Source organism: Rhizobium sp. Root482, assembly GCF_001426565.1.
In the GTDB taxonomy this organism is placed as follows: Bacteria; Pseudomonadota; Alphaproteobacteria; order Rhizobiales; family Rhizobiaceae; genus Pararhizobium.
Genome location: NZ_LMFA01000022.1, coordinates 171882 through 229552 on the forward strand (window position 1 = coordinate 171882; position 57671 = coordinate 229552).

Annotated in this window: 46 protein-coding genes (2 of these 46 cut by a window edge); 32 read left to right on the forward strand and 14 right to left on the reverse strand. The window is 63.1% G+C overall.

Features of this window, described 5'->3' with window-relative positions:
* Positions 1 to 37 carry the start of a phosphonate metabolism transcriptional regulator PhnF gene (gene phnF, locus ASD31_RS16900; protein ID WP_056336275.1) on the reverse strand. It extends 701 nt beyond the left edge of the window, so the window shows 37 of its 738 coding nt (coding positions 1-37); the start codon lies at positions 35 to 37; the stop codon falls past the left edge of the window.
* 85 nt (positions 38 to 122) lie between these two features.
* On the opposite strand from phnF, the gene phnG reads away from it, so the two are divergent.
* From phnG to phnN, 14 genes are all read left to right on the forward strand, one after another.
* Complete coding sequence (gene phnG, locus ASD31_RS16905; protein ID WP_056336278.1) at positions 123 to 590, forward strand: phosphonate C-P lyase system protein PhnG; 468 nt, start codon at positions 123 to 125, stop codon at positions 588 to 590.
* Positions 590 to 1210 (forward strand): phosphonate C-P lyase system protein PhnH, encoded by a 621-nt coding sequence (phnH, locus tag ASD31_RS16910; RefSeq protein ID WP_056336280.1) that lies wholly within the window; start codon positions 590 to 592, stop codon positions 1208 to 1210. The genes phnG and phnH overlap by 1 nt, the downstream gene beginning before the upstream one ends.
* 2 nt (positions 1211 to 1212) lie before the next feature.
* Positions 1213 to 2325 carry a carbon-phosphorus lyase complex subunit PhnI gene (locus tag ASD31_RS16915; protein WP_056336283.1) on the forward strand — a complete coding sequence of 371 codons (1113 nt, stop codon included), beginning with the start codon at positions 1213 to 1215 and terminating at the stop codon, positions 2323 to 2325.
* Positions 2322 to 3200 carry an alpha-D-ribose 1-methylphosphonate 5-phosphate C-P-lyase PhnJ gene (locus tag ASD31_RS16920; protein ID WP_056336288.1) on the forward strand — a complete coding sequence of 293 codons (879 nt, stop codon included), beginning with the start codon at positions 2322 to 2324 and terminating at the stop codon, positions 3198 to 3200. The genes ASD31_RS16915 and ASD31_RS16920 overlap by 4 nt, the downstream gene beginning before the upstream one ends.
* Before the next feature lie 259 nt (positions 3201 to 3459).
* Complete coding sequence (gene phnK, locus ASD31_RS16925; protein WP_056336293.1) at positions 3460 to 4236, forward strand: phosphonate C-P lyase system protein PhnK; 777 nt, start codon at positions 3460 to 3462, stop codon at positions 4234 to 4236.
* Positions 4237 to 4300: 64 nt separating this feature from the next.
* Positions 4301 to 5008: a phosphonate C-P lyase system protein PhnL gene (gene phnL, locus ASD31_RS16930; RefSeq protein ID WP_056336296.1), complete on the forward strand. Its 708-nt coding sequence runs from the start codon at positions 4301 to 4303 to the stop codon at positions 5006 to 5008.
* Complete coding sequence (locus ASD31_RS16935) at positions 5005 to 5622, forward strand: DapH/DapD/GlmU-related protein (protein ID WP_056336299.1); 618 nt, start codon at positions 5005 to 5007, stop codon at positions 5620 to 5622. The genes phnL and ASD31_RS16935 overlap by 4 nt, the downstream gene beginning before the upstream one ends.
* Positions 5623 to 5780: 158 nt before the next feature.
* Positions 5781 to 6620, forward strand: a complete 840-nt coding sequence (gene phnC / locus ASD31_RS16940) for a phosphonate ABC transporter ATP-binding protein (RefSeq protein ID WP_056337201.1) — start codon at positions 5781 to 5783, stop codon at positions 6618 to 6620.
* An 86-nt stretch (positions 6621 to 6706) separates the two neighbouring features.
* On the forward strand, positions 6707 to 7612 hold the full coding sequence (phnD, locus tag ASD31_RS16945; RefSeq protein ID WP_056336303.1) for a phosphonate ABC transporter substrate-binding protein: 906 nt from the start codon (positions 6707 to 6709) through the stop codon (positions 7610 to 7612).
* A gap of 156 nt (positions 7613 to 7768) precedes the next feature.
* Positions 7769 to 8731 (forward strand): phosphonate ABC transporter, permease protein PhnE, encoded by a 963-nt coding sequence (gene phnE / locus ASD31_RS16950; RefSeq protein ID WP_056337204.1) that lies wholly within the window; start codon positions 7769 to 7771, stop codon positions 8729 to 8731.
* 9 nt (positions 8732 to 8740) lie between these two features.
* Complete coding sequence (phnE, locus tag ASD31_RS16955) at positions 8741 to 10249, forward strand: phosphonate ABC transporter, permease protein PhnE (protein WP_056336306.1); 1509 nt, start codon at positions 8741 to 8743, stop codon at positions 10247 to 10249.
* 114 nt (positions 10250 to 10363) lie between these two features.
* The gene (locus tag ASD31_RS16960; RefSeq protein WP_056336309.1) at positions 10364 to 11071 is read left to right on the forward strand and encodes a DUF1045 domain-containing protein; all 708 of its coding nucleotides are present in this window, start codon (positions 10364 to 10366) and stop codon (positions 11069 to 11071) included.
* 1 nt (position 11072) lies between these two features.
* The gene (locus tag ASD31_RS16965) at positions 11073 to 12212 is read left to right on the forward strand and encodes an alpha-D-ribose 1-methylphosphonate 5-triphosphate diphosphatase (RefSeq protein WP_056336312.1); all 1140 of its coding nucleotides are present in this window, start codon (positions 11073 to 11075) and stop codon (positions 12210 to 12212) included.
* A complete protein-coding gene (phnN, locus tag ASD31_RS16970; protein ID WP_056336314.1) occupies positions 12212 to 12790 on the forward strand; it encodes a phosphonate metabolism protein/1,5-bisphosphokinase (PRPP-forming) PhnN in 579 nt (192 codons plus the stop codon). The genes ASD31_RS16965 and phnN overlap by 1 nt, the downstream gene beginning before the upstream one ends.
* A 10-nt stretch (positions 12791 to 12800) precedes the next feature.
* On the opposite strand, the gene ASD31_RS16975 is transcribed toward phnN, so the two are convergent.
* The 6 genes from ASD31_RS16975 to ASD31_RS17000 form a co-directional block, all read right to left on the reverse strand.
* Positions 12801 to 13793, reverse strand: coding sequence for a lysophospholipid acyltransferase family protein (locus ASD31_RS16975; protein ID WP_056336320.1), 993 nt, complete (start codon positions 13791 to 13793; stop codon positions 12801 to 12803).
* Positions 13794 to 13796: 3 nt separating this feature from the next.
* Positions 13797 to 15215, reverse strand: a complete 1419-nt coding sequence (locus ASD31_RS16980) for a cytochrome P450 (protein ID WP_056336321.1) — start codon at positions 15213 to 15215, stop codon at positions 13797 to 13799.
* A gap of 144 nt (positions 15216 to 15359) precedes the next feature.
* Complete coding sequence (locus ASD31_RS16985; RefSeq protein WP_056336322.1) at positions 15360 to 16592, reverse strand: pyridoxal phosphate-dependent aminotransferase; 1233 nt, start codon at positions 16590 to 16592, stop codon at positions 15360 to 15362.
* A gap of 46 nt (positions 16593 to 16638) precedes the next feature.
* Positions 16639 to 18171 (reverse strand): aldehyde dehydrogenase family protein, encoded by a 1533-nt coding sequence (locus ASD31_RS16990; RefSeq protein ID WP_056336325.1) that lies wholly within the window; start codon positions 18169 to 18171, stop codon positions 16639 to 16641.
* A gap of 33 nt (positions 18172 to 18204) precedes the next feature.
* Positions 18205 to 19626 (reverse strand): FAD-binding oxidoreductase, encoded by a 1422-nt coding sequence (locus ASD31_RS16995; RefSeq protein ID WP_056336328.1) that lies wholly within the window; start codon positions 19624 to 19626, stop codon positions 18205 to 18207.
* A 10-nt stretch (positions 19627 to 19636) separates the two neighbouring features.
* A complete protein-coding gene (locus tag ASD31_RS17000) occupies positions 19637 to 21037 on the reverse strand; it encodes a VOC family protein (protein ID WP_156392716.1) in 1401 nt (466 codons plus the stop codon).
* 113 nt (positions 21038 to 21150) lie between these two features.
* Between ASD31_RS17000 and ASD31_RS17005 the strand changes: the two genes are divergently transcribed.
* The 3 genes from ASD31_RS17005 to ASD31_RS17015 all read left to right on the forward strand — a co-directional run bounded on the left by ASD31_RS17005 (position 21151) and on the right by ASD31_RS17015 (position 32295).
* Positions 21151 to 22044, forward strand: coding sequence for a LysR family transcriptional regulator (locus ASD31_RS17005; protein WP_056336333.1), 894 nt, complete (start codon positions 21151 to 21153; stop codon positions 22042 to 22044).
* 460 nt (positions 22045 to 22504) lie between these two features.
* Positions 22505 to 31006: a GH36-type glycosyl hydrolase domain-containing protein gene (locus ASD31_RS17010; RefSeq protein WP_244483877.1), complete on the forward strand. Its 8502-nt coding sequence runs from the start codon at positions 22505 to 22507 to the stop codon at positions 31004 to 31006.
* A 128-nt stretch (positions 31007 to 31134) separates the two neighbouring features.
* Positions 31135 to 32295 carry an OpgC family protein gene (locus tag ASD31_RS17015; protein ID WP_056336339.1) on the forward strand — a complete coding sequence of 387 codons (1161 nt, stop codon included), beginning with the start codon at positions 31135 to 31137 and terminating at the stop codon, positions 32293 to 32295.
* A 55-nt stretch (positions 32296 to 32350) separates the two neighbouring features.
* Here the strand turns inward: ASD31_RS17015 and ASD31_RS17020 are convergent, their stop codons facing one another.
* Positions 32351 to 34108 carry a glucan ABC transporter ATP-binding protein/ permease gene (locus ASD31_RS17020; protein WP_056336342.1) on the reverse strand — a complete coding sequence of 586 codons (1758 nt, stop codon included), beginning with the start codon at positions 34106 to 34108 and terminating at the stop codon, positions 32351 to 32353.
* A 582-nt stretch (positions 34109 to 34690) separates the two neighbouring features.
* On the opposite strand from ASD31_RS17020, the gene pyc reads away from it, so the two are divergent.
* A complete protein-coding gene (gene pyc / locus ASD31_RS17025) occupies positions 34691 to 38149 on the forward strand; it encodes a pyruvate carboxylase (RefSeq protein WP_056336346.1) in 3459 nt (1152 codons plus the stop codon).
* Positions 38150 to 38298: 149 nt separating this feature from the next.
* Here the strand turns inward: pyc and ASD31_RS17030 are convergent, their stop codons facing one another.
* From ASD31_RS17030 to ASD31_RS17040, 3 genes are all read right to left on the reverse strand, one after another.
* Positions 38299 to 39060: an amino acid ABC transporter ATP-binding protein gene (locus tag ASD31_RS17030; protein WP_056336349.1), complete on the reverse strand. Its 762-nt coding sequence runs from the start codon at positions 39058 to 39060 to the stop codon at positions 38299 to 38301.
* Entirely contained in the window at positions 39057 to 39737 is a 681-nt protein-coding gene (locus tag ASD31_RS17035) for an amino acid ABC transporter permease (protein ID WP_056337206.1), read from the reverse strand. Before ASD31_RS17035 ends, ASD31_RS17030 begins: the two co-directional genes overlap by 4 nt.
* A gap of 300 nt (positions 39738 to 40037) precedes the next feature.
* A complete protein-coding gene (locus ASD31_RS17040; protein ID WP_056336351.1) occupies positions 40038 to 40814 on the reverse strand; it encodes an amino acid ABC transporter substrate-binding protein in 777 nt (258 codons plus the stop codon).
* A gap of 297 nt (positions 40815 to 41111) precedes the next feature.
* Here ASD31_RS17040 and ASD31_RS17045 point away from each other — a divergent pair, with 297 nt between their 5' ends.
* The 4 genes from ASD31_RS17045 to ispG all read left to right on the forward strand — a co-directional run bounded on the left by ASD31_RS17045 (position 41112) and on the right by ispG (position 44868).
* Positions 41112 to 41891 carry a DeoR/GlpR family DNA-binding transcription regulator gene (locus ASD31_RS17045; RefSeq protein WP_056336354.1) on the forward strand — a complete coding sequence of 260 codons (780 nt, stop codon included), beginning with the start codon at positions 41112 to 41114 and terminating at the stop codon, positions 41889 to 41891.
* Entirely contained in the window at positions 41888 to 42274 is a 387-nt protein-coding gene (locus ASD31_RS17050) for a VOC family protein (RefSeq protein ID WP_056336356.1), read from the forward strand. The genes ASD31_RS17045 and ASD31_RS17050 overlap by 4 nt, the downstream gene beginning before the upstream one ends.
* Positions 42275 to 42306: 32 nt before the next feature.
* Positions 42307 to 43497: an MFS transporter gene (locus ASD31_RS17055; protein ID WP_056336359.1), complete on the forward strand. Its 1191-nt coding sequence runs from the start codon at positions 42307 to 42309 to the stop codon at positions 43495 to 43497.
* Between the two features lie 117 nt (positions 43498 to 43614).
* Complete coding sequence (ispG, locus tag ASD31_RS17060; RefSeq protein ID WP_056336362.1) at positions 43615 to 44868, forward strand: flavodoxin-dependent (E)-4-hydroxy-3-methylbut-2-enyl-diphosphate synthase; 1254 nt, start codon at positions 43615 to 43617, stop codon at positions 44866 to 44868.
* 1 nt (position 44869) lies between these two features.
* On the opposite strand, the gene ASD31_RS17065 is transcribed toward ispG, so the two are convergent.
* Both ASD31_RS17065 and ASD31_RS17070 read right to left on the reverse strand, forming a co-directional pair.
* A complete protein-coding gene (locus ASD31_RS17065; protein WP_056336366.1) occupies positions 44870 to 45511 on the reverse strand; it encodes a LysE family translocator in 642 nt (213 codons plus the stop codon).
* A gap of 251 nt (positions 45512 to 45762) precedes the next feature.
* Positions 45763 to 46677, reverse strand: coding sequence for a polyprenyl synthetase family protein (locus ASD31_RS17070; RefSeq protein ID WP_056336370.1), 915 nt, complete (start codon positions 46675 to 46677; stop codon positions 45763 to 45765).
* 150 nt (positions 46678 to 46827) lie between these two features.
* Here ASD31_RS17070 and mtgA point away from each other — a divergent pair, with 150 nt between their 5' ends.
* The 4 genes from mtgA (at position 46828) to ASD31_RS17090 (ending at position 49405) form a co-directional block, all read left to right on the forward strand.
* Positions 46828 to 47589 (forward strand): monofunctional biosynthetic peptidoglycan transglycosylase, encoded by a 762-nt coding sequence (gene mtgA, locus ASD31_RS17075; RefSeq protein WP_244483878.1) that lies wholly within the window; start codon positions 46828 to 46830, stop codon positions 47587 to 47589.
* A gap of 78 nt (positions 47590 to 47667) precedes the next feature.
* The gene (locus tag ASD31_RS17080) at positions 47668 to 48315 is read left to right on the forward strand and encodes a glutathione S-transferase family protein (RefSeq protein ID WP_056336377.1); all 648 of its coding nucleotides are present in this window, start codon (positions 47668 to 47670) and stop codon (positions 48313 to 48315) included.
* A gap of 156 nt (positions 48316 to 48471) precedes the next feature.
* Positions 48472 to 48657, forward strand: coding sequence for a 50S ribosomal protein L32 (gene rpmF, locus ASD31_RS17085; RefSeq protein ID WP_037097119.1), 186 nt, complete (start codon positions 48472 to 48474; stop codon positions 48655 to 48657).
* A gap of 340 nt (positions 48658 to 48997) precedes the next feature.
* Positions 48998 to 49405, forward strand: coding sequence for a hypothetical protein (locus tag ASD31_RS17090; RefSeq protein ID WP_056336380.1), 408 nt, complete (start codon positions 48998 to 49000; stop codon positions 49403 to 49405).
* Between the two features lie 324 nt (positions 49406 to 49729).
* Here the strand turns inward: ASD31_RS17090 and phaR are convergent, their stop codons facing one another.
* Positions 49730 to 50311: a polyhydroxyalkanoate synthesis repressor PhaR gene (phaR, locus tag ASD31_RS17095; RefSeq protein ID WP_056336382.1), complete on the reverse strand. Its 582-nt coding sequence runs from the start codon at positions 50309 to 50311 to the stop codon at positions 49730 to 49732.
* Between the two features lie 210 nt (positions 50312 to 50521).
* On the opposite strand from phaR, the gene ASD31_RS17100 reads away from it, so the two are divergent.
* The 6 genes from ASD31_RS17100 to ASD31_RS17125 form a co-directional block, all read left to right on the forward strand.
* Entirely contained in the window at positions 50522 to 51703 is a 1182-nt protein-coding gene (locus ASD31_RS17100; RefSeq protein ID WP_056336385.1) for an acetyl-CoA C-acetyltransferase, read from the forward strand.
* Positions 51704 to 51829: 126 nt separating this feature from the next.
* On the forward strand, positions 51830 to 52555 hold the full coding sequence (locus tag ASD31_RS17105; RefSeq protein WP_056336388.1) for a beta-ketoacyl-ACP reductase: 726 nt from the start codon (positions 51830 to 51832) through the stop codon (positions 52553 to 52555).
* 313 nt (positions 52556 to 52868) lie between these two features.
* On the forward strand, positions 52869 to 56081 hold the full coding sequence (locus ASD31_RS17110) for a helicase-related protein (RefSeq protein ID WP_056336389.1): 3213 nt from the start codon (positions 52869 to 52871) through the stop codon (positions 56079 to 56081).
* Positions 56082 to 56084: 3 nt separating this feature from the next.
* Positions 56085 to 56504: an RNA-binding S4 domain-containing protein gene (locus ASD31_RS17115; protein WP_056336392.1), complete on the forward strand. Its 420-nt coding sequence runs from the start codon at positions 56085 to 56087 to the stop codon at positions 56502 to 56504.
* A gap of 286 nt (positions 56505 to 56790) precedes the next feature.
* Positions 56791 to 57129 carry a ferredoxin FdxA gene (gene fdxA / locus ASD31_RS17120; protein WP_056336395.1) on the forward strand — a complete coding sequence of 113 codons (339 nt, stop codon included), beginning with the start codon at positions 56791 to 56793 and terminating at the stop codon, positions 57127 to 57129.
* A gap of 400 nt (positions 57130 to 57529) precedes the next feature.
* Positions 57530 to 57671, forward strand: partial view of a CarD family transcriptional regulator gene (locus ASD31_RS17125; RefSeq protein WP_056336397.1) — the beginning only. The gene runs 428 nt beyond the window's last position; 142 of the gene's 570 nt are visible here — the first part of the coding sequence; it begins with the start codon at positions 57530 to 57532; the stop codon falls past the right edge of the window.

A 57671-nucleotide genomic window follows, 5' to 3' on the forward strand; every position in this document is an offset into this window, starting at 1 on the left:
CGCCGGTTTGCCGTTCGACAGTTTTTTTCGCGTTCATGTCACAAGCCCGTCACCTTGGCGTTCTAAATCTGAAGTCAGTTGTATAGTTGTCTACATAAATAGACATTTGAAACGGAAAAGCAATGGACGCGACCAAACGAAACGACACGGCAGCGGGGCTGGAGCGCAAGCAGATCATGGGCCTCCTGGCGCGCGCCACCTGTGCGGAGCTGCAGGCGGGATGGGACGGGCTCGACGCCAAGCCGGAGGTCCATCCGGTGCGCGGTCCGGAAACCGGGCTGGTCATGGTGCGCGGCCGCATCGGCGGCGGCGGCGATGCCTTCAATCTCGGCGAGGCGACCGTCAGCCGCGCGACGATACGGCTTGCCTCGGGCGAAATCGGCCACGGCCAGATGCTCGGCAACGACCGGGAAAAGGCGCGGCTCGCCGCCCTGTTCGATGCGCTCCAGCAGCGTCCCGAACATCGTCCCGCCGTCGAGGCACTTCTCGATGAAATTGCCGCGCGCATCGACGCCGAGGACAGCCGCCGAGCGGAGGAAACCGCCGCGACACGGGTCGATTTCTTTACCATGGTCCGAGGGGACGATTGATGGCCATTCCAGCAGAAAATCACGCCAGCGCCTATGCCGGGGGTTTCGCCGATCCGGTTTTCCAGTCTCAATCGGTGTTCAAGGCGCTGATGGACGGCATGGCGCGGCCGGGTTCGATCCTGCCACTCGGCGCCCCGGCAGTGCCGCCCGCGCCGCTTGGCGCCGGCGCCGGCGCCATTGCGCTGACTTTGTGCGACGATGGAACACCGGTCTGGCTTACCGCTGCCCTCGCCCGGTCTGCCGTTCCCGCCTGGCTGGCCTTCCACACCGGCGCGCCGGTGACCGAAGTGAAACCAGAAGCCCGTTTCGCGTTCGTTGAGGAGGGAAGCCTCGTGCCCGGCTTCGACCAGTTCGCGCTCGGCAGCCAGGACTATCCGGACCGGTCGGCGACGCTGGTGCTTGAGATCGCGTCGCTCGACGGCGGCACCGAACTGATCGCCACCGGCCCCGGCATCCGGGAGCAAACCGTCATCGCGCCATCGGGCCTGCCGGATATCTTCCTGGCGCTCTGGGCGGAAAACCGCGCCGTATTTCCGCGCGGCGTTGATCTGATTCTCGTGTCCGGCATGGATATCCTGTGTCTGCCGCGCACGACCACGCTTCGTCGCAGGGAGGCCTAGCCATGTATGTCGCAGTCAAGGGCGGCGAGGCCGCCATCGCCAATGCACACCGGCTGCTCGCCGACCGCCGCCGAGGCGAGCGATCGCTGCCGGCCATTTCCATCGACCAGATCGTCGCCCAGCTCGGCCTTGCGGTCGACCGCGTCATGGCGGAGGCCTCGCTCTACGACCGGGAGCTTGCCGCCCTTGCCGTGCGCCAGGCGCGTGGCGACATGATCGAGGCGATCTTCATCCTGCGTGCCTATCGCACCACCCTGCCACGCTTCGGCATGTCGGTGCCCGTCGATACCGCGAACATGAAGATCGAGCGGCGCGTCTCGGCCACCTACAAGGACTTGCCCGGCGGCCAGTTGCTTGGGCCGACCTTCGACTATACCCACCGCCTGCTCGATCCGTCACTGCTCGAGGACGAGCCTGTCGCCGATCCCCTCCGCCGGGAGGCAGACGAAACCTCGATGATGCGCGTCTCCGACATCCTGGCCGGCGAAGGGCTGATCGAGGGTGACGGCCAGATGCCGGCGGATCATCAACCCGGCGATCTCACCCGCGAACCGCTGGAGTTTCCGCTCGACCGCGACCTGCGCCTGCAGGCGCTGGCGCGCGGCGACGAGGGTTTCCTGCTGGCTCTCGCCTATTCCACCCAGCGCGGCTATGCCCGCACCCATCCCTTCGTCGGCGAGGTGCGCATCGGCGAGGTCGAGGTGGAGCTCGACATTCCCGAACTCGGTTTCGCCGTCTCGCTCGGCCGCATCCAGGTGACCGAATGCCAGATGGTCAACCAGTTCCAGGGCTCGGCGAAAACCCCACCGCAATTCACCCGCGGCTACGGTCTCGTCTTCGGCCAGAGCGAGCGCAAGGCCATGGCCATGTCGCTGGTCGACCGGGCCTTGAGGGCGGAAGAATTCGGCGAGGATATCGTCGCGCCGGCGCAGGACGAGGAATTCGTCATCTCGCATTCCGACAATGTCCAGGCGACCGGCTTCGTAGAGCACCTGAAGCTGCCGCACTATGTCGATTTCCAGGCTGAACTCGATCTCGTCCGCCGCATGCGCGCCGAATACGAGGCAAGGCAGGCCGGCGACACATCCACCGATCTGCTGGAGGCCGCACAATGAGCGCCAAGCTTGCCGCCTATAATTTCGCCTATCTCGACGAGCAGACCAAGCGGATGATCCGCCGGGCGATCCTGAAGGCGATCGCCATCCCCGGCTACCAGGTTCCCTTCGCCTCGCGCGAAATGCCCATGCCCTACGGCTGGGGCACCGGCGGCGTACAGGTGACGGCGGCGATCCTCGGGCCGGACGACGTGCTGAAGGTCATCGATCAGGGCGCCGACGACACCACGAATGCGGTGTCGATCCGCGCCTTCTTCCAGAAGGTCGCCAATGTCGCGGTCACCACGAAGACGCGCGAGGCGACGATCATCCAGACGCGCCATCGCATCCCGGAGGAGACGCTTTCCGCCGGCCAGACGCTGGTCTACCAGGTGCCGATCCCCGAACCCCTGCGCTTTCTCGAGCCGCGCGAGACCGAGACCCGCAAGATGCATGCGCTGGAGGAATACGGCCTCATGCATGTAAAACTCTACGAGGACATCGCCCGCAACGGCCATATCGCCACCACCTATGCCTATCCGGTCAAGGTCGAGGGGCGCTATGTCATGGACCCCTCGCCGACGCCGAAATTCGACAATCCGAAAATGCATATGTCGGAGGCGCTGCAGCTGTTCGGCGCCGGTCGCGAAAAGCGCATCTATGCCGTACCGCCCCATACCGATGTCGTCAGCCTCGACTTCGAGGACCATCCCTTCGAGATCCAGCATTTCGACAGGCCCTGCGCGCTCTGCGGCGCCGAAAATGTCTATCTCGACGAGGTGGTGCTCGACGACAAGGGCGGGCGCATGTTCGTCTGCTCGGACACCGACCATTGCGAGGACCGCCGGGAGCATGGCCATGAGGGCGAGATGCTGGGACGGGAGGCGGCGGAATGAGTGCGATGGCTGAATATTTGCTTCGGAGCGTGCCGCACGCTTCCTCTTCTCCCCAGCGGGGAGAAGTGCCGAGCGGATGCCAGGCGATGAGGGGGGCTTCGGCGAAGCCGGAGCCACATCGACGTTATATTGAAATTGGCTGCCTTCGGCCCCCCTCATCCGGCGCTGCGCGCCACCTTCGCCCCGCTGGGGAGAAGAGGGAGCCAGCGGTGTTCTTCCGCCCGGAACAGCAATTCTCGCTCAGCATGGAAATTGCCCCATGACCCAGACTCCCCTTCTCAAAGTCAACGATGTCTCGAAATTCTACGGCACGCGTGTCGGCTGCCGGAATGTCTCGTTCGAACTCTGGCCGGGCGAAGTTCTCGCCATCGTCGGCGAATCCGGGTCCGGAAAGACGACGCTGCTGTCCTGCCTCTCCACCCGGCTGATGCCCAGTTCCGGCGCCGTCGAATATCACATGCGCGATGGCCAGTACCGTGATCTGGCCCGCATGGGGGAGGCGGAGCGTCGCTTCCTGATGCGCACCGACTGGGGCTTCGTGCACCAGAACCCGGCCGATGGCCTGCGCATGACGGTGTCTGCCGGCGCCAATGTCGGCGAGCGGCTGATGGCGGTCGGCGACCGGCATTACGGCAATATCCGCGCGACCGCGGCCGACTGGCTGCGGCGCGTCGAAATCGAGGAGGACCGCATCGACGACCAGCCGCGCGCCTTCTCCGGCGGCATGCGCCAGCGCCTGCAGATCGCTCGCAACCTCGTCACCTCGCCGCGCCTCGTCTTTATGGACGAGCCGACGGGCGGGCTCGATGTCTCGGTGCAGGCAAGGCTGCTCGACCTTGTGCGCGGCCTCGTCCACGATCTCGGCCTCTCCGCCATCATCGTCACCCATGATCTTGCCGTGGCGCGCCTCCTGTCGCACCGGATGATGGTCATGAAGGACGGGCTGGTGATCGAGCAGGGCCTGACCGACCGGGTGCTCGACGATCCCCGCGAACCCTATACCCAGCTTCTCGTTTCCTCGATCCTGCAGGTCTGAACATGGTTCCGAAAAGTGGGAACCGGTTTTCGGACCAAACCATGCTCCAAAAGGAGAAATAGTCATGGCCACGCCGCTTGTTGTTTCCGAAGTCGCCAAGAGCTTCACCATGCATCTGCGCGACGGTATCCGCCTGCCGGTCGTCTCCGGTGTCTCCTTTTCCGTCAGGAAAGGTGAATGCGTCGTGCTGGGCGGCCCGTCGGGCGTCGGCAAGAGCTCGATCCTCAAGATGCTCTATGGCAATTATGCCGTCGATGCCGGCCAGATCCTGATCGAGCACCAGGGACGGCTGGTCGATCTCGCCGATGCCGCGCCCCGTGCGGTTCTGGAAGTCCGGCGCGATACGCTCGGCTATGTCAGCCAGTTCCTGCGCGTCGTTCCCCGCGTTCCGGCGCTTGACGTCGTCGCCGAGCCGCTGCTGGCGCGCGGCATCGACCAGGTGGAGGCGCGGGAAAAGGCTTCCGACCTCCTGGCAAGGCTCAACCTGCCGCGCGAACTCTGGCAATTGCCGCCGGCCACCTTTTCCGGCGGCGAACAGCAGCGCGTCAACATCGCCCGCGGCTTCATTACCGACCATGCGATCCTTCTGCTCGACGAGCCGACAGCCTCGCTCGATGCGAAGAACCGCCGCGTCGTCATCGATCTGATCGCCGCCAAGAAGGCCGAGGGTGTCGCGCTGCTCGGCATCTTCCACGACGAGGAAGTGCGTGACGCCGTCGCCGACCGCATTCTCGATGTCTCCGCCTTTTCGCCGCGAAAGGCCGCCGCATGAGCAAGAGGCTGAGCGAAGAGCCGGCCGTGGACCCGACCGCCATCGTGACCGGATCCACGCTTGGCCGCTATACCGAAGTGGGCGAACGCTGCCGCATCGACGAAGCCGAACTCGGCGATTATTCCTATATCGAGCGCGACGGTTCCATCTGGTGCGCGACGATCGGCAAATTCGCCAATCTGGCATCATCCGTGCGCATCAACGCCACCAATCACCCGATGGGCCGGGCGACGCTGCATCATTTCACCTACCGGTCTTCCTATTATTGGCCGGATGCCGGGCTGGACCAGGATTTCTTCGCCTGGCGCCGCGAAAACCGTGTCACCATCGGACATGATGTCTGGATTGGCCATGGGTCCACCGTGTTGCCGGGCGTGACCGTGGGCAATGGCGCGGTGATCGGCGCCGGTGCTGTCGTCTCCAGGGATGTCGCGCCCTATGCCATCGTCGGCGGCGTGCCGGCAAGGCTGATCCGCGAGCGCTTCGGGAGCGAGATCGCCGCGCGGTTCGAAAAACTTACCTGGTGGGATTGGGAGCATGCGAAGCTCCGCGATGCGCTCGACGACTTCCGGATGCTCGACGCGGATGCATTCCTCACCCGTCACAATGCCTGAATTTCGCCGCTGCAGTCCATGCCCGCCCGGGCATCGTCGACTGTAACGAAACCGACATAGAACTGACATCCCCCCTTCATCAAGCGCCGTTAAGGCAAGGGCATGCCGATGACCGGTATCGCCAAAGAGGACGAGCGCCCATGTTTCAGATGAAGCCCATGTTTCAGATGAAGAACGTGACCCGACGATTCGACAAGAAGACTGCCGTCGATGCGGTGACCTTCGATATCCCGCAGGGTCAGATGGTCGGCATCATCGGCCGGTCGGGCGCCGGCAAGTCGACGCTTCTGAGGATGATCAACCGCCTCAACGACGTCTCCTCCGGCTCCATCCATTTCGGCGATCTCGAAGTCTCGGCGCTGCGAGGTGCGGCCCTACGAAACTGGCAGCGCGATTGCGCCATGATCTTCCAGCAGTTCAACCTCGTGCCGCGCCTCGATGTACTGACCAACGTGCTGCTCGGCCGTCTCAATCACCGCTCCACCGTGCTCAGCATCCTCAACATGTTCACCCGCGAGGAGCGCATCATGGCCATCGGCGCGCTGGAACGGCTCGGCATCGAGCAGACGGCGCTGCAGGCGGCGGGCACGCTTTCCGGCGGCCAGCAGCAGCGCGTCGCCATCGCCCGCGCCCTCATGCAGCAACCGAAGATGCTGCTTGCCGACGAGCCGATCGCCTCGCTCGATCCGCTGAACGCCAAGATCGTCATGGATGCGCTGCGCGATATCAACGAGCGCGACGGCATCACCGTCGTCACCAATCTGCACACGCTGGATACGGCGCGCAATTACTGCGAGCGCATTATCGGCATGGCGCATGGCCGTGTCGTGTTCGACGGCCCGCCGCGGGACCTGACGGCCGCCGCCGTCAGCGAAATCTATGGCGGCGTCGAGATCGAGGAGGCGATGACCTCGACAAGCATCGTCAGTCCCGCTGCCCCGGTGCAGGACAACAGGAAATCCGCCGGCGTGAAGCCGCTGGCACTGGCCGGCCTCTGAGGCTCGCCAAGATCGAAAGCCCGCGTCAAGGGCGATCGCTTTGCAACGACGACAAGCCGGCGCCGCCGGACAACAGGAGAAGACCCATGTTGAAGAATGCCCTCTTGAGCGCCGTGGCGCTCATCGCCTTCGCCGGCCACGTCCAGGCCGAAGACCTCAAGGAATTCCGCGTCGGCATCATCGGCGGCGAGAACGAGGCCGACCGCCTGCGCAATTTCCAATGCCTGTCGGACACGCTTCCGCAGGCGATCGGCGTCGAGAAGGTTTCCTTCTTCCCGGCCGCCGATTATGACGGCGTCATTCAGGGCCTGCTTGGCGGCACGCTCGACTATGCTGAACTCGGCGCCTCCGGTTATGCCAAGATCTATCTTGCCAAGGCAGATGCGGTCGAGCCGATCCTGACGACCGAGCAGACCGACGGCTCGACCGGCTATTATTCGATCATGGTTGCCCGCAAGGATGCCGGCTTCACCAAGGTCGAGGACCTGAAGGGCAAGAAGCTCGGCTTTGCCGACCCGGATTCGACCTCCGGCTACCTGATCCCGAACGTCACCCTGCCGGAAACGCTCGGCATGCCGGTCAAGGAATTCTTCGCGGAAACCGGCTTCGGCGGCGGTCATGAAAATCTGGTCCTCGAAGTCGTCAAGGGCACTTTCGATGCCGGCACGACCTTCGGTTCGGGCATCGGCGAATTCAAGGAGGGCTATACTTCCGGCAATCTGCGCAAGATGGTCGACAAGGGCATCGTCGACATGAACGACCTGGTCGAGCTGTGGCGCTCGCCGCTGATCCCGAACGGCCCGATCGTCGTGCGCTCGTCGCTCAACGACGACATGAAGGCCAAGTTCAAGCAATTCATGATGGACCTGCCGAAGACCGATGCGGCCTGCTTCGCAGCCATCCAGGGCGGCGATTTCAAGGGCTTCGTCGAGGTCAATGCCGATTTCTACAAGCCGATCATCGACGCCCGCAAGTCGACCATCGGCGGCTGATCCACCAACCCAGGATCGGCGCCGGTTGCGATCCGGCCGGCGCCTTTCTCATCGACGTTGCCCACGCGCGACGTCATGGTCGAGCCCGACCATGACGGAGGAGAGGTTGTGGCCGTGTCGGTGTTGCGTTACCCAATCCTCCTGCAGGCGATAACCATGAACATGAATAGGCTTGGTGACGGTTTCAGCGAGAAGGGCGCGCTGATCGAGCGGCATTTTCAAGAGCTTGCCGGCCGCCGCCGCCTCTATACATGGCTCGGCCTTGCCGTGCTTTTTCTTGCGCTCACGGGCTCGCTCTGGTTCGCCAACGAGACGAATGCCGGCAAGTTCTTCGACCGGCTCCCCCATTTCTTCGATTTTGTCGGCGATCTCGTGCCACGCGACGGGGCGGAGATTGGCCGCGCCTTGTTCGATCTGCCCTCGCCCTATGACGATGGCAGCCTGAAATATGATTATCCGGAAGGCCGCCTCTACCTGACGGACACGATCTACGTGCCCGAATATGTCTACAAGATGCTGGAAACGCTGAATATCGCGATCTTTTCCACCATCTTCGGCCTCGCCTTCGGCTTTCTCCTCTCTTTCCTTGCGGCCCGAAACCTGATGCCCAATCCGTGGGTGCGCGGTCCTGTCCGCCGGCTTATGGAATTGCTGCGGGCCTTTCCCGAGGTGGTGATTGCCGGCTTCTTTCTTGCCATCCTGTCGCTCGGCCCGATCCCGGCGATCATTGCCGTGTCGGTGCACACGGTCGGCGCGCTTGGCAAGCTTTTCTTCGAGGTCGTCGAAAATGCCGACATGCGGCCGGACGAGGGCCTGAAGGCCGCTGGCGGCAATTGGTTCGAGCGGGTCTGGTTCGGCATCGTGCCGCAGGTCATGCCGAATTTCATGAGCTATTTCCTGCTTCGCCTGGAAATCAACGTGCGCGCCTCCACCATCATCGGCGCGGTCGGCGGCGGTGGCATCGGCGAGCCGCTGCGCCTGTCGATCAGCCAGGGTCACGAGGCAAAGACGCTCGCCATCGTCCTCCTGCTGTTGTCGACGATCATCGCCGTCGATCAGTTTTCCGCATGGCTGCGGCGCCGCCTCGTCGGTGACCAGGCCTTCCAGCTTGCGCAATAGGAGCCGGTCATGACCGCCAGCACCATGATGAATACCGCCCAGATGGAGGCGGTCGCCGCCCGCCATCCGCATCTGGTCGAGGGATCGTCGCGCAAGCGGATCAGGTCGGCCCTGTTTTTCGCCGGCCTGGCGCTCTACATGGTCTATAGCTGGTGGTTCTTCTCGATCGGCCAGGTTCTTGCCAATGCCAATTGGGGCATTGCCGGCACCTATCTCGCCGACTGGGTCTCCTACGAGGTCCGTCCTGACATCCGGATAGCCGACGATGGGACAATGCAGGTCGTCTATCCCCGTTATTCGCCGCTCGGCCCCGATGCCGAGCCCGAATGGGTGCGGATCGAGACGAGAATGATGGAGCGGACCGTTGAGGCCCCGGTCGCAACGCAACAGCAGGCACCGAAGGAAAGTTCGAGTTTCAGTTTCATGGCGCCCAATGCTGCCGTTGGCGGTGCTGCGCCGGCCGAGGTGAAGCCCGAGACCCGCACCGAGGAGGTCGTCAGCCGCGCGACCATTGCCTTCAACCCCACCACAAGTATCGACGTTGCCGAAGGCCAGGTGACTGCGGAGCACAGGGGTGAAACGCTCCGGATCGATCTCGACCGTGCCAATGGCGTCCAGCCTGTCGGCGATCTGCCGGCATGGGCAAGCCAGAAGCGGCCGGGCGAGAAGATCACGCTCTCCTTCGGCATGACCGGCTGGGCCGATGTGGACGTGGAAAAGATCAGCATTCACAATCGCTTTCCCGGATGGGCGAATTTCATCTTCGATACGCAATCGCCGTTCTTCGGCAAGTCATTCGGCGAGGTGGCAGGCCTGGTCCTTGGCGGTGAGCGTCTCGATCCGGATCGCTCCAACCTGTCGCTCGCCTGGAACAACATCCTCTACAATTCCGAATGGCAGCATCTCGATGTCTGGACCAAGCTGTTGCAGACCATTGTCATGGCCTTTGTCGGCACGCTGTTTGCCTCGGTCGTTGCCTTTCCGCTCTCGTTCCTCGCGGCCCGCAACATCACCCGTAATGGCTTGCTCAACCAGGCGACCAAGCGCTTCTTCGATTTCCTGCGCTCCGTCGACATGCTGATCTGGGCACTGTTCTTCACGCGCGCCTTCGGGCCGGGGCCGCTTGCCGGCATGTCGGCGATCTTCTTCACCGATACGGGCACGCTCGGAAAGCTCTATTCGGAAGCGCTGGAAAATATCGACGACAAGCAGCGCGAGGGCGTCAAATCGGTGGGGGCGGCACCCCTTGCCGTGCAGCGCTTCGGCGTCATGCCGCAGGTCCTGCCGGTCTTTGCCAGTCAGGCGCTCTATTTCTGGGAATCCAATACGCGCTCGGCGACGATCATCGGCGCCGTCGGTGCCGGCGGCATCGGCCTGAAACTCTGGGAAGCGATGCGGACGAATTCCGATTGGGAAAACGTCTGCTATATGGTTATTCTCATCCTCATCGTCGTCTTCCTGTTCGACGGCATCTCCAATCTGCTGCGCTCCCGTCTGATGGGCCAGAAAACACATTGAAAATGGGGCCGGACCCGTGCCGGCCATCACGATAATGTCATGAAAGACGCGTAGCGACGGCATCGGATCGGTATCGTCCGCCGCCACTCCCGTGACGCCTGCAGGGAATGAACATTGCGCTACGCTTTCTATATCACGCCCGATGAAGATGATCCGCTGACGGATGCTGCGGCCCGCTGGCTTGGGGCGAACCCGTTCACCGGTCGCGCCACGTCCCTCGATCCGGCCGGCGATTTCGGCGCCGAAGAACTGGCCACCCTGACGGCCGATCCGCGCCGCTATGGTTTTCATGGAACGGTGAAGGCGCCGTTCGCGCTTGCCGCCGGGACAGGCGAAGCGCAACTGCTCGATGCTTTCGAACGTTTTGCCGAAGAGCGCGCCGACTTCGAAATACCGGCGCTGGCGCTCGGCCAGCTCGGGCCTTTCTTCGCGCTGGTGCCGGCGCTAGAATGTCCGGCGCTGCAGGCCATTGCCGATGACACCGTGCGCCGGTTCGAGCCCTTCCGCGCGCCGCTCTCCGATGCGGATCTGGCGCGCCGCAAGCCCCATCTTTTGAGCGAGGCGCAGCGCCGCAACCTCATGGAATGGGGATATCCCTATGTCTTCGAAAGCTTCCGCTTCCACATGACGCTCACGGGCCCGGTGCCGGCCGAACGGCAGGCCGCGATGAAAGCGGTTCTGGAAGAGCGCTTCGCGCCCTTTATCGGAAAACCGCTGTCGGTGACCTCGCTAGCGCTCTTCGTCGAGCCGGAGCGTGGCGCCGCCTTCAAGGTTCACTCGCTTTTGCCGCTTGGCGGCATGACCAAACGAAAGATGGCATGACATGACCGCTGAAACCGTTCTTTCCAATGCTCGCATCGTGCTCGAGGACCGCATCCTCGCCGGCTCGGTGCTGATCCGCGACGGGCTGATCGCCGATATTTCGGAAGGCACAAGCCGGGTCGGCGAGGATTTCGAGGGCGATTACCTCATCCCCGGCCTCGTTGAGCTACACACCGATCATCTGGAAGCGCATTATTCGCCGCGTCCCGGCGTGCGCTGGCTGAAAATGGCGGCGATCCAGGCGCATGACGCGCAGATCGTCACCTCCGGCATCACCACGGTCTTCGACTGCCTGCGCATGGGCTCCGACGAGGATGGCGGCTTCGAGCAGGGCGAGATGCGCGACATGGCCGATGCGCTGGCGCAGGCGGCCCGGGAAAACCGGCTGCGTGCCGATCATCGCATTCATCTGCGCTGCGAAGTCTCCACCGACAATGTGCTTGCTCATTTCATCGAGTTCGAGAACGATCCGCAGGTCGGCCTCGTCTCCCTGATGGACCATGCGCCTGGCCAGCGGCAGTTCCAGACGATGGATCAGTATACGCTCTACCACAAGACCAAGCGCGGGCTCTCTGACGCCGCATTCGAGGCCTTCTGCGAGCGCCAGCAGAGGCTGTCGGCGAAATATGCCGGTCCGCATCGCACCGAGATCGCCAGGGCCTGCGCCGAGCGCGGCATCACCATTGCCAGCCATGACGATGCGACCCTTGCCCATGTCGAGGAATCGGTCGGCTTCGGCATCCGCCTGGCGGAATTCCCGACCAGTTTCGAGGCGGCGGAGGCTTCGCATGCGGCCGGTCTCAGCGTCCTCATGGGCGCGCCCAATATCGTTCGCGGCAAGTCGCATTCCGGCAATATCGCCGCGCGCGACCTTGCCGAGCGCGGCGTGCTCGACGTCCTTTCCTCCGACTATGTGCCGTTCAGCCTGATCCAGGCGCCTTTCGTCCTGTCCGACGAGATCGAAACCGTCAGCCTGCCGCAGGCGCTCGCCATGGTGACGGCAACGCCGGCAAGGACCGTCGGCTTGACGGATCGTGGCCGGATCGCCACCGGCCTTCGTGCCGATATCGCCCGCGTCCAGCGCAATGAGGGCATTCCGGTGGTTCGCTCCGTCTGGCGTGAAGGCCGGCGGGTCGCCTGATGGAAGGGCGCGACGAACCCGGGGCGATCATCGTCGTGGTCGGACCGAGCGGCGCCGGCAAAGACAGCGTCATCGGCTTTGCCGCGCGGCAGTTTGCCGGCAGCAAGGATATCGGCTTCGTGCGGCGCGTCATCACCCGGCCGACGGATGCGGGCGGCGAGGTTCATGAGAGCGTGTCGCCGGCCGGTTTCGACACGCGCCTGGCTGCCGGCGAATTCGCCGTCGCCTGGCAGGCACATGGATTGAAATACGGGATTCCAAGAGAGGCGGTCCGGCGGACACGGGATGGCGAGACACTGATCGCCAATGGCAGTCGCGGCGCGCTCGGTCAGTTCCGCAAGGCATTTCCGAGGGTTTGCGTCGTCAATATCACCGCCTCGCCGCAGGTGCTTGCAAGCCGGCTGGTGGCGCGCGGTCGCGAGAGCGAGGCGGATATTTTTAACCGGCTGCGGCGGCAGGTACCGGACCTGCTCGACGAGGCGGACGTAATGACGATCGACAATAGCGGCCCGCTCGACATTGCCGGCCAGCGTTTCGCGGCCTTTGTCGCAAGCCTGAAAAGCCGGCGGCCGGCCTGAGGCGTTTACCTCAGAGCGAATTGTCGAGGAAATACCACTGGTCGAGATGGTCTCGGATGACCGGTTCGATCGCGGAATTCAGAAGAAGGACATCGTCGATCAGCCGCTCGCCGGGCACGGTCTCCGGCGGCAGGACGATCGGCGGCAGGGCGAAGGCCTCGAAATTGGCACCTTCCTTCCGCAAAATATAGCCGGGGCAGATCGTCGCCTGCGTCATCCGCGCCAGCCGGACCGCGATGGCCAGATTGCCTTCCAGATGCGGTGGCTTGCCAAGGAAAGGCCCGCGGATCTTGCCGGCAAAGCCCTCGTCGCAGAAGAGCGAGATGACGCCACCCTGCCTCAGGATCTTGACCGCGGGCCTGATCCCGTCCTTGCCGGGCGGCATCAGCCGGTATCCGAGCTTGATGCGAACGCGGTCGGCGATCCAGGCCCGCGCCCTTCCTGATGGAGGGGTGTAATTGGCCGACGGCTTGAAGCCCAGCTCCACCAGCTTCGGCCCCAATATCTCCCAGTTTCCCAGGTGCAGGCCGACCATGATCACCGGCCCCTTGCGCTGCGCTTCGACGATCAGCTCGACATTGTGCCAGATGACGCGTTTGGAGGGTTTCGCCAATCGGCCGATGATCGAAAATTCGGTCATCAGGCGCCCCTGGTTTTCCCAGTTGCGCTTCAGGATGGCGTCGCGCTCCTCCTCCGAGGCATGCGGCAGCAGCCGTTTCAGGTTCTTCCTCGCCTTCTTGACCGCGCCCTTGTGCCAGCGCGGAATGACGAAGCTGCCGAGTGCGGCGCCGATGGAAGAGCAGAGATCGGTCGGTAGCGCCTTTAGCCCGAAATGCAGGGCAAGGTCGGCGAGGTTCTGGAGATTGCCGGTGACGTGATAGCGGAAGGCTTTCCGTCGGCGTTCGGCGGTCGAGAACAGGTCGCCAAGCGGCGGTTGTTCCGGCGGCCGGTAGACCCAGGCCTGTCGCTTTTTCGCCTCCAGTTTTTTCTGCTGTTCCGCCATGGCCTAGCTCCCCTTTCGCCGGTGCAGCGTGACCGGCAGGCCGCCGCGCGGGCGAAGCGTCAGGCGGCATTGCGGCTCGACCTTTGCGTCCTCGGCCACGCGCAGCTTGAACCGCTGGGCAAGGATGGCAAGGCAGAGGATCGCCTCGGTAAGGCCGAACTGCAACCCCGGGCAGACCCGAGGCCCGCTGGCAAAGGGAATATAGCTATAGGGAATGGGTCTTTCGCCGTTCAGGAAACGCTCCGGCCGGAACAGATGCGCGTCCTTGAAAAAGGCTTCGGTCCGGTGCAGCAGCCAGGGCACGATCAGGATCAGCGACGCCGGTTTGACGTCGATATCGCCGATCCGGTCCGCTTCCCCGGTCTGGCGGGCAAGGATCGGCACGGGCGGATAGAGCCGAAGCGTCTCCTCGATCACGGCGCGGCAGAGTTCCAGTTGCGGCAGGTCGTCGAGCGTCGGCACCCGATCGCCGCAGACGCGGTCGATCTCCTCGTGGAGCGATTTCTCCACCCATTGCGCCCGCGACAGGAGATACCAGGCCCAGGTGAGGGTCGCCGCCGTCGTCTCATGGCCGGCCATGAAGATGGTGGCGGCCTCGTTGCGCAGCGCCACCACGTCGAGCTTCAGCTCCGGATTGCGCTTCTGCCGGCGCACCAGAAGGTCCACCATGGAATTGTCGTCGCCGCGCCCGGCGAGATGATCCTCCACCACCTTGTCGATGATCCCGTGGATGCGCGAGACGGACCGGCGCAGCTTTGGCGTCCGCAGCACCGGCAGGCCTTCGTCGAAGCCGAGGAAATAGCCGATATTGATGGAATCGATCAGCGACTGGTAGCTTTCGAAGCCTTGCGTGACCGCATTGGCGGCCTCTTCGCCGAGATCATTGCCGAAAACGCTGCGCGAGATGATCTCGGCGGTCAGCCCCGCCATTTCATAGAGCGCGTTCACCGGCGCGCCGTCCGGCAGCGAGGACCAGCGTTCGGCAAGCTCGCTCGCCGTTCGCTCCATGATCCCGCCGAAGGTCGGCAGGCGGTTCTTGTGGACGATATCGTTGACCAGCGGGCGCCGCTGCTTCCAGGTCTCTCCGTCCGAGATGAACAGGCCGTCGCCGAGAAGAAATTCCAGCGCCCGGCGCATCTGCGGCGACTTGCGCTCGAAATTCTCGTGGCGCTTGGCCACCACATAGCGGATCGCCTCGGGCGAATTGACGATCACCAGCTGCCTGCCGAGCAGCGTCATCGACGAGACCTTGTCGGTATAGTCGTTCTTGCGCCAGATAGACAGGAAGTCGTGGCGGGCCTTCAGGATGAGAGACAGGGATTGCCCGGGCTTTCCCCGGTAATAGGCCGAATGCGCCGGCTCGAAGGCGTTCTTCCTCAGTTTCTCAACAATGTCGGTCGATTGCCGTAAACTGGAGAACATGCTCCGGTTGCCCCTGTCGATTCCGATTGCGCCGCGGAGCGCGACTTTTCGAGCTATCGGATAGCAGCAATTTCGAACGGCGCAAACTTCTTTCGGCGCCCGGCCGACAGCGTGGGTGACGCTATCGGCCTGGCGCCGAATGCTTCAGCGCAAGGCGGCGCAGGCGGCGGCAATGCGCTCCAGCGCCTCGCGTAGTTCCATTTCCGAGGTGGCATAGGAAATACGGAAGAATGGCGACAGGCCGAAGGCGGAGCCCGGCACGACGGCCACATGGGCGTCATCCAGCAGATAGGCGCAGAAATCCGTATCGGTTTCGATCCGCTTACCGCTTGGCGTCGTCTTGCCAAGCATGCCGGCGCAGCCGGAGAAGGTGTAGAAGGCGCCTTCCGGCACGCGGCAATCGAGCCCCTCTATGGCGTTGAGGGCTGCAACGACAAGGTCGCGGCGGTGCTGGAAGCTGGCAGTGCGTTCTTTCAAGAAGTCTTGAGGTCCGGTGAGTGCCGCAACTGATGCGGCCTGGCTGATCGAGGAAGGGCAGGAGGTCGCCTGGCTCTGCACCACCGCCATGGCCTTGATCAGGTCGCGCGGGCCGCCGGCATAACCGATGCGCCAGCCGGTCATGGCATAGGCCTTGGAAACGCCGTTGACGGTAAGCGTCCGGTTCTTCAGTGCCGGCTCGAGCGCGGCCGGGGTCATGAATTTGAAATCGTCATAGACGATGTGCTCGTACATGTCGTCGACCAGCAGCCAGACATGCGGATGCCGCAGCAGCACGTCGAGCAGGGGCCGGTAGTCCTCCGCGCTGTAGGCGGCGCCGGACGGATTGGAGGGCGAGTTGAGCATGACCCAGCGCGTTTTCGGCGTGATCGCCGCTTCCAGTTGCTCGGCCTTCAGGCGGAAGCCGGCCTCTGCATCGCAGGCGATCAGGACCGGCTTGCCCTCGGCGATCTCGACAATGTCCGAATAGGAGGTCCAGTAGGGCGTCGGGATGATCACCTCGTCGCCGCGATTGAGCGTCGCCATCATCGCATTGAAGAGGATCTGCTTGGCGCCGGTGGCCACAGTGATCTCGTCCAGCGCATAGGAAACGCCGTTTTCGCGGGAAAATTTATCCCGAATGGCCGCCTTCAGCTCCGGGGTGCCGTCGAGGGCGGTATATTTCGTCTGGCCGCGCCCGATGGCATCGGAGGCGGCCTGCTTGATGTGATCCGGCGTATCGAAATCCGGTTCGCCGGCACCCAGGATGATCACCGGCTTGCCGTCGCGCTTCATGGCTTGCGCCCGGGCGCCGATCTTCAGGATTTCGGAAACGCCGATCGCGGATATCCGCGAGGCGGGCGAAAAGCCCGCCTCCTCGATCTTCGTGTTGATGGTCATGTCAGATCCTCGATACGCCGGTTGTTCGATTATTCGATGTCGCCAATTACTCGATGTCGAAAGAGACGCCCTGTGCCAGCGGCAGGGCCTTCGAATAATTGATGGTGTTGGTGGCGCGGCGCATATAGGCCTTCCAGGCGTCGGAGCCGGATTCGCGGCCGCCACCGGTTTCCTTTTCGCCACCGAAGGCGCCGCCGATTTCAGCACCGGAGGTACCGATATTGACATTGGCGATGCCGCAGTCCGAGCCATCCGGCGACAGGAAGCGCTCGGCTTCCTGCAGGTCGAGCGTGAAGATCGACGAGGAAAGGCCGGCGCCAACCGCATTGTGATCGGCAACGGCGGCGTCGAAATCGCTGTACTTCATCACATAGAGGATCGGCGCGAAGGTTTCCTCGGTGACCGGGCCTGCCTGCTTGGGCATTTCGACCAGGGCCGGCTTCACATAATAGCTGTTGGCATGGCCGAGATCGACGCGTTCGCCACCGGTGATCGTGCCGCCATGGGCCTTGGCTTCAGAGAGTGCCTTCTGCATGCCGTCGAAGGCCGGCTTGTCGACGAGCGGGCCGACCAGCGCGGTCGATTCCAGCGGATTACCGACCGAAACGCTCTGGTAGGCCTTCTTCAGGCGCGGCACCAGCGCGTCGTAGACGCTTTCATGGACGAAGAGACGGCGCAGCGTCGTGCAGCGCTGGCCGGCCGTGCCCATCGCACCGAAAGCGATGGCGCGAAGGGCCATGTCGAGATCGGCGGACGGGCAGACGATGCCGCCGTTGTTGCCGCCGAGTTCGAGGATGGCGCGGGCAAAGCGCTTGGCAAGACGCGGGCCGACGTCGCGGCCCATGCGGGTGGAACCGGTTGCCGAAACGAGCGCGACCTTCGGATGATCGACCAGGACTTCGCCGATGGCGCGGTCACCGATCAGGACCTGGGACAGGCCTTCCGGTGCATCGCCGAAGCGAGCAAGTGCCTTCTCAAGGATAGCCTGCGATGCAAGTGCGGTGAGGGGTGTCTTTTCGGACGGCTTCCAGACGACGGCATTGCCGCAGACGAGCGCCAGTGCCGTATTCCATGACCAGACAGCGACCGGGAAGTTGAAGGCGGAAATGACGCCGATGACGCCGAGCGGATGCCAGGTTTCCATCATCCGGTGACCGGGGCGCTCGGTGGCGATGGTCAGGCCGTAGAGCTGGCGCGACAGGCCGACGGCGAAATCGCAGATGTCGATCATTTCCTGCACTTCGCCGAGACCTTCGGAGGTGATCTTGCCGGCCTCGATCGAGACGAGGCGGCCGAGATCGGCCTTGTGGGCGCGCAGTTCCTCGCCGAGCAGGCGAACCAGTTCGCCACGCTTGGGCGCCGGTACCAGACGCCAGGCGCGGAACGCCGCTTCGGCCTTTTCGATCTTGGCGGCGGCGTCAGCGGCCGAATCGGTCTTCAGACTGGCAACCTGCTCACCAGTGACCGGTGAATAGGAGGCCATGTCGCCGCCCGTATAGAGGCTCTTGGCGACGCCCAGCTTCTCCAGGATGGAGGCGGTTTCCTGAACGACGTTGACCGTCTTCGTTGCAATGTTCATGTGAGCAAACTCCCGTTTCTCTGTGTGGAAGGACTATCCGAAGACGACCGTGCCGAGTTGTGCCGGCGAGGTGATCGACTTCAGGCCTCTGGCCATGTCCTTGATCTTCTGTTGCGTATAAAGGTCGTAATAGGCTTGGTTCTTGCGGCCGATGGCATGTTCGGCACTGAAGCTTCCGTTGAAATCCGAAACGGCGACGGCAAAGACCCAGTCGCGCAGCCGCCGCTCGAAATCCGCGTCCCGCGCCGCCTCGCTGTCCTTCGGCACGACGAGATTGAAATGCACGCCGCCATCGCCGATATGGCCGAAATCGCAGATCGTCACATCCGGGAACGTCGTCGGCATGTCCGTCTTCATGCGGTCGCAGAAGGCCATGATATCGCCCCTGCGGAAGGAAAGATCAAATGCGATCAGCTTTCCCGCATGCTTGACGCCCTCCGAAAGCGCATGACGCAGCGCCCACATCTCCTCGGCCGGGCCGACAAAGGCATCGGCAAGCGGCGCATCGTCGGTTTCCCAGATTTCTGCGAGAACCTCTTCCAGCACGGCATTCAACGGCTGTTCGCCCTCGCGCGGCTGCCAGCTGCGGGAAATCTCGGCGAGGATGACATAGTCGGGTATGTTGCCGCCCTGGAAGGAATTTTTCAGCGAAGGAACATGCGCAAAAGTCGCCCTCATGGCATTGCCCGACATGCCCTCGAAGGCCGAGAGATAGGATCCGAGCCGCTCCTCCATGGCGCGCAAGAGCGGCATCACATGGGCGCCGCTCGCAGGCACCAGATAGGCAGTTGCCAGCTGCTTTGGAAGGGGTTCCAGATTGAGCACGCATTCGGTGATGATGCCGAAGGCGCCGCTGGTGCCGATGAAAACCTGCTTCCAGTCGACGCCGGTATTGTTCTTGCGCAGGGTCGACATCAGGTCGAGAACCGTGCCGTCCTCGTCGGCCAGCACCACCTTGATGCCCAGCGTGTTGCGGCGCACATCGCCATATTTGAGGAAGCGCGATCCGCCGGTATTGGTCGCCAGCATGCCGCCCAGCCGCGGATCGGCCCCAAGGTCGATGGGGAAGAACAGCCCGTGCTCTTCCAGCCGCCGGTTGACGTCGGACAGACGGAAGCCGGCATCGACCGTAAGCGAGCGGTTGTCGAGATCGAGAGCAAAGCCTGACGTCATGCGGTCGAGGCTGAGCACGGCCTGTGCACCGCTCATGTCCGGCGTCGAGCCGGAGACGAGGCCGGTATTGCCCGATTGTGCGATGAGCGCGATGCCGTGGCGCACGCAATAGGCGACAGCAGCCGAAACCTCCTCGGTCGTCCGTGGCCTCAACACCAGCGCCGCCTTGCCCTCGTCATAGCGCGCACCGGTCTGGTAGGCGGCCATATCGCCCGCATCGGTGACAATGGCCTTGTCGCCGAGACGTGCACCGAGCGCCGCGATATGTCCCTGGTCGATCATCGCTCCAGCCTTACTCCGCTGCTTCGGCGATGGAAAGAAGCTGGCGGCATTCGTCGATGGATGCCTGTTCGATACCGGCATAGTGGTCGAATTCGTTCAGCACTGGGGCACCGAGATCCTGCTCGAAGCGCTTCTGGTTCGGACTTGCCACGAATTCCTGGGCGGCATCGTCGCCGAGATTGGACTGGAAAATGCCAGCGGCGCTGACCGGCAGGAAATCCTCGTAAACGATCGGATCGAACCGGACGAGACCGGCGGCGATCAGCTCGTCGATGGAGCCCGGATCGGAGACCCGGCTACGGCGGCCCTTTTCGGTCAGCGAAAAGGCGAAATAGCCGAGGCCGGCGGCGCGGATATCGGACCATTCGTCCGGGAAATCCTCGAACGCGCCGGCAAGCGCTTTTTCGTATTCCGCGGCGTTCGAGCCGTCGGCGGCGGGCCGGATGACCTTGCGCGAGGCGGCCAGCAGTTCATCGTAAAGCGCGCGGCCCTTCGGGGTCAGCGCCACGCCGCGCTGCTCGATCTCGCCGAAGCGGGCGGTGTGCGAGCCTTGCTGCCAGCTGCCGTCTTCAGTCTGGAAAGAGACCGGCTCATCGAGCGCCTTGAACGAGGTCTGGCGCAGGAGGATGGCGCATTTGCGGGTCGGCGGGCCTTCGACCACGGCCTTGGGCGCGATGTCGTAATCCGGCATGCGGGCCTGCACGGCGTCGATATCGAGCGTGCGCGGCGTCAGATGGTTGATATGCGGCCCCTTGAACGACACGACGTCGGCGATCAGGCGATGCGCGTCATGCAGGCGGTGGTACATGTCGGAGCTGACATTGGCCTTGTCGTGCCAGCGGAAGGCTTCCAGTGCCTCGGCTACGAAACGCGCGGCATCAGCCTTGTCGAGGCCGCCCTGCTGTTCGGCCTTTTCCGTCAGCGTCACCGCGCCGGGCGTAAAGATCCGGCGGGCATCGAGGATGGCCTGTGCCTCCTTGCGCAGAACCTCGTCGGCGATCAGGTCGAGCCGCAGAAGCGAGGTGAAGACCCGGAAGGGGTTTTTCTTGAGATTGGCATCGCCGACCGGGCGAAAGGCGGTGGAATGAACCGGCACGCCGGCGGTGCTGAGATCGTAATAGCCGACCGGATACATGCCCATGACGGCAAAGACGCGGCGCATCATCGAAAGCTCGGCGGGCGTGCCGAGCCGGATCGCGCCATGGCGCTCCTGCGAAATCCGCTCCAGCGAATCGGTGTCTTCCAGGCGTGCCCGCAGCGCCGGGTCGGCGGCCAGCGTCTCGGCGTTCACCTTTTCCACCAATTGCATCAACGTGCCATAGGCCGGAACCTCGTCGCGATACATGGCCGACATCGCGGCGGAAAAGGCCGAGCGGATATAGTCGGTGGAAACGAAACTATTCTCTTTCACGAAAGCGCGCCTCGCAGTATGGATCAGGTAGGTGATCATTCTCATTTCGTATCATATAGAGATCGAGCGGGCATGGATTGCGACAGTTGTGACTATGATCATGCGAGGCTGGAATGAAGTTGAGCAGAAGGCTGGTCCCGGACGTCACCACGCTGCAGGCGTTCGAATGTGCTGCGCGCCATGGCAGCTTCACGCAGGCCGCGGCGGAGCTCAACCTGACCCAGAGCGCCGTCAGCAGGCAGATCAAGGATCTCGAAAGCCAGATCGGCGTGCTCCTGTTTGAGCGCGTGCGCCAGAGGGTCATCCTGTCGGATGCGGGCCAGAAATTCCTGCCCGAGGTGCGCCGGCTGCTCACCCAGTCGGAAGAGCTGATGGTGCGCGCCATGGCCTCGGCGCGCTCGGAATCGACACTCTCCGTCGCCTCGCTGCCGACCTTCGGCAGCCGCTGGCTGATGCCGCGCCTGCCGGAATTCCTCAAGGAGCATCCCGGCACAGTGGTCAATATCGCCTCGCGCTCGCAACCCTTCGATTTCGAGGAGCAGAATTTCGACCTTGCCATCCATTATGGCCAGCCGGTCTGGGCGCATGCGACCTGCAGCTATCTCTGCAGCGAAATCATCGTGCCCGTCGCCAGCCCGCAATTGCTGGCGCTCAATCCGATGGAAGAGCCGGGGGAACTGGAGGACCAGCCGCTGCTGCATCTCGCCACCCGGCCGAAAATGTGGGCACAATGGTTCGAAAACAACGGTGGCGAGATGAAGTCCGCCTATCGCGGCAATCGCTTCGACCAGTTTTCCATGGTCATCGAGGCGGCGATCGCCGGCCTCGGCTTTGCGCTGGTGCCGCGCTATCTGATCGAGCAGGAACTGGCCACCGACCGCCTGCGCGTCGTCTTCGACCGGCCGATGCAGACGGAAAACAATTATTATCTGGTCGTGCCTGAAGGGAAGCTTGAAAACCCGGTAAGCCAGGCTTTTCGCGTCTGGATCACCGCCCGCGTCGGCTGATGTTCGATCCGACGCGGCCTGCGATGGGAACCTTTCCCACGCTAGCGCGTTCCGGGCTGGATGAACAAAACTCATGAACCAGTTTTGGGCGGCGCGGTGATATTTGTCGTAAACGGGACCCGCCCTGCAGGTACCTGCGCTCAAGCCGTGCCAATTGCGCCCCAGGGCAGGCGCCGCATCTTGCAACATATTGGCTCTGTGGCTAAAAAATGCCAATTTCCTGTATCACTTAGCCCTTACAACGAAACGACCGCCACCCTCCTATCGCCTGCTTCATTTTCCGTCGCCTTCAAAGATGATGGTTTCCCGCTTGCGAGAGACCTGACGGCTGGCGACAGACCGCAGGCGAGAGTTTAGGATCGTGGTCGCGCCGAGCCAATCATCAGGGCAGCAGCCCATCCGGTATGACGACGACACCGACCGGACCCCTCAACATCGCCTGGACCCAGAACCCATAAACATGCCCCCTCACAAGCCGCAGACCACGCCTTCGCGCGAAGCCGAAATCAAGCCGATCGATTACAATGATTCGATCCGCTCGACCTATTTCACCATCGACGAGCTTCACGCCTGCGGCGCCGCGCTTGCCCGGGAGGGGGCCAAGAGCCTGCCGGGGTTCTTCCCCTTCGATTTCCGCGCCCGGCACCGTGAAAATGAAAACGAGATTTTCCGGGTCTACAGGGTCACGGCGGGGGATGTCGAAGCCGGCGCGACGATAACGCCCGCCGCGGAATGGCTGCTCGACAATCATTATCTTGTCGAGGAAGCCATTCAGGAGGTCCGGCGCGATTTCCCGCGCAAGTTTTATCGCCAGTTGCCGACCATCGATGTCGGCGGCGTCACGATCCCGCGCACTCTGGCGCTCGCCTGGCTCTATGTCTCCCATACCCACAGCACGGTCTCGCGCGAAAGCCTGACCGCCATGGTCGAGGGCTTCCAGGAAAACGAGACGCTGAAGATCGGCGAACTCTGGGCGCTGCCTTCCATCGTCCGTTTCGTGCTGATCGAGAATCTGCGCCGCATTGCCATCCGGGTCGATCGTTCCCGCAATATGCGCAGGAAGGCCAATGATGTCGCCGACCAGATCGTCCGGCTGGGCGAGCCCGAGAAATTCCAGTCGATCCTGTCAGAGGCCGAGCCGCTCAGCGCCGACAATACCTTCGTCGCACAGCTTCTCTATCGCCTGAGAGACGGTTCCCAGACATCGGGTCACGTCATCAACTGGATCGAGGAGCGGCTCGAGCGGCGCGGCAGCAATGTCGAGGAGGCTCTGGTCGCCGAGCAGAACCGGCTGTCGTCCGGCAATGTGACGATGAGCAACATCGTTCGCGGCCTGCGCGAAATCGACGACAATGACTGGGCCGTCTGGTTCGAAAGTGTCAGCAAGGTCGATAGCGAGCTTCGCGACGGATCGGACTACGAGGCTCTCGATTTCGGTTCGCGCAACAAGTACCGCAGCGCCATCGAGCGCCTTGCCCGGCGCTCCGGCAGCGAGGAAGTCGAGGTCACGCGGATCGCGCTCGATCTCGTCAGGGAGCAGATCGGTGCCGAGGCGGATGACGGCAAGGCCTATCACGAGCCCAATGTCGGCGCGTTTCTCGTCGGCAAGCGACGCCGGGTGCTGGAAGCGAAGATCGGCTACCGGCCCTCGGTGGTGCAGGCCATCATCCGCGCCGGGCGCAAGCTGGACTGGCTGGCGATCGCCGGCCCGAATATCGTGCTGACCGCGCTCGCCATGATCGCTGTCTATTTCTTCGTCAGTCCGATGGATATTCCGACGGGCGCCCTTTTGATCATGCTGGTGCTGTTTGCGCTGCCGGCCTCGGAGGGGGCCGCCGGCCTGTTCAATACGCTGGTCACCCTGTTCGTCCCGCCGTCCCGGCTGGTCGGATATGAATTCCTCAATGGTATCCCGCAGGATGCCCGCACGCTGGTCGTCGTGCCCTGTCTGATCTCCAAGCGCGATCATGTCGATGAGCTGGTCCGCAATCTCGAGGTCCATTATCTCGCCAATCCGAAGGGCGAAATCTATTTCGCGCTTGTAAGCGACTGGGCGGACAACCAGGAAGAGGAAACCGCCACCGATCTCGACGTGCTCGATTATGCCAAGGGCGAGATCGCCACCCTGAGCGCGCGCTACGCCCATGACGGGCGCACCCGCTTCTATCTGCTGCATCGGCGCCGGCTGTTCAACGAGGCGGAAGGCGCCTGGATGGGATGGGAACGCAAGCGCGGCAAGCTGCATGAACTGAACCTGCTTTTGCGCGGCGACAGCGACACGACCTTCCTGCCCGGCGCCAACACGGTGCCGCAGGATGTGCAATATGTCATGACGCTCGATTCCGACACGCGCCTGATGCGCGATGCGGTGACGAAGCTGGTCGGCAAGCTCTACCATCCGATCAACCGCCCGGTCGTTGATCCCGTTACCCAGAAGGTGGTCGCCGGCTACGGCATCCTGCAGCCGCGCGTTACCTCCTCGCTCACCACGGGCAGCGAGGCCTCGGCCTTCCAGCGCATATTTTCGGTCAATCGTGGTATCGACCCCTATGTCTTCACCGTTTCCGACGTTTACCAAGACATTGCCGGCGAGGGCACCTTCACCGGCAAGGGGCTCTATCATGTCGATGCCTTCGAGGCGGCGCTGAAGGGCAAGATCGAGGAAAATTCTATCCTCAGCCATGACCTGTTGGAAGGTTCGCTCGCCCGTTGCGCGCTCGTCAGCGATGTCGAACTGGTCGAGGATTTCCCGATCCGCTACGAGGTCGAGACGTCGCGCCAGCATCGCTGGGCGCGGGGCGACTGGCAATTGCTGCCCTATATGTTCAATCCAGCAAACGGGCTTGGCATGCTCGGCCGCTGGAAGATGTACGACAATCTGCGGCGCTCGCTGATCCCCTGCGCCTGGCTCGTCGCCTCCGTCATGGGCTGGTACTACATGCAGCCGACGCAGGCGCTGATCTGGCAGTTCGTATTGATCTTCAGCCTTTTCGTCGCCCCCACTTTGTCGCTCATTTCCGGCCTGATGCCGCGCCGCAACGACATTGTCGCGCGTGCTCATGTCCATGCCGTGCTTTCCGAAATCCAGGCTGCCAATGCCCAGGTCGCGCTGCGCATCGTCTTCATCGCCCATTCGGCGGCGATGATGGCCGATGCGATCGTGCGCTCGCTCTACCGCACCTTCGTCAGCGGCAAGCTGATGCTGGAATGGCGCACGGCGGCGCAGGTCCAGAATGCGGCGGGCGGAACCGTGCTCGACTATTACCGCTCGATGTGGACCGCGCCGGCGCTGGCGATCGTCTCACTGGCGCTGGCCGCCGTGTCGGATACCGGCCTTCCCTTCATCGGCATTCCCTTTGCCCTCCTCTGGATCTTGTCGCCGGCGATCGCCTGGTTCGTCAGCCAGTCGGCTGAAACGGAGGACCAGCTGGTCGTTCCGCAGGAGGTGGTTGACGAGTTGCGCAAGATCGCCCGGCGGACCTGGCTCTATTTCGAACAGTTCGTCACCGCCGAGCAGAATTTCCTGCCGCCCGACAATTTCCAGGAAATCCCGCATCCGGTGCTGGCCGAACGCACCTCGCCAACCAATATCGGCGTCTATCTCCTGTCGGTCATGTCGGCGCGCGATTTCGGCTGGATTGGTTTCGAGGAGGCGATCAGGCGGCTGGAGGAGACCGTCGCGACGATCGACCGGATGCCGAAATATCGCGGCCATCTCTACAACTGGTACAAGACCGATACGCTGGAAACGATGGAGCCGAAATATATCTCGGCCGTCGACAGCGGCAATCTCGCCGGCCACCTCATCGCGGTCTCGTCCATGTGCCGGGAATGGGCCGAGGCGCCCTCGGCGCAATTGCAGGGCAATCTCGACGGCATCGGCGATGTCGCCTCCATCCTTTCCGAAGTGCTGGCGCAACTGCCGGACGACCGCAAGACCGTGCGGCCGCTGCGCCGCTTGATGGAAGAGCGTATCGCCGGCTTCCACAGCGGTCTGCAGACCGTCAAGCGCGAGCAGGAATTCGCCTCCATCCGGGTGATCAACCTGGCGGTGCTCGCCCGCGACATCCACAAGCTCACGCTTAATCTCGACCATGAGGTGAAAAGCGCCGAGAGCGGCGAAGTGACGAAATGGGCGACGCTTCTGGTCAACACCTGCGAGGCCCATATTTCGGACGGCGTTTTCGACCTGCGCGCCATCGAGACGCTTCGCCAGCGCCTCATCGTCCTTCGCGACAGGACGCGCGACATCGCCTTCACGATGGATTTCAGCTTCCTCTTCCGGCCCGAGCGGCGGCTCCTGTCGATCGGCTTCCGCGTCAATGCCAATGAGCTGGACGAAGCCTGCTACGATCTCCTGGCCTCCGAAGCGCGTCTCACCAGCCTGTTTGCCATCGCCAAGGGCGACCTGCCGACGGAGCATTGGTACAAGCTCGGCCGACCGATCGTTCCGATCGGTTCGCGGGGGGCGCTCGTCTCCTGGTCGGGGTCGATGTTCGAATATCTCATGCCGCCGCTGGTCATGCAGGAGCGTCAGGGCGGCATCCTCAACCAGACGAACAATCTGATCGTCAGGGAGCAGATGAACCACGGCCGCCGTCTTGGCACGCCCTGGGGTATTTCCGAGGCAGCCTTCAACGCCCGGGATCACGAACTGACCTATCAGTACACCAATTTCGGTGTGCCGACGCTCGGGCTGAAGCGTGGCCTTGGCCAGAATGCCGTCATCGCGCCCTATGCCTCGATCCTTGCCAGCATGTACGATCCGAAGGCCGCCCTTGCCAATCTGGAGCGGCTGCGCGGCCTCGGCGCGCTCGGCGCCTACGGCTTCCACGACGCCGTCGATTTCACGCCGACCCGCGTGCCGGAGGGCAAGACCTGCGCGGTGGTGCGCAACTATTATGCCCACCATCACGGCATGTCGATCGCCGCTGTTGCCAATGTCGTCTTCAACGGGCGCCTGCGCGAGTGGTTCCATGCCGATCCGGTCATCGAGGCGGCCGAACTGCTGCTGCAGGAAAAGGCGCCGCGCGACATTCCGATCATCAATGCCAAGCGCGAGCCGGAAACGCTCAATCGCGGCCAGGAAGACCTGCTGCGCCCGGAAATCCGCACCTTCACCAATCCGCTCGCCAAGCCACGCGAAACCGTCTTCCTGTCCAACGGTCATTACTCGGTGATGCTGACGGCGACCGGCGCCGGATATTCACGCTGGAACGGCCAAACCGTGGCGCGGTGGAAGGCCGATCCGAGCGAGGACCGCACCGGTACCTTCATCTTCCTGCGCGATACCGCGAGTGGCGAATGGTGGTCGGCGACCGCCGAGCCGCGCCGGGCCAGGGGCGAGAAGACCATGACCCGCTTCGGCGACGACAAGGCGGAGTTCATCAAAACGGTCGGTGACCTGATGAGTGAGGTCGAGTGCATCGTCGCCACCGAGCACGACGCCGAAGGCCGGCGGGTGATCCTCCTCAATACCGGCACGGAGGACCGTTTCATCGAGGTCACCTCCTATGCCGAGCCGGTGCTGACCACCGACGATACCGACAGCGCCCATCCGCTGTTTGCCAAGATGTTCCTGCGCACCGAGATCGACCCGAGAGGCGACGTCATCCGGGTGACGCGCAACAAGCGCAGCCCCGGCGAACCGGACATGCAGGTGGCGCATCTGGTTGCTGACAATGCCGGCAGCACCCGCCACACCGAGGCCGAAACCGACAGGCGCCGCTTCATCGGCGTCGGCCGCACGCTGGCCGAGGCGCAGGCCTTCGACCCGGAAGCCAGTCTTTCCGGCACGGATGGCTATACGCTCGATCCGATCGTTTCGCTGCGCCGCGTCGTGCGGGTGCCGGCCGGCAAGAAGGTCAGCGTGATCTTCTGGACCATCGCCGCCCCGGATCGCGAGGCGATCGACCGGGCGATCGATCGTTACCGCCATCCCGACAGTTTCAACCATGAATTGATCCATGCCTGGACCCGCTCCCAGGTGCAGATGCGTCATGTCGGCGTCACCTCGCAGGAGGCGGCAAGCTTCCAGATGCTGGGCCGCTACCTGACCTATCCGGACATGCAGTTGCGCGCCGATGCGGCCACCGTCCAGGCCGGACTCGCACCCCAGTCTTCCCTCTGGCCGCTGGCGATTTCCGGCGATTTCCCGATCTTCGCCGTCCGCATCAACGACGATGTCGATCTCGGCATTGCCCGCGAGGCGCTGAAGGCGCAGGAATATCTGCGCGCGCGCGGTGTCACCGCCGATCTCGTCATCGTCAATGAGCGTGCCTCCTCCTATGCGCAGGACATGCAGCACACGCTCGATGCGATGTGCGAGAATCTGCGCCTGCGCGGCCTGGCGGATGGTCCGCGCCAGCACATCTTTTCCGTCCGTCGCGATATCATCGAACCGGAGACCTGGTCGGCGCTGCTTGCCGCGTCGCGGGCCGTTTTCCACGCTCGCAACGGCAAGATCTCCGACCAGATTTCGCGCGCCGAAGCCCTGTCTTCGAAACCCGTGGCGAAAGGCGAGAAGAAGGATGTGCCGCTGCTTGCGGTTGCGGCCGTCGATTCCGACCTGCCGGCCGCCGAGATCAATGGAGACGATCTCGACCACTTCAACGGCTATGGCGGATTTTCCGCGGATGGCCGCGAATATGTCGTACGCCTGCGCGGCGGCGAAGCGACGCCGCAGCCCTGGATCAACGTCATTGCCAACGAGGCGTTCGGCTTCCACGTGGCGGCCGAAGGCGCCGCTTTCACCTGGGCGCGTAATTCGCGCGATTACCAGCTGACGCCCTGGACCAATGATCCGGTCATCAACCGGCCGGGCGAGGCGATCTTCCTCCGCGACATGGACAGCGGCGCGGTGCTCTCGCCCTATGCAGCCCTGTCGCGCAGCCGGTCGGTCCAGTTCGAAACCCGCCACGGGCTTGGCTATTCCATCTTCAGGAGCACGCAGGATGGGATGGAGATCGAGGTCGCCCAGGCCGTGCACCGCGAGGCGCCGGTCAAATATCTGCGGCTCCGGCTGAAAAATCTCAGTGGCGAGACGCGACGCCTGAAGGCCTATGCCTATGCCGAATGGGTGCTGGGCAACAATCGCGCCAAGACCGCTCCCTTCGTTCTTTCGCATCGCGACGAGGCGAGCGGCGCCCTTCTCGCCACCAATCCCTACAGCACCGATTATTCCGGCCGCACGGCCTTCCTGGCGGCAAGCGAAATGCCCTCGGGCTTCACGACCAGCCGGCGGGAGTTCCTCGGCCGCGGCGGCAGCCTCTATGCGCCGCAGGCGGTCATCGATGGCACGGCGCTCTCCGGCGCGATCGAAGCCGACGGCGATCCCTGCGCCGCGCTGGCGCTCGATATCGAGCTGAAACCCGGCGAAAGCCGCGAACTGACCTTCTATATGGGCGATGCCGACACCGGCGAACAGGCGCTCGTGCACCTGGAAACCGCCGGCAAGAGCAGTTTTGACGCGGTGCTCGACGCGTCCAGGAGCTTCTGGCAGGATTTCACCGGCATTCTCCAGGTCGAAACGCCCGACAAGGCCTTCGATCACATGGTCAATGCCTGGCTGCCCTATCAGAGCCTTGGCTGCCGGATCATGGCGCGGTCGGCCTTCTACCAGGCCAGCGGCGCCTTCGGTTTCCGCGACCAGTTGCAGGATACGCTCGCCTTCATCCTGCACCGTCCCGAACTTGCCCGGGCGCAGATCCTCAACGCGGCCGCCCGCCAGTTTGTCGAAGGCGATGTCCTTCACTGGTGGTTGCCGGGCAATGGCTCGGGCGTGCGCACGCTGATTTCGGACGATGTCGTCTGGCTCGGCCATGCGGCACAGCATTATTGCGCGGTCACCGGCACGAGCGATATTCTCGATGAGCAGATCGCCTTCATCGAAGGACCGGCCCTTGAGCCGGAGCAGCACGACAATTTCTTCCAGCCGACGGTGTCCGAGCGAAAGGCAAGCCTTTACGAACATTGCGCGCTGGCGCTCGATCTTGCCGTCGCCCGCAAGGGCGAGAACGGCCTGCCGCTGATCCTCGGCGGCGACTGGAACGACGGCATGAACCGTGTCGGCATCGAAGGTCGCGGCACGAGCGTCTGGCTCGGCTGGTTCCTGGCGACAACACTGAAATCCTTCATCGAGATCGCTGCAAAGCGTGGCGACGAGGCGCGGGTTTCCGCCTGGCAGGCACATCTGGCCATTCTTGAAAAAGCATTGGAGACGGCCGGTTGGGATGGCGGCCATTATCGCCGCGGCTATTACGACGATGGAACGCCGCTCGGATCGGCCGACAGCAACGAATGCCGGATCGATTCCATTGCCCAGTCCTGGAGCGTGCTCTCCGGAGAGGGCGACGCGGATCGGTCGAAGCAGGCGATGGACGCGGTCATGTCGCAACTGGCCGACGACGATCACCACATCATCCGGCTGTTCACGCCGCCGCTGTCGGGAACCGATCAGGATCCGGGTTACATCAAGGCCTATCCGCCGGGGGTTCGCGAAAACGGCGGGCAATATACCCATGCGGCCACCTGGGTCGTCCTGGCATTGGCAGCCCAGAACCGCACGGAAGATGCCTGGCGGGCCTTCGAGATGCTCAACCCGGTCAATCATGCGAGAGACCGTGAAAGCGCCGATCATTACCGGGTCGAGCCCTATGTGGTCGCCGCCGATATCTATGGCGACGGTGCACTGGCCGGTCGCGGCGGCTGGACATGGTATACGGGCTCGGCCGCCTGGCTCTATCGCGCTGCGGTCGAAGGCATTCTCGGCCTTCGCAAGCAGGGTGACAGGCTGGTCATCCAGCCGGTCATCCCGAAGAGCTGGAACGGTTTTTCCGCGACAGTGACCCTGGACGGCAAGGCGCACCGGATTTCCGTGACGAAAAATGCGCAAAGCGGAGAATTGATCGTCAGCGTCAATGATACTGTCACAGAAAACGCGCATGAAGGCGTTTTGTTGTAGCCGCCGGCGCGTCGCGAAGGGATGAAAACCGGCTTTGCTCCACAAGGGGCAAGGCCGGTTTCCTTTTGGCGACGGGGCGGAGACATCGCGTCGATGGGGCAGGGGCCTGAACCCGACGAGACTTCCGAATGCTGCAAAAACCGAACGATCTTCCACCCGCCGATAGATACGCACCTGCTATCGTGCCTCCACCAACCACCCGCGACACGCGTCTCGACGTCTATCGCGCGCTTTGCCTGCTGATGATTTTCATCAACCATGTGCCGGGGCAATATCTCGAGGCTCTGACCACGAAGAACTACGGGTTTTCGGATTCCGCCGAGGCCTTCGTGCTGATCTCCGGCCTGTCGGCCGGTCTTGCCTATGGGCGCAGGTTCCAGCCCGGCAATCGCCTCGCCGTCGCCATGAAGGTCTGGCGCCGGGCCTTCACCCTCTATGTCGCGCATATCATGACCAGCATGGTGACGCTCGCCATCTTCGCCGGCGGTGCGCTCTATTTCGCGAGACCGGATCTCATCAGCGAGATCAATATCCGGCCGCTGGTCGATCATACCGAGCAGGGTTTCGTCGCCATGGTGCTGCTCGGGCACCAGCTCGGCTACAACAATATCCTTTCCATGTATGCCGTGGTCTTCCTGTTCCTGCCGGCCATGCTGTGGCTGCAGGCGCGCAGCCCTTCCTTGCTTCTGTTTTTCTCCGTCCTTGTCTGGCTGGCGGCCGGCGTCTTCACGATCGTGCCGTTCAATTTCCTCGATGAGGGCTACTGGTTCCTCAATCCCTGGTCATGGCAGTTCCTGTTCGTGATCGGCCTCGTCTGCATGATGCGCTCGCGGTCAGGCAAGCCTCTGCCCCGGCATCCGGTATTGATCGCGATCTCTGCCGGCTATCTCGTTCTGTCTTTCCTCTGGGTGGTCCTGTCCTGGTGGAGCATCGATATTTCCTTCGGGCTGCCGGCCGTTCTCACCGGGTTCGACAAGACCTTTCTGTCGCTGTCCCGGCTGCTGCACGTGCTTTCGCTCGGCTATCTGCTGGCGGTCGTTCCGGTGTTCAGCCGGCTGGCGCGGCTGCGCCTCGATCATCCCCTCGTGCTGATCGGGCGTCACTCCCTTCCGGTCTTCATCTTCGGGACGATCCTGGCCATGGCCGGTCAGGTGCTGCTGTTCGTCACCGGTCGCGATCCGCTCTGGGGGGCGCTCTTCGTCGCCGGCGGCATAGGCCTGCATTTCGTCTATGCCTTCTACCTGAACTGGCTCGGCGAGCTTTACGGAGCCGCTCACGCGCGGGCGTAAACGAAAAAAGGCCTCGCGCACGGCGAGGCCTTCTGAACGTTCGGTCCTGGCTCGGTCAGGCGGCGGCGCGGCTCTTGCGGACATCCTCGTCCGTCAGGATGCCGCTTGCCCGCAGCAGGGAGGCGAAGCGTCCATTGCTCTGGCTGAGCTCCTGGAAGCCGCCCATTTCGACGACCTGGCCCTGATCCATGAAGATCACCAGATCGGCCTCGCGCACCGTCGAAAGCCGGTGGGCGATGATGAAGGTCGTGCGGTCGCGGCGCAGATTGTCGATCGCCGCCTTGACGCGGTTCTCGGTCTCCACGTCGAGCGCGCTGGTCGCCTCGTCGAGCACCAGGATCGGCGCATTCTTCAGGATCGCCCTCGCAATGGCGATACGCTGGCGCTCGCCGCCGGACAGCCGGTTGCCGCGCTCACCGACGCGCGTGTCGTAGCCGCCCTGGCGGCTCTCGATGAAATCGGCGGCGGCGGCGGCCTCTGCCGCTTCCATAACCTCGACGAGGGAGGCATCGTCGCGACCAAGGCGGATATTCTCGCTGATCGACCGGTTGAGCAGGCCCGCGTCCTGGAACACGGTGGCGATCGACCGGCGCAGCGACTTGCGGGTGACGGTGGAAATATCGACGCCGTCGATCAGGATCTTGCCGGCCGCCGGCTCGTGGACGCGCTGCAGCAGATTGACCAGCGTCGTCTTGCCGGCGCCTGTGGGGCCGACGATGGCGATCGTCTGTCCGGCCTTGGCGGTGAACGACACGTCGCTCAGGCCCTGGTTCGAATTGGCGAAGTTGAACGAAACATCGCGGAATTCGACCTCGCCCCGCACATGGGAAAGCTCGCCGGCATCGGCCGGTTCCTCACGCTCGCAGACCGAATCCTCGAGCGCAAAGAAGTCTTCCAGCTTGGCGCGGGCTTCGAAAATCTGCGTCACGAAGGCCTTCATCTGGTCGAGGCGGCCGATCAGCAGGCCGGCAAAGCCGATAAAGGCAATGACGTCGCCGATGCCCAGCTCGCCCTTCTGGACGAGAAAGGTACCGATCACCAGGATGGCCATCATCGAGATGGTCGAGGCCATGCGGTTGAGCGCGCTGGCCAGCGCCCACCAGTCGAGAACCGGCAGCTGGGCGGAGATCAGCTTCTGGGTAAAATTCTTCAGCTCGCGGGTTTCAGCCTCGATGCGGTTGTAGCTGTGCACCACCGAAACATTGCTGATCGAATCCGAAACATGGGAAAACACCGTGTGGTAATGATCCTCGACCGAGGCCTGGCCGGCCTTGGTGCGGGCCATCACCAGCTTGCCGATGACGACATAGAGCACACCGAGGACCACGAGGACCAGCGACAGGCGCACATCCATGGCAAAGGCGGTGGGAACGAGAAGGGTCAGCGCCACGGCGGTGGCCAGATGCTGGCGCATGAATTCGAGCCAGAGACCGAACAGCGTCTCGCAGGCGCGCAGAAGCGTATGCAGCGCATTGGAGGTGCCGCGCTGGCTATGCCAGGAAAGCGGCATCGAAATGATGCGACCGAAGGCTTCTGTGATCAGCGTGGAGCGGCGCGTATGGGCAAGCCGGTCAGCCTCGCGGGCCACCAGGACGAAGGCGATCGTGTTGAAGACGCCGAGGCCGGCCCACATCAGGAGCATCGGCGTGACCGACTGCTTGTCCGAGATCGCACCGATGATACGGCCAAAGAGAATAGGCTCGGCAATCGTTATGGCCGCCAGGACAATGTTGGCGAGCACAATGGCCGAGACGCGGAACTTATGAACGGCAAGATACTGGAGTGCTCTTGCATAAACCTGGAACAATGACACTGTCTTATCCCTCATGGGCAGATGTTTGCGGTGCAACGAAAAGCAAAACTGTCATTGGCATCGCGTTATAAGTGGCTTGGAAGGAAAAAGTTTCGTACCGGGCAGTCATTTCCATTTGCTTCTACAATCATGAGGAAATACCGCAGGTTCGTTTCATCTGTCCTTCTTCTGGTTTCAGCATCCGGCACCACATTTATCGGGCGAACGTCAGTGCGAAACAGCATTTGTGGCGGGCGCCAAAGTCGAAGGGGGAGGTAGAAGAAAGGCCTTGGCGGGATTATCCATAGTCTGCTGTTGCATCTGGCGGAGCGTCCGGGGATGCGGTGATAGGTGATACCGTTATTGACGTTTCGGATTATCGCGTCGGCAACATGAATGGCTGCTGAACGGGACATTCATGTCGTTTCGCGGCAGGTCGGGATTCCGGAAAAGATCCTTTCACGCGGTCTCCGCCTCGGCCGGTCCGACGCGCCTTCCTGATCCATTTCGCGCCGCTTCTGAAATTGAACTTCCTTTCGTGAAACGCTAATAGTCGTTTTCGCGGTGCAGCATTGCCGCGTTCCAAGTCATGAGGAGTCCGACTTGCCCATATCCAAGATCCTTGTCGCCAACCGTTCTGAAATTGCCATTCGCGTGTTTCGCGCGGCCAACGAACTGGGTTTGAAAACGGTTGCGATCTGGGCGGAGGAGGACAAGCTGGCGCTTCACCGCTTCAAGGCGGACGAAAGCTACCAGGTCGGGCGCGGACCGCATCTCGCCCGTGACCTCGGTCCGATCGAGAGCTACCTGTCGATCGAGGAGGTAATCCGCGTCGCCAAGCTTTCGGGCGCCGACGCCATTCATCCCGGTTATGGGCTCCTGTCGGAAAGCCCGGAATTCGTCGATGCCTGCAAGGCCGCCGGCATCCTCTTCATCGGCCCGACCGGAGATACGATGCGCAGGCTCGGCAACAAGGTCGCGGCGCGCAATCTCGCCATCGAGATCGGCGTGCCGGTCGTTCCGGCCACCGAGCCGCTCCCCGACGACATGGACGAAGTGGCAAGGATGGCCGAGGAGATCGGCTATCCGGTCATGCTGAAAGCCTCCTGGGGCGGCGGCGGGCGCGGCATGCGCGCCATCCGCGATCCGAAGGATCTTGCCCGCGAGGTGACGGAGGCCAAGCGCGAGGCGATGGCCGCCTTCGGCAAGGACGAGGTCTATCTGGAAAAGCTGGTGGAGCGCGCGCGGCACGTCGAAAGCCAGGTGCTCGGCGATACCCATGGCAATGTCGTGCATCTGTTCGAGCGCGATTGTTCGGTCCAGCGCCGCAACCAGAAGGTCGTCGAGCGCGCGCCGGCGCCTTACCTGACAGAGGGACAGCGCCAGGAACTGGCCGGCTATTCCACCCGCATCGCCAAGGCGACGAATTATATCGGTGCGGGCACGGTCGAATATCTGATGGATATGGATACCGGCAAGTTCTACTTCATCGAGGTCAATCCGCGTATCCAGGTCGAGCACACGGTCACCGAGGTCGTCACCGGCATCGATATCGTCAAGGCGCAGATCCACATCCTCGACGGCTTCGCCATCGGCACGCCGGAATCGGGCGTCCCGAAACAGGAGGATATCCGGCTCAACGGCCACGCGCTGCAGTGCCGCATCACTACGGAAGACCCGGAGCAGAATTTCATTCCCGATTACGGCCGCATCACCGCCTATCGCGGCGCCACCGGTTTCGGTATTCGGCTCGATGGCGGCACCGCCTATTCCGGCGCGGTGATCACCCGCTTCTACGATCCGCTCCTGGAGAAGGTCACGGCCTGGGCACCGAGCCCGGGGGAGGCGATCCAGCGCATGCATCGGGCGTTGCGCGAATTCCGTATCCGCGGCGTCGCCACCAATCTCACCTTCCTCGAAGCGATCATCACGCACGAGAAATTCCGCGACAACAGCTATACGACCCGTTTCATCGATACGACGCCGGACCTGTTCCAGCAGGTCAAGCGCCAGGACCGCGCCACCAAGCTCCTGACCTATCTCGCCGACGTCACCGTCAATGGCCATCCCGAGGCCAAGGGCCGCCCGATGCCGTCGGACGATATCGCCGCACCGGTCGTGCCCTTCACGTCAGGTGAGATCAAGCCGGGCACGAGGCAATTGCTCGACGAACTCGGTCCGAAGAAATTCGGCGAATGGATGCGGGCGCAAAAGCGCGTCCTGATCACCGACACGACGATGCGCGACGGCCACCAGTCGCTGCTCGCCACCCGCATGCGCACCTATGATATCGCGCGCATCGCCGGCACCTATGCGCGCGCGCTGCCCAACCTGTTTTCACTGGAATGCTGGGGCGGCGCCACCTTCGACGTCTCCATGCGCTTCCTCACCGAAGATCCGTGGGAGCGGTTGGCCAAGGTGCGCGAGGATGCGCCCAACCTTTTGCTGCAGATGCTTTTGCGCGGCGCCAACGGCGTCGGCTACAAGAACTATCCCGACAATGTGGTGAAATATTTCGTCCGCCAGGCGGCCAAAGGCGGCATCGACCTGTTCCGCGTGTTCGACTGCCTGAACTGGGTGGAAAACATGCGCGTGTCGATGGATGCGGTGGCCGAGGAGAACAAGCTCTGCGAGGCGGCGATCTGCTATACCGGCGATATTCTCAATTCGGCAAGGCCGAAATACGACCTGAAATATTACACGGCCCTTGCCGTCGAACTCGACAGGGCCGGCGCCCATATTATCGCTGTCAAGGACATGGCCGGCCTGCTGAAGCCGGCGGCGGCCCGCGTGCTCTTCAAGGCGCTGCGCGAGGCGACCGACCTGCCGATCCATTTCCACACGCATGATACGTCCGGCATCGCCGCCGCCACCGTGCTTGCGGCTGTCGAGGCGGGCGTCGATGTCGTCGATGCGGCGATGGACGCCCTGTCGGGCAACACGTCGCAGCCCTGCCTCGGATCGATCGTCGAAGCTCTGCGCGGCACCGAGCACGATCCCGATCTCGATCCGGAATGGATCCGCCGCATCTCCTTCTACTGGGAGGCCGTGCGCCACCAATATGCCGCCTTCGAAAGCGACCTGAAGGGGCCTGCCTCGGAAGTCTACCTGCATGAAATGCCGGGTGGCCAGTTCACCAATCTCAAGGAACAGGCGCGTTCGCTCGGTCTCGAAACCCGCTGGCACCAGGTCGCCCAGACCTATGCCGATGCCAACCGCATGTTCGGTGATATCGTCAAGGTGACGCCATCCTCGAAGGTGGTCGGCGACATGGCGCTGATGATGGTGAGCCAGGACCTGACCGTCGCCGATGTCGAGAACCCGGCAAAGGACATCGCCTTCCCCGAATCGGTCGTCTCCATGCTGAAGGGCGATCTCGGCCAGCCCCCGGGCGGATGGCCGGACATCCTGCAGAAGAAGGCCCTGAAGGGCGAGACGCCCTACACGGTGCGTCCCGGCTCGCTGCTTCCGGCCGCCGATCTCGATGCAGAGCGCCTGGTGATCGAGGAGAAGCTGGAGCGTGAGGTCGATGATTTCGAATTCGCCTCCTACCTCATGTATCCGAAGGTCTTTACCGATTACGCCCAGGCTAGTGAAATGTACGGGCCGGTCAGCGTGCTGCCGACGCCAGCCTATTTCTATGGCATGGCGCCGGGCGAGGAATTGTTCGCCGATCTGGAAAAGGGCAAGACGCTCGTCATTCTCAACCAGACCCAGGGCGAGATCGACGAAAAAGGCATGGTCAAGGTCTTCTTCGAGCTTAACGGCCAGCCGCGCCCGATCAAGGTGCCTGACCGCAACCGCGGCGCCTCCAGCGCCGTGCGCCGCAAGGCCGAAGCCGGCAACGCCGCCCATCTCGGCGCCCCCATGCCCGGCGTCATCTCCACCGTCTCGGTTTCCGCCGGCCAGTCGGTGAAATCCGGCGACGTGCTCTTATCGATCGAAGCGATGAAGATGGAAACGGCGCTCCACGCCGAAAAGGACGGCACCATCGCCGAAGTCCTGGTCCGCACCGGCGACCAGATCGATGCGAAGGATCTGTTGGTGGTGTTTGGAGCCTGAAGCGCCTGCTTCCCTTCTCCCCGCCGGGGAGAAGGTGGCCCGAAGGGCCGGATGAGGGGACCGATTCGGAGTTTGCCGCGCTTAACCCCCCTCTGTCCCGGATGGACAGAGGGGGTGAAACTCTCCACGAACGCGGTCCTTATCACCCCTCAAATATCGTAGCTATTCCCAGCGCTCAGCGATGATATGAACTTCTTCGTCCGCTCCCGCTCCGGCGTCTGGAAAATCGACCTCGGCGCGCCGCTTTCGACGATCAGGCCGCCGTCGAGGAACAGGACCTGGTCGGCGACCTTGGAAGCCAGGCGCAGGTCGTGGGTCGCCATGATCATCGTCGTGCCCTCCCGCGCCAGCCGGCTCAAGACCTCCACGACCTCTTCCGACAGTTCCGGATCGAGCGCCGATGTGGGCTCGTCGCAGAGAAGCACGCGCGGCGAAGGCGCCAGCGCCCGGGCGATCGCCACCCGCTGCTGCTGTCCGCCCGAAAGCGTCGCCGGCCAGGCATCGGCCTTGTGCGCCATGCCGACTTTTTCCAAGAGTTCGAGCGCGCGGGCCCTCGCCCGGTCCTTTTTCCATTTCAGCACCGTCACCAGGCCTTCCATGACGTTCTCGATCGCCGTCTGGTGGGGGAAAAGCTGGAAATTCTGGAAGACCATGCCGGTCTGGCGGCGCAGGCGCTGGATCGCCTCCCAGCCGGTCTTCTTGCCCGGCGTGAAGTTGATTTCCTCCTCGCCGAGCCGGATCGTTCCGGCCGTCGGGATTTCCAGGAGGTTGACGCAGCGCAGCATCGTGCTCTTGCCGCCGCCGGACGGTCCCACAAGCGCCGTCACCGTGCCTTCGGCGATGGTGACGCTGATATCCTTCAGGACGACATTGTCGCCGAAGCGCTTTTCGAGATGGGAAAGCTCGATCATGTGCGCGCCTCCAGATAGCCGCCATAGCGGGAAAAGCGGCGTTCGAGCCGTACCTGCAGCGCCGAGAGGACCGAGCTCAGCGCCAGATAGATCAGCGCGGCCTCGATATAGAGGATCAGCGGCTCATAGGTGGTGGCGACGATGCGCTGGGCCGTCTGGAACAGTTCCGGCACGGTGATGGCGGCGGCAAGCGAGGTGTCCTTGACCAGCGAGATGAAGGTGTTGGACAGGGGCGGGATGGCGACGCGCGAAGCCTGCGGCAGGATGGTGCGGCGCATCGCCTGCCCCCAGCTCATGCCGATCGAATAGGCCGCTTCCCACTGGCCGCGCGGCACCGAGGAGATGACGGCGCGGATGATTTCCGACGTATAGGCACCGATATTCAGCGTGAAGCCGATCAATGCCGCCGAAAAGGCATCGAGCAGGATGCCGAGGCTCGGCAGGCCGTAGAAGATCACGAAGAGCTGCACCAGAAGCGGTGTTCCGCGGATCACCCAGACATAGAAACGCGCCACCGCCACCAGGGGCTTGGGCGCGAACAGGCGCACCACCGCCGTCAGGAGACCGAGCGCAAGGCCCAGCGCGAAGGACAGGAGCGTTAGCGGAATGGTGAAGATCAGCCCCGCCCAGAGAAGCGGCTGGAGCGAATCGAGCATGAGTTGAAGCCAGGGGGGCACGGGCGGGCCTTTCACATAATTGATCCGCTCCGGAAGGCCGGAACGGATCATGACTTATAGTTCAGACAGGCGCGCGGTGGAACAGCGTGAATAGGCGGTCAGGATAATCTTCGACGAATTCGGATTTGCGCAGTCGGTTGTTCTCGGTTCGCAAACAGCCCCTCACCCTAGCCCTCTCCCCGCGCACGGGGAGAGGGGACTTTTTAGAGAGTTCGCCACCTGGTCCTTCTCCCCGTCATGACGGGGAGAAGGTGCCCGAAGGGCGGATGAGGGGCAGCAACGCGGTAAGCGGAAACTGACTTACTTCGAAACGTCGGCGCCGAAATATTTCTGCGAGATCGTGTCATAGGTGCCGTCGGCCTTGATGTCGGCCAGCGCCTTGTTGATCGCTTCCAGAAGCTCCGGCTCACCCTTGCGGATGATGATGCCGGAATGATCGGCGTCGGGCTTTTCGGCGGCGATCTTCACAGGCGCATCCGGCTTCTTCTTCTTGAAGTCGAGGAAGGACAGGCTGTCGTTGATCGTCGCATCGGCGCGGCCGGTCAGTACCAGCTGGATCGACTGGTCGAAGCCGTCGGTGCCCACCAGTTCGGCACCCGAGGCCTGCGCCAGCTTGCCGAAATTGCTCGTCAGCGACTGGGCGGAATTCTTGCCCTTGAGGTCGGCAAAATCCTTGATGTCCTCATTGTCGGCCTTGACGATCAAGACGGCCTTGGAGGCGATATAGGGCTCGGAGAAATCGTATTTCTTCTTGCGTTCCTCGGTAATGCCAACCTGGTTGATGACGGTATCGTAACGGTTGGCATCGAGGCCGGCGATCAGTCCGTCCCACTTGCCTTCGAGGAATTCCGCCTTGACGCCGAGCTTCTCGGCAACGGCCTCGCCGATCTCGACGTCGAAGCCGACAAGCTTGCCGCTTTCATCGTGATAGGTGAAGGGCGCATAGGTGCCTTCCGTGCCGATCTTCAACGCGCCGGCCGCCTTGACCTCTTCGAGATTGGAGCCTGCCTGGGCAGTGCCGAAGGAGACAAGCTGCGCGAAAGCGGCGGCGGCAAGAAGTGTGGGAACCCATTTCATCGTGTTTTTTCCATCTTTTTGTCCGGCTCGTCTGCCGGTGAAGGGACAATCGCATATGGCCTGCGGGGCGACAGCGCACAAAACTTCAATTGCACAAGACAACAGCGAAGATCTTTCTCAATTTCAGCCGTTTGGACGGAAATTCGGCCAATCGGGGCCAAAATCAAGCAGTGGCATAGGATTTTTTGCCGAATTGTTCCACCGCAGGCAATTGCCCGAATTCGCTTTCAAACCGGAACCGAATCCTTTATGCATATTTTTGTCCGTTTATGCACGTTTATGCACGTTAGAGATTTTATGCAGCCTGATCTATTGTTGCGGCAAAGACAGAATCTGATCCAGGACAGGCTTCGCCAGTCCGGGCGGGTACTTGCTGCCGATCTGGCGCAGGAATTTTCCGTGTCCGAGGATACGATCCGCCGGGACCTGCGCGAGCTTGCCGCCGCCGGCCTGTGCGAGCGGGTCTATGGTGGCGCGCTGCCGGTGGCGCCGGGCGGAACCTTCGCCCGGCGAATGGGCGAGGCGCCGGAGCGCAAGGCTGCACTCGCCCTGGCCGCGCTTGCCTTCATCAAGCCGGGTTCGACGGTCTTTTTCGATGCCGGCTCCACCAATCTGGCGATCGCCCGGGCGCTTCCCGACGATCTCGCCCTGACGGCGGTGACCAATACGCCGCTGATCGCAACGGTGCTGGTGGAAAAGCCGGAAATCGACCTCATCCTCGTCGGCGGTCGCGTCGACCGGCGCGTGGGGGCCGCGATCGGCGCCAAGGCGCAGCGCGATATCGAGACGCTCCGGCCCGACCTTTGCCTGCTCGGAACCTGCGGCGCCGATATCGATGCCGGGCTGACCGTGTTCGAATACGAGGATGCCGAATTCAAACGCTTCGTTGCCCGCGGCAGCAGTGCCGTGCTGGCCGCCGTCACCAACGACAAGCTCGGCACGTCGGCGCCGCACCGGGTGGTCGCGGCCACCGGATGCGCGGCCCTCGTCTTCGAGCATGATGCGCCCGCCGACGTGACACGTCCGTTCGAAACGGCCGGCATCACCATCGCCCATGCACGAAAGGCCCACCCATGAAGATTGCCCATATCGCGCTCTGGACCAGCAATCTCGACCGGCTCTGCACCTTCTGGGCCGAGACCTTCGGCGCCGTGGTCGGCGATCTCTATGAAAGCCGCCGTCGGCCGGGTTTTTCCTCGCGCTTCCTGAGGCTGGCCGAAGGGCCGGAAATCGAGATCATGCAAGGTCCCTGGATTGCCGAAGCCGGCCAGGATCTGGAGGAGAGGGCAGGCTATGCGCATCTGGCGCTGTCTCTCGGCAGCAAATCCGCCGTCGATGCCATGGCCGCGCAGGCCCAGGAACGCGGTATTCTCGTCTCGCCGGCACGGATGACGGGCGACGGCTTCTACGAGGCGGTGTTGCGCGATCCCGACGGCAATCTCATCGAAATCACGGCTTGATACCGGCCAAGCGGCCGAAACAGGAAATGACCATGGACCAGCACCCTATCGCCCCGCCGCAAGGCGCCACCGCCCGGCAGCCCTATATGCCGAAAACTAGGCTGGCGGTCTCGCTGCTGTTTCTGATGAACGGCTTCGTCACGGGCAGCTGGGCGCCCAAAATCCCGGAATTCAAGGAGAAGCTCGGCGTCGGCGAAAGCGTGCTCGGGCTGCTGATCCTTGTCTTCGGCGTCGGTTCGCTGGTGCTGATGCCGATCGCCGGCGGTTTTATAGCCAGGCTCGGCTCGCAAAAGGTGGTGAAGGTTACTGCGATACTTCTCTCGCCGCTGCTTCTTCTCCTGACGCTGATGCCCAATGTGTGGACATCGGCCGCCGCCCTGTTCCTGCTCGGCGGCTTCGTCGGCGCCATGGATGTGGCGATGAACGCCAATGCGGTCGAGGTGGAAAAATCCATGCGGCGGGCGATCATGTCGTCCTGCCATGCCTATTGGAGCCTCGGCGGCCTGATCGGCGCGGCAAGTGGCGGCCTGATGATGGCATGGTTCGGCGTGTTGCCGCATGCCGTTTTCGTCACCCTGTTCTGCCTTGCCGTGCTCGCCTTCGCCTGGCCGATGATCCTTGCCGATCATCCGCATCCGAGCGCCGCCAAGGAAAAGCTGCGGCTGCCGACGAACCCCCTGCCATGGCTGATTGGCCTGGTGGCGCTGTTTTCCATGGTGCCGGAAGGCACGGTTCTCGATTGGGGCGCGCTCTATCTGCGCAACGAACTCGGCGCCTCGGTTGCCCTGTCCGGCTTCGGCTTTGCGGCCTTCTCGGCCACCATGGCGATCATGCGGTTTGCCGGCGATCATGTGCGCGACCGGTTCGGCGGCGTGAAAACCTTGCGGATCAGCACGCTGACGGCGCTGGTCGGGCTCGTGCTGGCCGGGCTCGCGCCCAATGCGGGGCTGGCGATCTTCGGCTTCGCGCTCGCCGGTATCGGCATTTCCAACATGGTGCCGATCGCCTTTTCCGCCGCTGGCAACATGCCGGGGTTGGCGCCGGGCATCGGCCTGTCAGTCGCCACCTTCATGGGCTATTCCGGCATGCTGTTCGCGCCGTCGCTGATCGGCTTCGTCGCCGAACATACCGGCTTCTCGATCGTCTTCACCTGCGTGCCGATCCTGTTCATCGTCGTGCTCCTCCTGTCGCACCACGCCGTCCATGCGGATCCGAAGCATTGAGGCGCGGCGGTCATCAAATCGCCGTCAACCGCTGCTCTTGCCGTTGACATCGCGGCGTTCCTCCTCCACCTGAGGAACATACCGCACGCGCCAGGACAGGACGATCAAGGGGCCACCATGTCTTCTGCCTTCGATTTTGAACCGCAGCCGCGCCGCGCCTCGGTCGCCGTCGATGTCGGCGGCGTGATCGTCGGCGGTTCGGCACCGGTCGTCGTCCAGTCGATGACCAACACCGATACCGCCGATATCGACGCCACGGTCGCGCAGGTCGCCGCCCTCCACCGGGCCGGTTCCGAACTGGTACGCATCACCGTCGATCGCGACGAGAGTGCCGCCGCCGTGCCGAAAATCCGCGAGCGGCTGGAACGTCTCGGGCTCGACGTGCCGCTGATCGGCGATTTCCACTATATCGGCCACAAGCTGCTTGCCGACCATCCGGCTTGCGCCGAGGCGCTGGCCAAATACCGCATCAATCCCGGCAATGTCGGCTTCAAGGCCAAGAAGGACAAGCATTTCGCCGAGATCATCGAGCGCGCCATCCAGTTCGACAAGCCGGTGCGCATCGGCGTCAACTGGGGCTCGCTCGACCAGGAATTGCTGACGCGGCTGATGGACGACAACCAGGCGAGGGGTTTTCCGCTGACGGCGCAGCAGGTGATGCGCGAGACCATCGTCCAATCGGCGCTGATTTCGGCGGAACTGGCCGAGGAGATCGGCCTGCCGCGCAACCGCATTATCCTCTCGGCCAAGGTGTCCAATGTCCAGGATCTGATCGCCTGCTATGCAATGTTGTCGGCCCGCTCAAACCATGCGCTTCATCTGGGCTTGACCGAGGCCGGCATGGGCTCCAAGGGCATCGTTTCCTCAGCCGCCTCGCTCGGTATCCTGATGCAGCAGGGGATCGGCGATACGATCCGGATTTCGCTGACGCCCGAGCCCGGCGGCGACCGCACCCGCGAAGTACAGGTGGCGCAGGAACTGCTGCAGGTCATGGGGTTCCGCCAGTTTATCCCGGTCGTCGCCGCCTGTCCGGGTTGCGGCCGCACCACCTCCACGGTGTTCCAGGAGCTGGCCCAGAAGATCGAGGGCGACATTCGCCGCAACATGCCGGTCTGGCGCGAGAAATATCCGGGCGTCGAGGGCCTGAAGGTCGCCGTCATGGGCTGCATCGTCAATGGCCCCGGCGAAAGCAAGCATGCCGATATCGGTATTTCTCTGCCCGGCACCGGCGAGCTTCCGGCAGCCCCGGTCTATATCGACGGCAAGAAGGCGCTGACCATCCGCGGCACCAATATCGCCGGCGATTTCGAGGCGCTGGTCGCCGACTATATCGAAAAACGATTCGGTAACGGCCAGGCGGCGGCGGAATAGGCTAGAGCCGGGCCGTTAGCAGGCTGAACCCCGCAAAGGCGAAGAAGCCGGCCATCGCCCCCTCGATCCAGCGGCGCGCCTTCAGATAGGCCCGGTTGACCGGCGCCAGCGAAAACAGCAGCGCAAAGCCAGTGAAGACCAGAATGCCCAGCACCATGCAGCCGGCGATTAGCACCGCCATGGTGCCGGCCGGCGCCTGTTTCGGCATACCGAGCGAAACGAGCATGATCCAGGCGAACACCGCCTTGGGATTGGTGAGGTGGATACCGAGCCCCTTCAAGTAGAACCGGCGCAGCGAAGGCCTGATGTCCCGCGTCGACGCGGCATTCGGCGGCTCCTTGCGCAGCGCCGCCTTCAGCGCATTGAAGGCGAGCCAGAACAAATAGAGGGCGCCGGCGATCTTCAGCGCCACCAGTGCCTGGCCATAGGAGCGGATCAGCGCCGAAAGCCCCGCTGCCGCCAGCATCGCCCAGATATAGGAGCCCGTCAGCACGCCCAGCGCCAGCGCCATGCCGGCGCTGCGCCCTCGGCTGACCGATGTGCCGATGATCGCCAGCACCGCCGGCCCCGGCGAAGCGGTGGCAATCAGATAGGCGCCCCAGGCGACCATCAGCTGCGGCAGGTAGGGAAGAAAGGAGGTCATCGGCTGGTTCCGTCGGAGGCGCTGGCGGCACTCTTGCAGGCTCGGTCGGCAAAGAAAATCCCGATCTTGTCGCGGTGACAATTCCGGCAAGCGCTCTAAATATTTCCGACGCGAGCGCCCCTCATCCGCCCTTCGGGCACCTTCTCCCCGCGCGCGGGGAGAAGGGAGATGCGGCAACCACGATTGTCCCCTCTCCCCGCCTGCGGGGAGAGGGCTAGGGTGAGGGGCCTCTGAACTCCGGATGCAAGCCCTCAATGGCTCCGATCGGCCACGAAACGCGCTGTTTCGTTGAGGATGTCCGCACGGTCGCCAAAGGGCGCGAGCAATGCGGCGGCCTCTTCCACAAGCCGCGTCAGTTCGCTTTCCGCCCAGGCCTGGCCGCGCAGAGAGACCAGCGTGCCCTTGCCGCGCGCGGCGTCCTTGCCGGTGGCCTTGCCCATGGTTTTTGCGTCGGCCGTCAGGTCGAGCAGGTCGTCGGCAAGCTGGAAGGCAAGGCCGATCTTTTCGCCGTAGCTGCGCATCAGCTTTCGCTGTCCGTCATCGCTGCCGGCGATGATCGCACCGGCTTCGCAGGCGAAACGGATCAGCGCACCGGTCTTCATCGCCTGCAGGGTTACGATCTCCGTCTCATCCAGCGTCGAGTTTTCGGCCGCGAGATCGAGCGCCTGTCCGCCCGCCATGCCGCCGATGCCGGCGGCCCGCGCCAGCGCCAGCACCAGCTCGATTTTCTGCCCGTCGGCAAGCGGGGTTTCCGGCGCGGCGATGATGTCGAAGGCAAGCGTTAGCAGGCTGTCGCCGGCAAGGATCGCATTGGCCTCGCCATAGGCGATATGCACCGTCGGCTGGCCGCGCCTGAGATCGTCGTCGTCCATGGCCGGCAGGTCGTCATGGACCAGGGAATAGCTGTGAACGCATTCGAGCGCCGCGCCGATACGCAGGGCGGCCTGGCGGTCGCCGCCGAGAAAGGCAGCGCTTTCCATCACCAAAAAGGGGCGCAGCCGCTTGCCGCCGTTCAGCAGCCCATGGCGCATGGCGGCCAGCAGCGGCGCCGGCCGGAGGGTTTCGCCGGCCGCCGGCTCTTCCCGCAGGATGTCGGCAAGGCAGGCCTCGATGGCCAAGGCGCTCGCTTTCAGGCGGGCCAGGAAGGGTTCGGATGTTTCGCTCATGCGCGCTGTTTGGCATGAGAGCAAAGCCGGAGGCAACGGGATTCTCCGGCGCGGGTGCGGAGCCGAGGGACAAAGCCCATGAAAACCGTTCAGTTTTCCGCGCTCTTGCTCTAAGAGACATCAGGGATCATCAGGCGGGCCTTTCAAAGGGTGGATATCGTACCGGAAACGCGGGAGGGGGAAGACGTGGCGTCAAGCGCTGCGCGGCGCAGCCGTTCGGGGGGATGGATGCCGGCTCTTTACCGGCGCTGGCGCCAGCTGGTCATGGCGGTTCTCGCCGTCCTTGTCCTGCCCTATGTGCTGATCCTCCTCTATGTGCCGGGTTTCATCCATCCCGTCTCGACGCTGATGCTGCGCGACCTGGCGCTCCTGCGCGGCTATGACCGGCAATGGGTGTCCTTCGACGAGATTTCGCCGCATCTGGTGCAATCGGTGATGATGTCGGAAGACGGGCAGTTCTGCAGACATGCCGGCATCGACTGGGTGCAGATGCGCGGCGTGGTCAATGATGCGCTGGAGGGTGAATCCACCCGCGGCGCTTCCACCATCGCGATGCAGACTGCCAAGAACCTGTTTTTATGGAACGGCCGCTCATTCGTGCGCAAGGCGATGGAACTGCCGCTGGCGCTGGTTGCCGATTTCGTCTGGAGCAAGCGGCGGATGATGGAGCTCTATCTCAACATTGCCGAATGGGGCCCCGGGATCTACGGCGCCGAAGCGGCTGCCCTTCATCATTTCGGCGTGCCGGCCTCCAAGCTGACGCGCCGGCAGGCGGCGCTGCTTGCGGTCTCCCTGCCCAATCCGCTGGAACGCAATGCCGGCAAGCCGGGCCGCGGCCTGCGCCGGCTGGCCACCACGATCGAGCGGCGCGCCGGCCGTTCGGGCGAATATATCAAATGCCTTTATGAGTAGGATCAGGCCTTTTCATTGGCCCTGATCGCAGCCGCTCGTCTATAGCAGGGCTTCTATCCATGGGATCGGAGAAGACCGGTGAGCAAACTTACCCTCTATGTCGGCAACAAGAACTATTCGTCCTGGTCGTTCCGGCCCTGGCTTGCGCTGGAAGCCTGCGGCATCGAATTCGAGGATGTCGTCATACCCTTCGATTTTGCAGCCGGTAATCCGAAGATCAGGGATATTTCGCCGACCGGTCGCGTGCCCGTCCTGGAGCATGGCGATATCCGCGTCTGGGAATCGCTGGCGATTATCGAATATGCCGCGGAACTCTATCCGCAGGCGGGCCTCTGGCCGCAGGATCGCAGCGAGCGGGCGGCGGCGCGCAGCTATTCCATGGAGATGCTGTCCGGCTTCCGCGCTCTGCGCAGCGCCTGCCCGATGAATATCCGCCGCGAAAAGCGGGCGATCGACCTTCCCGAGGGCGTCATGGAGGATGTCGCGCGGATCGAGACGATCTGGCGCGAGGCGGTCGCGCGCTCCGGCGGTCCGTTCCTGTTCGGACGCTTCTCAGCCGTCGATGCCATGTTCGCCCCGGTCGTCAACCGGTTCGAGATTTACGACCTCACCCGCAATCCGGGCTCGCTCGAATATATGGATGCGGTCAAGACCCATCCGGCCTTCCGCAAATGGCAGGAAGCGGCGCTTGCGGAGAGCTGGATCGTGCCGGAGGACGAGGTCTGAGCCTCTCAGCCGCCTCTTCGCGAAAAAATGGCGGCGGGGACTGGTCAAACCCCTGTGGGGCATGTATAAGCCCGGCAAATTCGAAGATTGACACCTGTTTTTCCCGGCCACCGGTCTGGGCGTGAAACAGAGTTTGCCCGATAAGTGGAGTATGAAATGGCTGTACCTAAAAGAAAAACAAGCCCGTCCAAGCGTGGCATGCGCCGCTCCGCTGACGCGTTGAAGACGCCGACCTATATCGAAGACAAGAATTCCGGCGAACTGCGTCGCCCGCACCACATCGACCTGAAGACCGGCATGTATCGCGGTCGCCAGGTCCTGACCCCGAAGGCAAGCGCCTAATCAGGCCTGCCGTCAGGCAAATTTTTAAGGGTCGGCGAAAGCCGGCCCTTTTTGCGTTTGTTCGAATTCACGCTTCTCGTCGCTGGTTCCGCCTCTTGAGCAAACGGCCCCTCACCCTAACCCTCTCCCCGCAGGCGGGGAGAGGGGATTTCTGTGGAGCGTGCCGCACATTCCTTCTCCCCGTTAAAACGGGGAGAAGGTGCCCGACAGGGCGGATGAGGGGCCTTCAAGCGGAGGTGGATCCCAACGCCGTTTTCTTGACCCCATGGATGCCGTAGGCCACACTCGCCTGCCGTCCGGATGTCCAAAGAAGCCGGGCGCGCCAAATTGGAGCTTGCCGATGATCGCCGCCATTCCTTTGCTGATCCTGCCTTTCATTCTCTACAATCTGGGAATGATGGGCATTCTGGGAAGCGGTGGGGTTGCGGTTTTCGAAGACACCGTCATGTCGATGACGATGCTGTCCGGAGCGGTCTGGACCATGGATGTCGGCGATCTCCTGATCGTCACCGCGCTCATGCTGCTCTTCGTCGAGATTCTGAAAGCCACCCGCATCAGTTCCAAGGCGCTGATGGACCATCTCCTGTCGATGGTGCTGTTCGTCGTCTTCCTGGTGGAGTTCCTGCTCGTCGCCAATGCCGCGACGCATGTCTTCTTCATCCTGATGACGATCTCGTTCATCGACGTGATCGCCGGCTTCTCCGTCTCCATGCGCACTGCCGGGCGGGACGTGGCGATCGGGCTGTGATGATCTTTCGCCAGCTGGGTGCATGAGGAGAGTTCACCTCTGGCGATATTACATCTCCCTAAGGCAAGACAATTGCATGTGGATTGGAAGAGCGCGCAACAACCTCCCTTTTCTCCCCGGCGGGGAGAAGTGCCGAGCGATGGCGAGGCGATGAGGGGGCTTCGGCGAAGCCGGAGCCGAAGACGTTGCCTTCGGCCCCCTCATCCGGCGCTTCGCGCCACCTTCTCCCCGCCGGGGAGAAGAGGGAGCAAGCCGAAGCTCCTGTGCATTGGCCTGCCTTTGGGCGTGAAGCCTCAGGTACGGGGCCTCCGGCGCAAACGCCCCTTACCCCAGATTCTCCAGCTTGGTCTGCAGCGCGCGAAGTTGCTGCTTCAATTCGTCGATGTCCTTTGCCTCGGCCTTGCGCGGCTCCTTGGCGGCAGGGGCTGCCGCCATGAAGGGCGAGAACATCTGCATGGCCTGGTTGAAGAGGTCGGTGTTGCGTTTGACCTGTTCCTCCACAAGTTGCAGCGGAACCGAAAGATTCTTGCCGAGCGGCGTATCGCCGAAGGCCTTGTTGATCTGTTCGCGCATCTGCACCTGCTGGTCGGTGAAGGCCTGCATGGAATGTTCGAGATAGCTCGGCACGACCATCTGCATCTGGTCGCCGTAGAACGAGATCAGTTGGCGCAGGAAGGAGATCGGCAGGAGCGTGTTGCCGGTCTTGGATTCCTGCTCGAAGATGATCTGGGTTAGCACCGAATGGGTGATGTCGTCGCCTGACTTCGCGTCCTGGACGGTGAATTCCTCGCCCTTCTTCACCATCACCGCGAGGTCGTCGAGCGTCACATAGGTGCTGGTCCCGGTATTGTAGAGCCGCCGGTTCGCATATTTTTTTATGACGATCTGACCGTCGTTCTTTGCCATCTGGGTCTCCTCCCCATGCTCCCGACTTTGTTATGTTTTTCAGAGTAGCCGCAAAAAACCGCTCCTGACAATCTCTTTGTGCGGCGCGACGACGCAGTTGCGGAATTCGTCTGCCGCCGCAATTGCCGAGCCTGGGCGCATCATGGCGTTTGACTTGCGCTGTGAGCTTTGCCAGTCTGCCGCAATTGCGAAAAGAACGAGGACTTTCTGATGAGCACTCCCTCCATCGTCATCGCCAGCGCGGCGCGCACCGCTGTCGGGTCGTTCAACGGCGCCTTTGCCAATACGCCCGCGCATGAGCTCGGCGCCGCCGTCATCAAGGGCGTGCTCGAGCGGGCCGGCGTCGAGGCCGGCGAGGTCGACGAAGTGATCCTCGGCCAGGTGCTGTCGGCCGGCGAGGGCCAGAACCCCGCCCGCCAGGCGGCGATGAAGGCCGGCCTGCCGCAGGAGGCGACGGCCTGGGGCATGAACCAGCTCTGCGGTTCCGGCCTGCGGGCGGTGGCGCTCGGCATGCAGCAGATCGCCACCGGCGATGCGAAGATCATCGTGGCCGGCGGCATGGAATCCATGTCGATGGCGCCGCATTGCGCGCACTTGCGCGGCGGCGTGAAGATGGGCGACCTCAAGATGGTCGATACCATGATCAAGGACGGCCTGACCGATGCCTTCTACGGCTATCACATGGGCACGACCGCCGAGAATGTCGCCCGCAAATGGCAGCTGACACGCGAGGAGCAGGACCAGTTCGCGCTCGGTTCGCAGAACAAGGCGGAAGCCGCCCAGAAGGCCGGCCGCTTTGCCGACGAGATCATCGCCTTCACCGTCAAGACCCGCAAGGGCGATGTCGTGGTCGACCAGGACGAATATATCCGCCATGGCGCCACGCTGGAGTCGATGACCAAGCTGCGCCCGGCCTTCGACAAGGAAGGCACCGTTACTGCCGCCAATGCCTCGGGGCTCAATGATGGCGCCGCCGCGACCCTCCTGATGAGCGAGGCGGAAGCAGCGCGCCGCGGCATCCAGCCGCTCGCCCGCATCGTCTCCTGGGCAACCGCCGGCGTCGATCCGCAGGTCATGGGCACGGGGCCGATCCCGGCCTCGCGCAAGGCGCTGGAAAAGGCCGGCTGGTCGGTCGGCGATATCGAACTGGTCGAGGCCAACGAGGCCTTTGCCGCGCAGGCCTGCGCGGTCAACAGGGATCTCGGCTGGGATACCTCGATCGTCAACGTCAATGGCGGCGCGATCGCCATCGGCCATCCGATCGGGGCTTCGGGCGCCCGTGTGCTCAATACGCTTCTGTTCGAAATGAAGCGGCGCGGCGTTTCCAAGGGACTGGCGACGCTGTGCATCGGCGGCGGCATGGGTGTCGCCATGTGCGTCGAGCGGCTCTGAGGCTCGCCACCTGATCAAATGGTCCCGGCTCTCGAGGCCGGGGCGGTTTTCACGGCAAGTCCGTGGAACTCTATTTACGCTCTCACGCAAGGCAGTACGTCAAGAACGATAAAACAGGGGAACGGCATGAGCAGGGTAGCATTGGTCACCGGCGGGTCACGCGGCATCGGCGCGGCAATCTCCATCGCGCTGAAGGGCGCCGGATACAGGGTGGCGGCAACCTATGCCGGCAACGAGGAAAGGGCGCAGGCCTTTACCGAGGTCACCGGCATCCCCGCCTATCAGTGGGACGTATCGGATTATGCCGCCTGCGCCAGCGGCATCGCCCGGGTGGAGGCCGAAATCGGCCCGATCGAAATCCTCGTCAACAATGCCGGCATCACCCGCGATGCGATGTTCCACAAGATGACACCCGAACAATGGAGCTCGGTGATCGACACCAATCTCACCGGCCTGTTCAACATGACGCATCCGGTCTGGTGCGGCATGCGGGATCGCAATTTCGGCCGGGTGATCAATATTTCCTCGATCAATGCCCAGAAGGGCCAGATGGGCCAGGTCAATTATTCGGCGTCCAAGGCCGGCGATCTTGGCTTTACCAAGGCGCTCGCCCAGGAGGGTGCTGCCAAGGGCATCACCGTCAATGCCATCTGCCCGGGCTATATCGGCACCGAAATGGTGCGGGCCATCCCGGAAAAGGTCTTGACCGAACGGATCATCCCGCAGATCCCGGTCGGCAGGCTCGGCGAGCCGGAGGAAATCGCGCGCTGCGTGCTTTTTCTGGCCTCGGACGATGCGAGCTTCATCACCGGATCGACGCTCTCGGCCAATGGCGGCCAGTTCTTCGTCTGACCGGCGACGATTCAGCATCTGGTGGCGGCAAGCCCGGCGAAATCCATATGTTGCGGGTGAACAAAGCCTGAATCCCTCGGAGTCAGCGATTCGTCGCCGATTCGTTCCACCGCTGTTCCTGTTCGCCGATATCGGGTGGAAATGCCGGCGTGACGCTCCATTTGTCAGTTTCATGCGGGCCTGCCCTTGTCTTTGCGCCACCGCATGGGCATGTGTGCTGCCGGACAGGCATGGCGTGCCCTTATCCGTGACCTTGCCAGCCATGGCCTTGCAATGAAGAATGCGCAGGATCGATAGAGTGCCTGACCAACCGATGATCTTGAGCGGCCGCGGTGTCATCGCGGTGCTCGGCCCCACCAATACCGGCAAGACGCATTACGCGATCGAGCGCATGGTCGCCCATGAGTCCGGCGTCATCGGCCTGCCGCTCCGGCTTCTGGCGCGCGAGGTCTATACGAGGGTCGTCGAAAAGGTCGGTGCCCATAATGTCGCGCTGATCACCGGCGAGGAAAAGATCACGCCGCATATGGCGCGCTTCTCGGTCTGCACCGTCGAGGCCATGCCGCGCGAGACCAAGGCCGCCTTCGTGGCGATCGACGAGATCCAGCTGGCCGGCGACCTGGAGCGCGGCCATATCTTCACCGATCGGCTGATGCATCTGCGCGGCCGCGCCGAGACCCTGCTTCTCGGCGCCTCCACCATGCGGCCAATCCTCGAGCATCTCCTGCCTGGCATCACCGTCGTCGAGCGCCCGCGCCTGTCGCAATTGCTCTATGCCGGCTCGAAGAAGATTACTCGCCTGCCGCAGCGCACTGCCATCGTCGCCTTTTCGGCGGAGGAGGTCTATGCGATCGCTGAGCTGATCCGGCGCCAGAGGGGCGGGGCCGCCGTCGTGCTTGGCGCGCTATCGCCGCGCACCCGCAATGCGCAGGTCGCGCTCTACCAGGCCGGCGACGTCGAATATCTGGTGGCGACCGATGCGATCGGCATGGGGCTCAATCTCGATGTCGATCATGTCGCCTTCGCGCAGGATCGCAAATATGACGGTTACCAGTTCCGCAATCTCAATCCCGGCGAACTGGCGCAGATCGCCGGCCGGGCCGGGCGCCATCTGCGCGACGGCACCTTCGGCGTCACCTCGCGGGTGGAACCCTTCGACAATGAGCTCGTCCACCGCATCGAATCGCACCAGTTCGATCCGGTGCGGGTGCTGCAATGGCGCTCGAAGGCGCTCAACTACGCATCGATCGCGGCACTGAAGAAAAGCCTCGACGCGGCACCCGCGGTCAACGGGCTGACGCGGGCGCTTCCGGCGGTCGACCAGCAGGCGCTCGATTATCTCTCGCGCTATCCGGAAGTGACCAGCCTTGCCACCAACCCGGAGCGCGTGGAAAAGCTCTGGGAGGCCTGTGCGCTTCCCGATTACCGTCGTATAACACCGGCGCAGCATGCCGATCTGATTTCGACCCTTTATGCGGATCTCGTCCGGCGCGGCACGGTGAACGAGGATTTCATGGCCGAACAGGTCCGCCGCGCGGACCATACGGATGGTGAAATCGACACATTGTCCGCCAGGATTGCACAAATCAGGACATGGACCTATGTGTCCAACCGTCCGGGATGGCTTGCCGATCCGACACACTGGCAAGAAAAGACGCGGGAAATCGAGGATCGGTTGTCCGACGCGTTACATGAAAGGTTGACGAAACGCTTTGTTGATCGCAGGACATCTGTGCTCATGAAGCGCCTGAGAGAGAATGCGATGTTGGAAGCTGAAATCAGTGTAAATGGCGATGTCTTCGTAGAAGGACATCATGTGGGACAATTGGCCGGGTTCCGTTTCACACTGGCGACAGTGACCGACGGGCTGGATGCGCGCGCCGTGCAGGGTGCCGCGCAGAAGGCGCTGGCGCTCGAATTCGAGGCGCGGGCTGCAAGGCTGCATGCGGCCGGCAATGCCGATCTGGCGCTTGCCTCCGACGGGCTGGTGCGTTGGCTCGGCGATCCCGTGGCCCGGCTTGCCGCCAGCGATCATGTCATGCGCCCGCGCGTGCTTCTGCTCGCCGACGAGCAACTGCAGGGCAATGCCCGCGAGCATGTGCTCGCCCGCATCGAGCGCTTCGTCAATCATCATATCTCCACCGTGCTGAAGCCGCTCGACGACCTGTCGCGCGCCGAAGACCTCGAAGGCCTTGCCAAGGGCCTCGCCTTCCAACTCGTCGAGAATCTCGGCGTCATGTTCCGCCGCGACGTCGCCGACGACGTCAAGTCGCTGGACCAGGAGGCGCGCGCCTCGATCCGCCGCCACGGCATCCGCTTCGGCGCCTACCACATTTTCATGCCGGCGCTGTTGAAGCCGGCCCCGGCCGAACTCATCACGCTGCTCTGGGCCTTGAAGAACGACGGGCTGGACAAGCCCGGCTACGGCGATCTCATCCCGGTGCTGGCCGCCGGCCGCACCTCGGTGGTCACCGATCCCTCCTTCGAGCGCTCGTTCTACAAGCTGGCGGGCTTCCGCTTCCTCGGCAAGCGGGCCGTGCGCATCGATATTCTCGAGCGGCTGGCCGATCTCATCCGGCCGCTCCTGCAGTGGAAGCCCGGCACGACCGCGCGTCCGGACGGCGCCTATGACGGCCGCCGTTTTACCGCCACGACGGCCATGCTCTCCATTCTCGGGGCGACCCCTGATGATATGGAAGAGATCCTCAAGGGCCTCGGCTATCGCGCCGATAGCGTTACCGCCGAGGACGCCGCCGCATTTCTGACTACCCAGGCCGGCGCCGCCAAGCCGGCGTCGGACAGCCCGGCAGCCGACGCGGCGCCCGTGCAGGAATCCGACGACGCTGCCGAGCCGGAGAGCGCCGGGACTGTCGAGACGGAAACTGCGGCCAGCGAGCCGGAAGCTGTGGCATCGGCAACCGTGGAACCGTCAGCCGTCGAGCCATCTTCCGAAGTGGCCCCCGAGGCTGAAGCCGCACCGGCAGTCGCCGCTGTCGAACAGCCGGCCGAAGCCCCGGTAACGCCACCGGCTGAAGCCGAAGTGTCCGGCGAGCCGGCAGCGGATGTGCAGCCGGCCGAGCCGGTCGAGCCGGCCGAGCCTGTGGAGGCCAAGCCGGTTCTCCTGTGGCGTCCGGGAAGCCGCAACGACAACCAGCGTGCTGGCGGACGCCCCCAGGGCGAGCGCCGTGGCGGCCGCGCGCAGCAGGGCGAAGGACGCCGTGACGGTGAAGGACGCCGTGACGGTGAAGCCCGTCGCGAAGGTGAACCGCGCCGTGAAGGACGTGACGACAACCGCAAGGGCGGCGGTGGCCGGCCGGATCGCAACAGGGGTCGTGACGGCGGCAAGCCGCAGGGTGGCCCGCGTCATGAGAAAGGCGAGCGCCAGGACCGGCCCGATCGCAACGACCGCGGCGGAAAGTCGCAGGCCGCCAAGTTCGAGGCCCGTCCGCCGCGCAAGGAAAAGCCGCTGGATCCGGATTCGCCCTTCGCCAAGCTCGCTGCCCTGAAGGAGCAGATGAAGAAATAGGCCATGACCGAAAGACAGCCGCAGATTCCGCCGGTCCTGCGCCAGCGTCTCGACAAATGGCTGTTTTTCACGCGCCTGCAGAAATCCCGCTCGATCGCCCAGAAGGCGATCGAGGGCGGCGATATCCGGGTCAACGATGCCCGCGTCACCCAGCCGTCGCATTCGCTGAAAGGCGGCGACATCGTCACCCTCTCGCTCGATCGTCGCGACGTGATCGTCCGTATGCTTCTTGCCGGCACCCGGCGCGGCCCCTATGAGGAAGCCCGGCTTCTCTACGAGGACCTGACGCCGCCGGCCGATCCGAAAGACAAGCCCAGCGCCTTCGAGCAGGCGACGCGCGAGCGCGGCAGCGGCCGGCCCACCAAGAAGGAGCGCCGCGAGACCGACCGGCTGATGCCGGGGCCAGACTGGCACGAGGAATAACGCATGTCGCGCAAAAGTGTGCAGCGGTTTTGCGATAACGACATGCGTAAAATCAAAGTCTAAAGCGCCGGAAGCGAATCTGAAAGATCGCGACGCGCTTTAGAAAACTGTCCCGCCGACCGGCATTTTGACGCATGGTTTATTCTTGCAAAGCCCCGGTAAAGCCATTACCTCACGGAGGCAATGTGCAGCCGGTAGCGCCGAAGGCGGAGACCGGTATCGCCGAAGGAGCGGATAGGCGGCCCTGGCCGCTGCCGTCACATGTGAGACATCGCTGGAGTACCTCATGACGTATGTCGTGACCGACAATTGCATTCTCTGCAAATATACCGATTGCGTGGAAGTGTGCCCGGTGGACTGCTTCTATGAGGGCGAGAATTTCCTCGTCATTCATCCCGACGAATGTATCGATTGCGGCGTCTGCGAACCGGAATGCCCGGCCGGCGCCATCAAGCCGGATACGGAGCCGGGTCTCGATATGTGGCTGAAGGTCAATGCCGACTATGCCACCCAGTGGCCGAACATCACCATCAAGCGCGACGAACTGCCCGAAGCCAAGGAAATGGACGGCGTGGAAGGCAAGTTCGAGAAATACTTCTCCCCCAAGCCGGGCAAGGGCGACTGATCCGTACGCTGGACCGCCATGGTTTTCCGCTCTGGAAAAATGGCGAAATTCGGGGAATCAAGGCTTAACCATGTCCTTGGCGGACAGGTTGGGCTTTGCCGCGCTTGTAAAGCAAATTATTGATTTCCGCAGTTTTTTATGATAGGGTCCGAATACTGATCCACATCGCGGCATTCGGCATGCCCGAAAACCATCACGAAAGCAAAACCTTCCCAAGGCGCGGCTGACCCCAAATACGCAACGTCTGTTGCTCGTATGTGATCGCCGCGCAGAAGATCGATTTGAAGACCGTTGGAGCGGATCAGTATGGAGTCACCCGACGGTGCCCCCGTCCATCCCGGGCCTGACTGACCCGGCCCCGGCCCATCGCCGGGAGCGTAACAGGGAGTTTTTGAAACGAATGACGACGCAGCAGAAAAAATCTTCAACGCGCCACGGCTTCAAGACCGGCGAATCCATCGTTTATCCGGCCCATGGCGTGGGACAGATCGTGGCGATCGACGAACAGGTTGTTGCGGGCATGTCGCTCGAGCTTTTCGTGA

Bases quoted from the DNA above. Each gene is read 5' to 3' on its own strand.
- phnG (WP_056336278.1), top strand. From the start codon at position 123: ATGGACGCGACCAAACGAAACGACACGGCAGCGGGGCTGGAGCGCAAG.
- phnH (WP_056336280.1), top strand. From the start codon at position 590: ATGGCCATTCCAGCAGAAAATCACGCCAGCGCCTATGCCGGGGGTTTC.
- ASD31_RS16915 (WP_056336283.1), top strand. From the start codon at position 1,213: ATGTATGTCGCAGTCAAGGGCGGCGAGGCCGCCATCGCCAATGCACAC.
- ASD31_RS16920 (WP_056336288.1), top strand. From the start codon at position 2,322: ATGAGCGCCAAGCTTGCCGCCTATAATTTCGCCTATCTCGACGAGCAG.
- phnK (WP_056336293.1), top strand. From the start codon at position 3,460: ATGACCCAGACTCCCCTTCTCAAAGTCAACGATGTCTCGAAATTCTAC.
- phnL (WP_056336296.1), top strand. From the start codon at position 4,301: ATGGCCACGCCGCTTGTTGTTTCCGAAGTCGCCAAGAGCTTCACCATG.
- ASD31_RS16935 (WP_056336299.1), top strand. From the start codon at position 5,005: ATGAGCAAGAGGCTGAGCGAAGAGCCGGCCGTGGACCCGACCGCCATC.
- phnC (WP_056337201.1), top strand. From the start codon at position 5,781: ATGTTTCAGATGAAGAACGTGACCCGACGATTCGACAAGAAGACTGCC.
- phnD (WP_056336303.1), top strand. From the start codon at position 6,707: ATGTTGAAGAATGCCCTCTTGAGCGCCGTGGCGCTCATCGCCTTCGCC.
- phnE (WP_056337204.1), top strand. From the start codon at position 7,769: ATGAACATGAATAGGCTTGGTGACGGTTTCAGCGAGAAGGGCGCGCTG.
- phnE (WP_056336306.1), top strand. From the start codon at position 8,741: ATGACCGCCAGCACCATGATGAATACCGCCCAGATGGAGGCGGTCGCC.
- ASD31_RS16965 (WP_056336312.1), top strand. From the start codon at position 11,073: ATGACCGCTGAAACCGTTCTTTCCAATGCTCGCATCGTGCTCGAGGAC.
- phnN (WP_056336314.1), top strand. From the start codon at position 12,212: ATGGAAGGGCGCGACGAACCCGGGGCGATCATCGTCGTGGTCGGACCG.
- ASD31_RS16975 (WP_056336320.1), bottom strand. From the start codon at position 13,793: ATGGCGGAACAGCAGAAAAAACTGGAGGCGAAAAAGCGACAGGCCTGG.
- ASD31_RS16980 (WP_056336321.1), bottom strand. From the start codon at position 15,215: ATGTTCTCCAGTTTACGGCAATCGACCGACATTGTTGAGAAACTGAGG.
- ASD31_RS16985 (WP_056336322.1), bottom strand. From the start codon at position 16,592: ATGACCATCAACACGAAGATCGAGGAGGCGGGCTTTTCGCCCGCCTCG.
- ASD31_RS16990 (WP_056336325.1), bottom strand. From the start codon at position 18,171: ATGAACATTGCAACGAAGACGGTCAACGTCGTTCAGGAAACCGCCTCC.
- ASD31_RS16995 (WP_056336328.1), bottom strand. From the start codon at position 19,626: ATGATCGACCAGGGACATATCGCGGCGCTCGGTGCACGTCTCGGCGAC.
- ASD31_RS17005 (WP_056336333.1), top strand. From the start codon at position 21,151: ATGAAGTTGAGCAGAAGGCTGGTCCCGGACGTCACCACGCTGCAGGCG.
- ASD31_RS17010 (WP_244483877.1), top strand. From the start codon at position 22,505: ATGCCCCCTCACAAGCCGCAGACCACGCCTTCGCGCGAAGCCGAAATC.
- ASD31_RS17015 (WP_056336339.1), top strand. From the start codon at position 31,135: ATGCTGCAAAAACCGAACGATCTTCCACCCGCCGATAGATACGCACCT.
- ASD31_RS17030 (WP_056336349.1), bottom strand. From the start codon at position 39,060: ATGATCGAGCTTTCCCATCTCGAAAAGCGCTTCGGCGACAATGTCGTC.
- ASD31_RS17040 (WP_056336351.1), bottom strand. From the start codon at position 40,814: ATGAAATGGGTTCCCACACTTCTTGCCGCCGCCGCTTTCGCGCAGCTT.
- ASD31_RS17045 (WP_056336354.1), top strand. From the start codon at position 41,112: ATGCAGCCTGATCTATTGTTGCGGCAAAGACAGAATCTGATCCAGGAC.
- ASD31_RS17050 (WP_056336356.1), top strand. From the start codon at position 41,888: ATGAAGATTGCCCATATCGCGCTCTGGACCAGCAATCTCGACCGGCTC.
- ASD31_RS17055 (WP_056336359.1), top strand. From the start codon at position 42,307: ATGGACCAGCACCCTATCGCCCCGCCGCAAGGCGCCACCGCCCGGCAG.
- ispG (WP_056336362.1), top strand. From the start codon at position 43,615: ATGTCTTCTGCCTTCGATTTTGAACCGCAGCCGCGCCGCGCCTCGGTC.
- ASD31_RS17065 (WP_056336366.1), bottom strand. From the start codon at position 45,511: ATGACCTCCTTTCTTCCCTACCTGCCGCAGCTGATGGTCGCCTGGGGC.
- ASD31_RS17070 (WP_056336370.1), bottom strand. From the start codon at position 46,677: ATGAGCGAAACATCCGAACCCTTCCTGGCCCGCCTGAAAGCGAGCGCC.
- rpmF (WP_037097119.1), top strand. From the start codon at position 48,472: ATGGCTGTACCTAAAAGAAAAACAAGCCCGTCCAAGCGTGGCATGCGC.
- ASD31_RS17090 (WP_056336380.1), top strand. From the start codon at position 48,998: ATGATCGCCGCCATTCCTTTGCTGATCCTGCCTTTCATTCTCTACAAT.
- phaR (WP_056336382.1), bottom strand. From the start codon at position 50,311: ATGGCAAAGAACGACGGTCAGATCGTCATAAAAAAATATGCGAACCGG.
- ASD31_RS17100 (WP_056336385.1), top strand. From the start codon at position 50,522: ATGAGCACTCCCTCCATCGTCATCGCCAGCGCGGCGCGCACCGCTGTC.
- ASD31_RS17105 (WP_056336388.1), top strand. From the start codon at position 51,830: ATGAGCAGGGTAGCATTGGTCACCGGCGGGTCACGCGGCATCGGCGCG.
- ASD31_RS17110 (WP_056336389.1), top strand. From the start codon at position 52,869: ATGATCTTGAGCGGCCGCGGTGTCATCGCGGTGCTCGGCCCCACCAAT.
- ASD31_RS17115 (WP_056336392.1), top strand. From the start codon at position 56,085: ATGACCGAAAGACAGCCGCAGATTCCGCCGGTCCTGCGCCAGCGTCTC.
- fdxA (WP_056336395.1), top strand. From the start codon at position 56,791: ATGACGTATGTCGTGACCGACAATTGCATTCTCTGCAAATATACCGAT.